Genomic DNA, 57,671 nt, shown 5'->3' on the forward strand with positions numbered 1-57,671 from the left:
GCCCTGGTACAGTGCATCGGCGGTGGTAATACCATGGTATTCAATCATGCCGCCCGGGAGCTTCTACGCGAAGCGGGCCCGTATATCGCCATTGTTTCCCATGACTGGTGGGCTTATCAACTGGTGTCCGGTGCCAAGGGCGGCGTGGTCTTTTACGATCCCCATGCCAAGACCCTCTATCGTCAGCACAAGAGCAATCTGGTGGGCAGTAATGCCAGTTGGTGGGCGCGTCTTTATCGACTGTGGATGGTGCTCCATGGGCGCTTTCATGAGTGGAGCAGGAAAAATATCCGAGCGCTGGAAGTGATGAGCCATCGCCTGGATAAGCAGAGTGTTGAAACCCTTTCAAACTTCAAAGCGGCTCGCGATCAGCCACTGTTCCCTCGGCTCGCCGGTATTCGCCGTTCCGGCGTCTATCGACAGACACTCGGCGGCAATCTGGGACTGCTGTTTGCTGCCTTGATCAGAAAAATCTGAACGTCTTTTGTGATTGGCGGTTTGTTTAGCCCGGCCTAGAGGCCGCTGTTTTCTGATGAACAGAAGGAGGGATCGAATGCATGAGCTCACGAGCGGGCAGAGGGATATGTCGCGGGGTGTGTGGCGTCACCGAGGTCTCGTGTTGATGTTGGCACGGCGTGACATTGTCGGGCGCTATCGCGGTTCATTTCTGGGCGTTTTATGGTCACTGGTTTATCCGCTGTTCATGTTGGGTATCTACTCCTTTGTCTTTGGCGGGATATTCAAATCTCGTTGGGGCGCCGGCAATAGTTCGCCGTTGGAGTTTTCCCTGATTCTTTTTGTCGGCATGATTGTCTTCAATCTGTTCTCTGAATGTATCAGTCGAGCGCCGGGCGTGGTGCTCGCTCATACCAACTATGTCAAGAAAATTGTCTTCCCACTTGAAGTGCTGCCGATTGTGCTGCTGGCGGGTGCGCTGTTTCAGTTTCTGGTCAATCTATGTGTCTGGCTGGTGTTCTATTCGCTGTTTTTCCAGAGTCCGCACCTGACCTCACTGTTGCTGCCCCTGGTGATACTGCCGTTGCTGTTGTTTACCCTTGGGGTGTCCTGGGTCCTGGCGTCATTGGGCACTTACCTTCGCGATATCGGCCACCTGGTCGGTGTATTGATCACCGCACTGCTGTTTCTGTCCCCGATCTTTTATCCGGTCACTGCGTTGCCCGAACGCTTCCAGCACCTCATGTATCTGAATCCATTGGCCCAGGTTATTGAAAATGCCCGGCAGGTGCTGATCTGGGACACGTTGCCCGACCCGGGGCCCTGGTGCTTGTCGTTGCTGGCCAGTGGCGTGCTCGCCTGGCTCGGGCTGACCTTTTTCCAACAAACCCGCAGGGGGTTTGCCGATGTCCTCTGATATTGCCATCTCCGCTGAGGGGCTCAGCAAGTGCTACCAGATCTACAACAAACCCAGTGATCGGCTGGTGCAAATGCTGTCGTTCGGGCGAAAGCGTTATTACCGAGAGTTCTGGGCACTGAAAGATGTCTCGTTCGAAATGAAAAAGGGCGAGGCCATCGGGGTGATTGGTCGCAACGGTTCCGGTAAATCAACGTTGTTGCAGCTGATTTGCGGAACCTTGACGCCGGCATCGGGCGCCATTCGGGTTCAGGGACGGGTGGCGGCATTGCTGGAGTTGGGGGCCGGTTTCAACCTCGAGTTCACCGGGCGCGAAAATGTCTATATGGCGGCTTCGCTGTATGGCTTGAGCATCGAAGACATCAATCTGCGATTTTCCGCGATAGCGGCCTTTGCGGATATCGGCGGATTTATGGAGCAGCCGGTCAAAACCTACTCCAGCGGTATGTACGTGCGTCTGGCGTTTGCGGTCATTGCCCATGTCGATGCCGATATCCTGGTGATAGACGAAGCCCTCTCGGTAGGCGATGCCTACTTCTCGCAAAAGTGCATGCGTTTTATCCGCAAGTTCAAGGAAGAGCATTCACTGATCTTTGTCAGTCACGACACGGCTTCGGTCATCAATCTTTGCGATCGGGTACTGTGGCTGGATCATGGGCAGCCCAGGGAAATGGGCGAGGCTCGCTGGGTCTGCGAGCGTTATCTGAATGACTTGTTTTCCTCTATCAGTCGCGATCAGTCGGGAGCGACGGGGCAGCAGGACGCGCAACTTGAAAGCGCCATGAAGCGACAGGGGCGTACGACCTTGGAGTGGCGCGATCAGCGCGCGGATTACATCAATTCGAGCAATCTCAGAAATGATATCGAGGTGTTCAGGTTCGATCCGCAAGCGCCCGATGCCTTTGGTGGTGAGGAGGCTCGAATCATCGCGGTGAGGTTGACCGACTCGTCCGGCGCGGGGCTGACCTGGATATTGGGCGGTGAGCGCGTCAGCCTCAAGATAGAGGCCCAGACCTTTGTGTTTCTGGACAGACCCATTATCGGTTTTTTTGTAAAGGACCGCCTGGGACAGACCCTGTTTGGTGACAACACCTATATCAGCCAACTGGGCAGCACCTGTTCCGCGCAGGCGGGGTCGATATTGACAGCGGAGTTCGAGTTTTTCATGCCCTGGCTGGCAAAAGGTGACTATGTGATTCAAGTCGCTATCGCCAATGGTGAACAGCATGATCACAAGCAATTGCATTGGTGTCATGAAGGTTTGCTGATCAGGTCGCACCACGATCCGGTATCGACCGGAATTATGGGTATCCCCTTCCTGAATATAAGCCTGAGTGTTGATCACCACTGAGTGTAAAGGAGGTTTATGCATCCTTCTGCAATGATGCACGGCAAGCATTTTATCGAGTCGCTCCAGTACCGGGATGGTCGGCAGGTCAAAGTCGTTGAAGTGGGCTCCCAGGACGTCAACGGATCACTCAGGGCTTTTATTCCTGACGGCTATCACTACATCGGGTGTGATTTTGTCGAGGGGCGCAATGTTGACCAGGTTCTGGAGGACCCTTATTGCCTGCCCTTCGAGGAGTGCTCTGTCGATGTGGTGATTGCCAGTTCCTGTTTCGAACATTCGGATATGTTCTGGTTGGTGTTCCTGGAGGTCCTGAGGATTCTGAAGGCGGACGGGCTGTTTTATTTGAATACCCCCAGCAATGGTTATATTCATCGTCACCCGGTAGACAGCTGGCGTTTTTATCCTGACTCAGGAAAGTCGTTGGTTCAATGGGGGCAGAGAAATGGCTACTCGCCGGTGCTGATCGAGTCATTTGTCGGCGCTCAGCTTGGTCCGCGTCCGGAAGAGCGTTGGAATGATTATGTGGGCGTATTTGGCAAAACCGGGGAAAGTATTTCCCGGGTCGCCTTCCACGTCTCGGACAAGGTCGGACGAGTCCGCTATTTGCAGCGATACGATCTTGGCGTTGAAACCGTCGAGCCCAGTGAGCCTGAGGATCTCATGAATATCCTCAAGCTTGATGAAGAAAATGCTGCGCTGAAGGAGCAAATGACAGGCCTTGAAGAGGTCAACGCCGAGCTGAAGTCGGGTATGACCAGGTTGGAAGAGGTGAATGCTGAGCTGAGGTCAGGCCTGACCAGGCTTGGGGAGGTCAACTCTGAACTGAAGTCCGGTGTGATCAGGCTCGAAGCTGAGCATGCCACGCTGACGAATCGAATCAGCGGTCTCGAACAGGCTGGAGATGTCCTGCGTGGCCGGGTTTCTGAGCTGATGTTGCAGAACCGGGCGTTGTTGACGTCCCATTCCTGGCAACTGACGGCGCCTCTACGATTTATCAAGCAGTTGCTGTCGGGACGTTCCGTAGCTGTCGGCTCGCCGTTACCGCGCAAATTGAAGTCCCTTGGCCGCGCTGTTTATCGTCGTGCGCCGGCATTTGTGCAGCCGTTATTGCGTCGGGTCGCGTTCAGGCTCTTTGGCCATCGGCTTTTACAGGGTGCGATAAATATTGCACCTGGCCATTTCGGGACGGCCAGGGAATCGATACGCAGCCTGGACTACCGGGAGTTGGCAGACAAGGGACGGGGCGCTGCAAACGTGAAGGTACAGAGTGTCGCGGTGGTCATTCATGTGTTTTACCCCGACGTCTTTGAAGAGATGGCGCATTACTTCCGGAATCTGGGACGCAACTGTGATTTCTATCTCACGGTAACGGATGAGGCGAGTCGTCTGGCGGTGATGCAGGTGCTGGACGGGCATGGCATCGTTCGTTATGAAGTGAAAGTGTGTCCGAACCGCGGACGGAATTTTGCGCCCTGGTTGGTGGCGTTCAGCACGCAGATACAGGCGCATGAATTGATGCTGCACCTGCACACTAAAAAATCGCTGCGCACAGGCGGCGATCAGAAAGCCTGGAGGACGTATCTGTTCGACTGTTTGCTGGGAAGCCCGGACATCGTCGACTTGATTCGAGGGGTCTATCGAGATCAACCGCAAGCCGGTGTCATTGCCCCTGAAACCTATGCGCAAGGTGCAAGTTACTGGTTTCATCACTGGTTATCCGTTGGGCATCTACTGCCGGATTTTTTCGCCAGGTTGAATATCACTCGCTACCCCAAGCGAGGTTTTATTGATTTTCCGGTAGGCGCGATGTTCTGGGCGCGCGTTGCCGCCTTGAAGCCTTTGTTCGATGTCGAATGGCGTTACGAAGACTTCGAGCCTGAGCCGGCCGGAGATGACGGTACGCTGCCCCATGTGATCGAACGTTCCATTGGCGTCATTGCCGAGGAGACAGGCTATGTCTATGGGGAAATCAATCCGCGAAGTGAACGCTTTCTTTGGGGGGGCGGCAGTAAGTTATTGAGTCATTACCTTGAAACGAGCAGGCACATCAAGGAGGCTGCCGGATTCCCGGTGGTGTCTTTTGATTTTTTCGATACCCTGTTCTCCAGGATTTCCGTATCGCCTGAAGATGTACAGCATTACATCGGTTTTGAGCTGGAACAGCGTCATTCTATGTCCTGCGCCGACGACTTCTATACCGTCCGAAAGTCAGCCGAGTCGCGAGCACGAGCGCTTGCGGAAAACGGTGAGGTCAAACTGTCTGATATTTATGGGTGTTTCTCTTTTTTCGGCTGGGAGGCTGATATCGCCCGGGCCGCGATGGCGATAGAGCTGGAAATCGAGCAACGCTGCTTGGTCCCGCGGCGTGCGGTTCTCGGTGTGCTCTGTGGGTTCAAACTTCAGGGCAAGCGGGTGATCGTGGTCAGCGACAGTTATTTCGAGCGCTCTTTCATCGTGGCGGTGCTGGAAAAGTTTGGGGTCATGGGGCAGGTCGACGAGATTTATGTTTCCAGCGAGTTAGGCCGGCGCAAGGATCGGGGCGATATATGGCCTTATCTGATCGCTCTCGAAGGGCCGTTGATCCGGCATATGGGCGATAACGAGCAGTCGGATATCCAGCAGGTGCTGCGTAATGGGCTCTCTGCGGTGGGCATCCTCAATCCTGCCGTCCTGGCGCTGGAGCGGGGATTGCAGTTGCCTGACGGATGGCGCGAAGGCGAGGGTGACTGGCGTGATGGGCTGGCACTGGGGCCAGCGGTTCAGGCTATTGCCAACAACCCTCTGTTGGACAAGGGCTTCAAACCCGTGGTGCTGGCCAACCTGGTCGATGTCGGGTATCTGGTCTATGGCCCACTGATCATGGCCTTTTTGAATTGGCTGGGTAAACAGCTGGTATCGGGGCATTACGAGCGCGTGTTGTTTTTGGCCAGGGACGGGTTCTACCTCAAGGAGATTTTTGACCAGCATTATGCCGACTTGTTCAGGGAAACGACCGAGTACTTCTTTTGCTCGCGGCAATCGTTGCTGGCGGTGTTGTGGGGGCAGGGGATCGAAGTTGAAGATTTATTCCGTGGCGGGCGGTTCAATGGCACGATGAGTGCTTTGTTGAAAGCCAGACTGGGTTTTGCCGCCGTGGGCGGTAATGAACTCGTTGTCCTGCCGGGGGATGAGGCCAAGGTCAAGCAATATGTACTTGATCACCGCGATGTCATCGCCGGTTATTGCATCGAGCAGTCAGCGGCCTTCAGCTCCTATATGGCGGCGCTCGACATCGATCCGGCGGCTCGTTGCGCATTGGTGGACCTGGGATATGCCGGCACCATCCAGCACCGGCTTCAGAAAATCCTCCAGCGTCCGTTGGACGGTTTTTACATGATCACCAATCCGGCAGCGCAGCAGGTGGAGGAGGCTGGGGGGCAAATCCAGGGCTTTTTCAACGATGCACTTCACCTGAAACGGAGCATGCAACCGGTTGAAGCCCACAGCCTGGCCCTGGAAGCGGTCTTTACCGCGCCCCATGGCCAGGTGGTCGGCTACACCCGCCCCCCGGCTGACGCGCCCCTCGCGTTGGCGGAGCGGATTGTTTTCTCAGGCAAGGACCAGCCTGCCCTCGACCTGGTTTGCACCGTGATAGAGGGCGTGAACCGCTATTTTTCCAGCTTGCTCGAGGCCTATGGCCCCTCGGTGCTGAAGGTGGAGTTTTCCCCGGTGACGGCCCAGTACCCCTTCGCGCTGATGATCGAAGGAGGCATCGTCCTGCCCGAGGCATTTGCGGGCCACTTCAAGGTCGAAGATGACTTCTGCGGTAACGGCGAATTGAACGTCTCGCAGTTCCTGGGGCTTCGCGTTTCATCTTTTTAAGCACACCTTCCGCACTTGTGCTACCAGCCAATGTCCGAATATGTCGCAGCGCCGCAAGCAGCGGCGTTCGCGCACTCGTTAAGCTGCGCAACGGAGCGTCGTCCACGAAAATACAGCCTGTGCACCCGGCCATTGCCATCGTGTGCGACTATCTTGAACGTGAATGTGACCCCTGGGTCGCGGCCAGCTTCATCAACCTGTCACTCTGTACTGCCCAGCTTTACCCTGCAGAGTGATGCAGGTCCCCTTTTCCGGGGAAGAAAACGCGACGCTTCTCTCTATATAACAAGCCCAAGCGGAGTACCACAGATGGCGTTCTTCACCGCAGCCAGCAAAGCCGACTTCCAGCACCAACTGCAGGCGGCACTGGCGCAGCACATCAACGAACAGGCACTGCCACAAGTGGCGCTGTTCGCTGAGCAGTTCTTCGGCATCATTTCCCTGGACGAGCTGACCCAGCGCCGGCTCTCCGATCTCGCCGGCTGCACCCTTTCGGCCTGGCGTCTGCTGGAGCGTTTCGACCACACCCAGGCACAGGTTCGCGCCTACAACCCGGATTACGAACGCCATGGCTGGCAGTCGACCCACACCGCCGTCGAGGTCCTGCACCCCGACCTGCCGTTCCTGGTCGACTCGGTCCGCACCGAACTGAACCGCCGCGGTTACAGCATCCACACCCTGCAAACCACCGTGCTGAGCGTGCGTCGCGGCAGCAAGGGCGAGTTGCTTGAAGTCCTGCCCAAGGGCACCCAGGGCGAGGGGATCGACAAAGAATCCCTGATGTACCTGGAAATCGATCGCTGCGCCAACGCCGCCGAGCTGAGCGTGCTGTCCAAGGAGCTGGAACAGGTCCTGACGGAAGTGCGTATCGCCGTCGCCGACTTCGAGCCGATGAAGACCAAGGTCCAGGAGCTGCTGGCCGGTATCGACGCCAGCCAGTTCGCCATCGACCCGGAAGAAAAAACCGAGATCAAGACCTTCCTGCAGTGGCTGGTGGACAACCACTTCACCTTCCTCGGCTACGAAGAGTTCGTGGTCCGTGACGAGCAGGACGGCGGTCATATCGAATATGACGCCCAGTCCTTCCTCGGTCTGACCAAATTGCTCCGCGCCGGCCTGACCCCCGACGACACCCGCATCGAAGACTACGCCGTCAACTACCTGCGCGAACCGACGCCGCTGTCGTTCGCCAAGGCCGCGCACCCGAGCCGTGTGCACCGCAACGCCTACCCGGACTATGTCTCGATCCGTGAGATCGACGCCGACGGCAAGGTCATCAAGGAATGCCGCTTCATGGGCCTCTACACCTCTTCGGTGTACGGCGAAAGCGTGCGGGTGATTCCTTACATCAGCCGCAAGGTCGCCGAAGTCGAGCGCCGTTCGGGCTTCCAGGCCAAGGCCCACCTGGGCAAGGAACTGGCCCAGGTCCTCGAAGTGCTGCCCCGCGACGATCTGTTCCAGACCCCGGTGGACGAGCTGTTCAACACCGTGATGTCGATCGTGCAGATCCAGGAACGCAACAAGATCCGCGTGTTCCTGCGCAAAGACCCGTACGGTCGTTTCTGCTACTGCCTGGCCTACGTGCCGCGTGACGTCTACTCCACCGAAGTGCGGCAGAAGATCCAGCAAGTGCTGATGGATCGCCTGAAAGCCACCGACTGCGAGTTCTGGACCTTCTTCTCCGAGTCCGTGCTGGCCCGTGTACAACTGATCCTGCGGGTCGATCCGAAGAACCGTCTCGATATCGACCCGCTGCAACTGGAAAACGAAGTGATCCAGGCCTGCCGCAGCTGGCAGGACGACTACAAGAGCCTGGTGGTCGAAGGTTTCGGCGAGGCCCAGGGCACCAATGTGCTGGCGGACTTCCCGAAAGGCTTCCCGGCCGGCTACCGCGAGCGCTTCGCCGCGCACTCGGCCGTGGTCGACATGCAGCACCTGCTGAGCCTGAGCGACAGCAATCCGCTGGTGATGAGCTTCTACCAGCCGCTGGGCCAGGTGTCCGGCCAGCGCGAGCTGCACTGCAAGCTGTATCACGCCGATACGCCGCTGGCCCTGTCCGATGTCCTGCCGATCCTGGAAAACCTCGGCCTGCGCGTGCTCGGTGAGTTCCCGTACCGCCTGCGTCACAACAACGGTCGCGAGTTCTGGATCCATGACTTCGCCTTCACCGCCGCCGAAGGCCTGGACCTGGATATCCAGCAGCTCAACGACACCCTGCAGGACGCCTTCGTCCACATCGTCCGTGGCGATGCCGAGAACGACGCGTTCAACCGCCTGGTGCTGACCGCCGGCCTGCCATGGCGCGACGTGGCGCTGCTGCGGGCCTATGCCCGTTACCTGAAGCAGATCCGCCTGGGCTTCGACCTGGGTTACATCGCCAGCACCCTGAACAACCACACCGACATCGCCCGCGAGTTGACCCGGTTGTTCAAGACCCGTTTCTACCTGGCCCGCAAGCTCAGCGTCGAAGACCTCGACGACAAGCAACTGCGCCTGGAACAAGCGATCCTGACCGCCCTGGACGACGTCCAGGTGCTGAACGAAGACCGCATCCTGCGTCGCTACCTTGACCTGATCAAGGCGACCCTGCGGACCAACTTCTACCAGACCGACGCCAACGGCCAGAACAAGTCGTACTTCAGCTTCAAGTTCAACCCGCACGCGATTCCCGAGTTGCCCAAGCCGGTACCGAAGTTCGAAATCTTCGTCTACTCGCCACGGGTCGAGGGTGTGCACCTGCGTTTCGGCAACGTCGCCCGCGGCGGCCTGCGCTGGTCGGACCGCGAAGAAGACTACCGCACCGAAGTCCTGGGCCTGGTAAAAGCCCAGCAAGTGAAGAACTCGGTGATCGTGCCGGTGGGTGCGAAGGGCGGCTTCCTGCCGCGTCGCCTGCCACTGGGCGGCGGTCGTGACGAGATCGCGGCCGAGGGCATCGCCTGCTACCGCATCTTCATCTCGGGCCTGTTGGACATCACCGACAACCTGAAGGACGGCGCCCTGGTGCCACCGGCCAACGTCGTGCGTCATGACGACGATGACCCCTACCTGGTGGTGGCGGCGGACAAAGGCACCGCGACCTTCTCCGACATCGCCAACGGCATTGCCATCGACTACGGCTTCTGGCTCGGCGACGCCTTCGCCTCCGGCGGCTCGGCCGGTTACGACCACAAGAAGATGGGCATCACCGCCAAGGGCGCGTGGGTCGGCGTACAGCGCCACTTCCGTGAGCGCGGCATCAATGTCCAGGAAGACAGCATCACCGTGGTGGGCGTCGGCGACATGGCCGGCGACGTGTTCGGCAACGGCCTGTTGATGTCCGACAAGCTCAAGTTGGTCGCGGCCTTCAACCACCTGCATATCTTCATCGACCCGAATCCGGAGCCGGCCAGCAGCTTCGCCGAGCGCCAGCGCCTGTTCGACCTGCCGCGTTCGGCCTGGTCGGACTACGACGCCAGCCTGATGTCCGAAGGCGGCGGGATCTTCTCGCGCAGCGCGAAGAGCATCGCGATTTCCCCGCAGATGAAAGAGCGCTTCGACATCCACGCCGACAAGCTGACCCCGACCGAACTGCTCAATGCCTTGCTCAAGGCGCCGGTGGACCTGTTGTGGAACGGCGGTATCGGCACCTACGTCAAGGCCAGCACCGAAAGCCACGCCGATGTCGGTGACAAGGCCAACGATGCACTGCGCGTGAACGGCAACGAACTGCGCTGCAAAGTCGTGGGTGAGGGCGGTAACCTCGGTATGACCCAGCTCGGTCGCGTCGAGTTCGGCCTCAATGGCGGCGGCTCCAACACCGACTTCATCGACAACGCCGGTGGCGTGGACTGCTCCGACCACGAAGTGAATATCAAGATCCTGCTCAACGAAGTCGTGCAGGCCGGCGATATGACCGAGAAGCAGCGTAACCAGCTGCTGGGCAGCATGACCGACGAAGTCGGCGGCCTGGTCCTGGGCAATAACTACAAGCAGACCCAGGCCCTGTCCCTGGCGGCCCGTCGCGCAGTCGAGCGGATCGCCGAGTACAAGCGCCTGATGAGCGATCTGGAAGCCCGTGGCAAGCTGGACCGTGCCATCGAGTTCCTGCCGTCGGAAGAGCAACTGGTCGAGCGCGTCGCGGCAGGCCAGGGCCTGACCCGTGCCGAGCTGTCGGTGCTGATCTCCTACAGCAAGATCGACCTCAAGGCGGCGTTGCTCGAGTCCAAGGTTCCGGACGACGAGTACCTGACCCGCGACATGGAAACCGCGTTCCCACCGATGCTGGTGAGCAAGTTCGCCGACGCCATGCGCCGTCACCGCCTCAAGCGCGAGATCGTCAGCACCCAGATCGCCAACGACCTGGTCAACCACATGGGCATCACCTTCGTGCAGCGCCTGAAGGAGTCCACCGGCATGAGCCCGGCGAACGTGGCCGGTGCTTATGTGATCGTGCGTGACATCTTCCACCTCCCGCACTGGTTCCGTCAGATCGAGGCCCTGGATTACAAGGTGTCGGCCGAGACCCAGCTGGAGCTGATGGATGAGCTGATGCGCCTGGGCCGTCGTGCCACGCGCTGGTTCCTGCGCAGCCGTCGCAACGAGCAGGATGCTGCCCGTGATGTCGCGCACTTCGGTCCGCACCTGGCGGCCCTGGGCCTGAAGCTCGATGAACTGTTGGAAGGCCCGACCCGGGAAGTCTGGCAGGCCCGTTACCAGGCTTATGTCCAGGCCGGTGTGCCGGAGTTGCTGGCACGCATGGTGGCCGGTACCACGCACCTGTACACCCTGTTGCCGATCATCGAGGCCGCCGACGTTTCCGGCCACGATGCCGCCGAAGTGGCCAAGGCCTACTTCGCGGTGGGCAGTGAGCTGGACCTGACCTGGTACTCCCAGCAGATCAGCGACCTGCGCGTGAGCAACAACTGGCAGGCCCAGGCCCGTGAAACCTTCCGCGACGATGTGGACTGGCAGCAACGTGCGATTACCATCTCGGTGCTGAAACTGGCCGACGCGCCGCAAGACATGGAAGCCCGCGTGGCCCTGTGGCTTGAGCGCAACGCGAGCATGGCCGAGCGCTGGCGTTCGATGCTGGTGGAAATCCGTGCCGCCAGCGGCACGGACTACGCCATGTACGCGGTGGCCAACCGTGAGCTGATGGACCTGGCGTTGAGCGGTCAACCGGTGCTTTGATAGCCTGAAGCAAGTGGTAACCAAAAGCCCCGGCTCGTGAGAGTCGGGGCTTTTTTTGTTAGAACGATATAAGAATGTTCTCAGTTTTATAAAGGGCTTTGTGATCAACCGAAAGCCGTTCACGGGTTGAGCTGTTGGAGGGCGTTAATATCTATGTCATGGGTGGGTAATGTAGATGGGACGGTAGAGGAAGTGATTGGTTATTTGAACTTTTTATCGTGCGGATGAAGATTAGTATAAAAAGATTGAAGTTATTTAAGGTTTTTGGAGATGGCTGTTTCCACGCTTGAAACATCGGATGTTGCAGTGGCTCTTGAGGGTGAGGAATATCATGCCCTGGTGAAAAGTCGACTGCCGGATTGGCTGAAGGCCGCACCCTTCGAAACCCGCAGTTCCTACGTGGGCAACATGCAGCGCAATCAGGCGAGCAAGGCCGACCTGAGCGCTTATCTGGAGGGCTTGCAGAGCCCGGAGGACTTTGCCGCACCGCTCTTGCAAGGTGCCCTGGACAAGGAGTTCGGCACCGGCCTGGATGTGTACGAGGACCAGCTCAGGCATGTTCATATACTGTCGGCACAAACCCCCTCCACATCTTATCAGCAACGACTGACGCAACAGACGTTGTTACAGGCGGCCTTGCAGAACTTCGAAGAAAGCGAAACGACTTACTTTGGCTTCGATCGAGGTTCGCAGATACTTCGCAAGGGGCAGGGTGTCTTGCTCAAGGCGTTTACGCCACGGGAGTTTGCGCGCTTATGCCGTGAGCTGGATCTGGGCGGGAAATATAAGGAACATATCGAGTCTTTTCTGTTGCGCAAGAGTGCTTCCGGGCAGCGCGATGATGAGTTTCGTCGATTGTTCGTGGCCCACGAGATCTCCGAATTGGCGCTCCAGGCCGATATTGCCGTGATGAAAGGGCATATCGACGACTCGGCCTACCGCATGCTCAAGCAGTGGGTGAGTGGGAACGCCAGCCCACTCTGGAGCCTGCATGCCGTGCAGTTTCATGAGATCAAGATGCTCGATGTGCGTATTCCCGAAAGCGGCTATCGAGGCGCCTTGCTCAAGGGTGTACTGCTGATCCGTTTCGACGTCTCGGCATCCCGCGAGTCTTGCCCTTGTGTGGTGTACCTGTCCGGTGATGCCGAGCAGGCGCTCAAACAGTATTCAAGCCTGGCGGCCTTTGAGGATGACCTCAGGCGCAGGTTGCGTGATCAGCGCTATCAGCAGGCATTTCGGCGCTATCTCCATTTGCGCACGCAACCGGTGTTTTTCACCGAGCTGAATGAACGCCTGAATCCCTTGAGTACCGAGACGCGCCGGCGTATGCCCGATGAACAGGCGCGCCTGCAACTGCAACTCGCCCGGGTAACCGGAGATCCCTTCTTCGAGTTCTATGTACAGCACACCGACAAGATGCTCGATGATGCCCGGATGCTGGCGGTGTCGACGGATGCGGAGGACAAGAAGAGCCGTAGCGCTCGCTGGCATGCCTTTCTGGATTGGGGCGTCAACCTGCTGTTTTTCGTGCCGGGCCTTGGCGAGGCGATGCTGGCGCTGGCCGGTGCCCAGATGCTGGTCCAGCTCTATGAGGGAGTCGAGGAGTGGGAACACGACGACAAGAAGCAGGCCGTGCTGGTGTTTCTCGGTGTGGTGCTGAACCTGGAGCTCGGCGCCTTCATGCAGGTCTTGGCGCGCGACGACGAGGCGGCGGCTTTTATTGACTCCCTCAAGCGGGTCAAGCTGCCGGATGGAGGAGAGCGGTTATGGAAAGCCGACCTGGCGCCCTATCGACATCAACCGGCCTTGCCCGAGGGGCTCAAGCCCGACGAGTCAGGGCTGCACGTGCGCAATGGCAATACCTTCCTTGATCTGGATGGCAGCTACTACAAGCTCAAGTCCAGCCGCGTCAGCCATGAGTTCCGCGCCGAGCATCCCACCCGGGCGACCTATTCGCCGCTGTTCAGCCATAACGGCTCAGGTGCCTGGACCCATGAGTTGGAGGAGCCGTTGCGCTGGGATGCATTCAAGCTGTTCAAACGCCTGGGGCCTGATCTGGCGGACTTTTCCCCGGAGCAGGCAACGCGAATCATGACCATCAGCGGCGTTGAGGCCGATCAGTTGCGTCCGGTCTACCTGGACCAGATAAGCCGGCCAGCGCTGCTGAGCGATACGGTGGAGCGCTTCAGGGTCGATGCCGATATCCAGCGGTTTATCGAGACCGGCACCACCAACGGCGGTGTTGTTGATTGGCGTATCCAGGAACAGTTGCTGGAGGCCTTGTGGCCGCCGACCAAGGTCTTGCGCTTCGTCAATGGCGAAGGGCGGGTGTTGAAGGAATACGGCCCGGTGGCTAACGCGGGGTTGCCGGTGGTGATCGTCAGCGAAGCCCAGATACGTGACGCCGAACTGCTGAACGTGGTGTTGCAGGGGCTTGATCATGACGACGTCAATCTATTGCTCGGGCGTCGGCCGGGTGAGGCGCGGTTGACCAGCACGGAACAACTGTCGGCGCTGAACCGGCGACTGGCCGTCGAGGCGCAGAACCAGCGCAGTGCGCTGTTCGAGGCCTATTACGAGTTTCGTACCCGTTCGCGAAATGCCTTTGTCGCCGTGTTCAAGCAAGATTTCCCCAGCTTGCCGACGGTGATTGCCGATGAGTTGGCCAGTGCGGCCAACAGCTATGAGGTCGCGTCGCTGGAGGCGGGGAGGGTGCCGCTGCGGTTGGCGGAGGAAAGTCGTTGGTATGCGCAACAGGTCCGTATCGCACGGGCCTATGAAGGGTTTTTCATCGAATCGTCGGTCAGTCTGGATGCTGATCGGTTGTTCCTGCACTCACTGGAAAACCTGCCGGGCTGGTCGAAAAAACTGCGCATCGAGCTGTATGAGCCTTCCGTACTGGCACCGGGCGGGCGCCGCCTGGTCGACAGCCTGGGGGCGACCTCATCCGAAGCACCGCTAGAGTTGCTGCGCAAGTCGGGGGGCTATGAGATCGAAGCGCAGGACTTGCCTGGCAACCTCCAGGTGACGCTATTGCAGGCTCTGCCGAATAACCAGCTCCGGGCACTTGGATTCTCGCGTACAACCCGCCCGGAGCTGTTCAAGCAGGCGGTGGTGAACCACCTGATGCTGTCCCGTCCGCGCATTCGCGCGTTGCTGAACATACAGGCGATCAAGCCCGGGTTCAGGTCGCCGATGCGTTTGAGTGATGGGCGATTCGGTTATACGCTGGGTGGGCAGCCGGGGGCGCAGGCGGTGTCGCCGAGTCATTTGTGGCTGCTGGTGGACAAGCTTTATCCCGGCAAGGATCTGGACACGGTTCGACAGTTCCTGTCGCTCGAAGGGCAGAATGACAAGGCGTTCCTGAAAGTCCTCAAGAAGCAGCAGGTCGAGTACCACAAGCTGAAACTGGCGCTCGAATACTGGCGCATCGACAGTGAGTATGAGCATGGCGGTAGCGGCACAGGCAGTTGGCTGGTCAGCCGGGCTTCCAAGTCACGGGTCGCGAGCCGGATAAAAAAGTGCTGGCGCCGGGAATCGCAGTTGCTGCTCGACGCCAGTGGCCAACCGTTGGGGTATGAGCTGGACCTGTCGAGTGAGCGCCTGCTGAAGTTGCCTGAACTGGAAGAAGGCAGCTTCGAGCATGTGGTCTCATTGAAGCTGACCCTGGTCGGACGTCGGGATCGGCGTGACTTCGATGCCTTTCTCAAGCGTTTTCCCAAGTTGCGTGAGTTGCAGATCACCGGGGGCAGGTTGACGCAGTTGCCTTCGAGCATGGGCGCGATGGGTGAGCTGCGCAGGTTGCAGCTCAACGACAACCGGATCGCCTGGACCTCGTTACTGGGGCAGCAATTGCGCAGTATGGCGCGCCTGAAGCGACTGAACCTGGATGGCAACCCCCTGGGGCTGTTCAATGCCAGGGGCATGCTCCAGCTGCAGGGGCTGCAGTTGCAGCGTACCGAATTGTCCGCCTGGCCGACCGGGGTACTGGAGCTGCTCGATCTGGCGGTGCTGGATTTGCAGGGCAACCAACTGACCTCCATCCCCTGGAGCTTTTTCAGCCTGAGCAGTCGCAGGATGCGAACGGTATTGCTCTACGGCAATCCGTTTGATAACACGACGCTCTATACGATTGCCCATTTCATGGATCGACCCTCGATACGTTTCGCCTTGCCGGGGGACACCGACATCCCGGAGCAGGGGGTGCCGAAGCTGACGCCTTTCGTGGAAAGCTGGCTGGACAGCAGTTATTCGATTGAGGAGCAGGAGCGCAAAAGGGCGTTGTGGGAACTGGTCGCCCAGGAGCCTGGAAGCGAAACCTTCCTGGAGTCCATCGCCGCACTGCGCGCCTCGGCGGACTATCGCGTCGAATACCGGGGCCAGTTGAGCCGACGTGTCTGGCGAATGATCGAGGCGGCGACTGCCAGCACCACCTTGCGTCAGATCCTGTTCGACTGGACGACCGACCTGGACACCTGTGCCGATGGCTTTACCGAGGTGTTCAGCCGGTTGGGCGGCGAGGTATTGCTCTACGAGGCGAATCAACTGGTGGGTGATGCCAGGGAAGCGGCGTACCTCGCGTTGGCCCGGGGACGCTCGCGGTTGGCGCGACTGAACGATATCTCCAAAGTCGAAACCTCCAGCCAGGAGATTGCCAGGGCCGCCCGCATCGACGACGCCAGGGCCCAGGCCATGGCCGCGGCGCGCGAGCGGCACCAGAGCGAGGCCGATATCGAGATGGCAGGGCGTGTGGCTGCCGAGGCTGCCGATGAACGCTGGCCCCATGTCGATGAGGTCGAGATCTACTTGGCCTACCGTGTCGATCTCGCGGTACGCCTGGCGCTCCCTTGGCAACCTTTGGCCATGCTGTATCGGGGTTCCAGCAATGTCACCCGGGATATGACCCGGGAAGCGGGTGATCGCATCCTGGCGGCCGAGAACATACCCGGCAAGCAGGTCGAGCTGCTGCTTGAGCAGCCGGTGTGGAAAGATTACCTGAAGACCCTGCCCGAGACGGAACGCCATGGGGTCGTTGCACAGGAGCAGTTGCAAACCCTGGAAGACCTGCGTGAGGCGCTGGAAGAGCTGGCACGCCAGCCACAAGCCTCGACGCGAGACATCACCCGTTGGACCGAGACGGTGCGGCAGGGGGCGAGTGCCTTGGGGATCGCCGAAGGGGACATTCCCATGGGCCGGGAAATGAGCGATACGGTGTATGAGCAGGCGCTCGAAAAGATCGATCGTGAGCGAAAGGCCGGAGAGGTGCGGATCACCCAGAGCGCGCTGGACCGTGCGCAGCAGGTGCCCGAGAGTTCAGACCTGTGAAGCCCGTCCCTTGAACACAGCCGCTGCTGCGTCGGAGGGGGACGGGCCGGTGCATGGCCCTGTTCAGATACCGATATTGCCCAGGGTTTGCACGATGTTGCGCAAGGTGCCGGCGATGGCGGGGTGTTTGATCTCGAAGCGCTCCACGGCGAGGTTGACGCCGTCCGCCAGGCTGGCGTCCTGGCTCAGGGTTTCCAGTTTGATTTGTGCTTCGATCTGCTGCATCAGCACGTGCAGGTGTTCACGCTCTTCCGGTGAGAGCGGTGGGTTCTGCTCCAGTTGCACGCGCAGGGTATTGAGTTGGTCTTGCAGTTCGCGGGCAGGCATTGTGGTACTTCCTCTTTGGATAATCTCTGGCACATAGACCGCCATGTGGCGATAAAGGTCTGTACCTGATGTCAGAGTAATCCACTCGCGCGCGGCCTGCATGACCTTGATCAAGATCGCCGCGTCAGGGTTTCTCGCCCTTGAGCCGGCGCAGGGCGATATCGTCCAGGCAGGTCGCCAGTTCCCCCAGGTGATCGATCACCGAGTGCACGCCCAGGCCGAACAGCTCGACGGTGGCCTTGCCGCGTTTGCGCTCCCGCTCCTTCTGCGGCAGTGCCTGCCACTCCACGGGCGACAGGCCGCACAAGGGCCCGCAGGAGGCCAGGCCGATAGTCCAGAGCCCGGCATTCAGGCCCGATTGCAGCAAGCGCGGCTCGCCGCTGACCAGCACGCAGCCGTCCAGTTGTGCCACGCCGAGGGCCATCAGCGCATGCCAGCAAGCGTTGGGCGCCGGCCATTGGGCGCAGTTGGGGGTAAGGGCGGGTTTGATCCAGCTCGGCAAGGTCGCGGCGAGGGGCTGGCTGAGGCTGTGGGGCAATTCATCCAGCCAGGCGCAGGGTACGCCGCGTTGTTGTAGGCCTTGCAAGATCTCCAAGGCACCCTGCGTCGCGTGGTTGTGCTCGCCCGGGTCCAGGTGAGGTCGGGCGCGAGCGCCGAAATCCACCAGGCAACCGCTCAGGCCAAAGAGCAGGGCGGTGGGCGCGGGCAGCGGTACGGCGGCGGGTAATGGCATGGCAACGTCCCTGAAATGACTTCGCAGGTTAAGACACTGCCATGACAGTAGGATGACGGCGGCCTGCCCCCGTCTCATCTGTAAATCTTTGCAGGACTTGTCTCGAGCAGACTGCCTAATCGAAGTTATCCGCTTTATACTGGCCGCTTTTCGAGGGTGCGGTTGCCCAGCCCCGTGTTATCCAAGGAGTTCTTTTTATGCGCTGGATCAATCGTCTAGCTCAACTGTCCCTGTGTGCCGGCGTTGCGCTGGTGCCATTTGCCGCACAGGCGGCAGACGAAGATCCATGGGAGAGCGTCAACCGCCCCATCTTCAAGTTCAACGATGTGCTCGACACCTACGCACTGAAACCTTTGGCCCAGGGCTACCAGGCGGTGACGCCGCAGTTCGTGGTCGACGGCATCCACAACATGTACCGCAACATCGGCGATGTGCAGAACCTGGCCAACGACGTGCTGCAGCTCAAGCCGCACGCGGCGGGCGTCGATACTTCGCGGATCTTCTTCAACACCATCTTCGGTGTCGCGGGTTTCTTCGATGTCGGCACCAAAATGGGGCTGCAGCGTAACGACGAAGATTTCGGCCAGACCCTGGGACACTGGGGCGTGGGCAGCGGTCCGTACGTGGTGATCCCGTTCTTCGGCCCGAGCACCCTGCGTGACGCGCCGTCCAAGTACGTCGACACCTACACCCAGCCCTGGCGCTACATGAACGACATTCCGGCGCGCAACATGGCGCTCGGCGCGGAAGTGATCGACACCCGCACCAGCCTGTTGTCCAGCGAGAAGCTGATCACCGGCGACAAGTACATCTTCATCCGCAACGCCTACCTGCAGAACCGCGAGTTCAAGGTCAAGGACGGCAAGGTTGTAGACGATTTCTAAGGGCTTGTCGGGTAAATGAAAAAGGCGACCTCACGAGGTCGCCTTTTTTGTGCCTGGCGGGCCTCAGTTCATCTTGAGGATATGCAACCCCAGCCGCTGGCCGCCGCCTTCGTCTTGGACCCAGACCACCTCCGTCTCGGCCTCCAGGCCCTTGAGCGCCGGATGGTCGGAATCAATACGCACCAGCAACGTGTCGCCGGCCTTGAAGGCCCGTGGCGCGGCGATCTGCATGCCGCTGCTCGACAGGTCCAGGCAGGTCGCGGAAATCTCCAGCCCGGCATGGATCAGCGTCACATCGGCGTCGACGCGCATACGGATGTAATCGCGCTTTTCACTATAGTCCTGATCGGTTCGGCTCATCACTTCTGTCCTTCGATTCCGTTGTGGTTTGCACTGTTCTTATAACTCCCGGTGATTTGAGGTGTAAAGACGTCAGGCGACCATCGGCATGAGCTTGAAACGCCCGGCGGATGGGAGTACCGTCTGCGCCTTAGAAGGGCACCTCTGATACCGATGCACCGGACGTGATCGTCCGACCCGATTCGGGACAGAGAGGCTAGAAAGCGAATCCAGTAGTACGAGTCGGGCACGTTGCCTTGCTGTCTACGCCAACCTAATTCTGGCGCCGTTTGCCCACATGCAAAAAACCAGTGCCACGCTGCTGATAATTGATGACGACGAAGTAGTGCGTGCAAGCCTTGCGGCCTACTTGGAAGACAGCGGATTCAGCGTCCTGCAGGCCGGCAATGGCTTGCAGGGTCTTGAGGTATTCGAGCAGTCCAAGCCTGATCTGGTGATCTGCGACCTGCGCATGCCCCAGATGGGCGGCCTCGAGCTGATTCGTCAGGTGACCGACCTGTCGCCGCAGACGCCGGTTATCGTGGTGTCCGGCGCGGGCGTCATGAACGACGCTGTCGAAGCGTTGCGCCTGGGTGCCGCGGACTACCTCATCAAGCCCCTTGAGGACCTTGCCGTCTTGGAGCACTCCGTGCGCCGGGCGCTGGATCGTGCGCGGCTGCTGCTGGAGAACCAGCGCTACCGCGAGAAGCTGGAAACCGCCAACCGCGAGCTCGAAGCCAGCCTGCACCTGCTCCAGGAAGACCAGAACGCCGGTCGCCAGGTGCAGATGAACATGCTGCCGACCAGCCCGTGGAGCATCGACGACTTCCAGTTCGCGCACCAGATCATTCCGTCGTTGTACCTGTCGGGCGATTTCGTCGACTACTTCCGCGTCGATGAGCGCCGCGTGGCGTTCTACCTGGCGGACGTGTCCGGCCATGGTGCATCGTCGGCGTTCGTCACCGTGCTGCTGAAATTCATGACCACGCGCCTGCTGTTCGAATCCAAGCGCAACGGCACCTTGCCGGAGTTCACCCCGTCGCAGGTGCTGGGCCATATCAACCGCGGCCTGATCAACTGCAAGCTGGGCAAGCACGTGACCATGGTCGGCGGCGTGATCGACGAAGAAACCGGATTGCTGACCTACAGCATTGGTGGGCATTTGCCGTTGCCGGTGCTCTACACCCCGGACAGCGTGCGTTACCTGGAAGGGCGTGGTTTGCCGGTGGGCTTGTTCAACGAGGCCACCTATGAAGATCACATCCTGGAACTGCCGCCGGCGTTCAGCTTGACGCTAATGTCTGATGGCATTCTGGACCTTTTGAAGCAAGATACACTCAAAGAGAAAGAGGCTGCTTTACCTGAACTGGTAAAAACAGCCGGGGGCAGCCTGGATGGCTTGCGCCAGGTCTTTGGATTGGCCACGCTAGGGGAGATGCCGGATGATATCGCCCTGTTAGTGTTGAGCAGGAACATTTGATGAGTACCGGTAGAATCCAGTTCGCCGAGCAGGATGGCACCTTCGTTCTGAAGTTTGTCGGTGAAGTTCGCCTGACCCTCTGTTCAGCGTTGGATGCAACAATTGAAAGGATCTTCACGGCGCTGAACTTTTCGGCGATCGTGATCGACCTGACGGAAACCCGCAGCATCGACAGCACCACGCTGGGTTTGCTGGCCAAACTGTCGATCTTGTCGCGGCAGAAGGTGGGCTTGTTGCCGACCGTGGTCACCACCCACGAAGACATCACCCGGTTGTTGCAGTCCATGGGCTTTGACCAGGTCTTCAACATCGTCAACCATCCGATCCCGTGCACGGATTGCCTGACCGACCTGCCGTCGCAGGACCAGTCGGAAGAGGTGGTGCGGGTCAAGGTGCTGGAAGCGCACAAGATCCTGATGGGCCTGAACGACTCGAACCGCGAAGCCTTTCACGACCTGGTGAATGCGCTGGAGCGTTCCTGACCGATTGACGCCGAGCGCGTACAAAAAAGGGCGACACCTTCCCAGGTGCCGCCCTTTTTGCGCTTCTCTCGAACCTGGAGCCGGCTTGAACCGGCGATAAACGACAATACGGTCCTACGCGGTCCCCTGTGGGAGCGGAGCTTGCCCGCGAAGAACGATAACGCGGTCCCTAGCCGATCGCGTTACCGCCCCGCCAACAACTCCCCAGCCTGATCCAGCAAAGCCAGCGGATCCTTGGCCTTGTGAATATCCACCGACAGCAACTGCCGAAACCGCCGCGCCCCTGGAAACCCGGTACCCAGCCCCAGCACATGCCGGGTGATATGGTGCATCGCACCGCCATCGGCAATATGCGCCGCCACATAAGGCCGCAACTGTGCCAACGCTTCCGCCCGTGAAATCACCGGCGCTGCACTGCCAAACAACTGCTGATCCACCTCAGCCAGCAGATACGGGTTGTGATACGCCTCGCGGCCCAGCATCACCCCATCAAACGTCTGCAAATGCTCGTGACACTGCTCCAGCGTCTTGATCCCGCCGTTAAGGATGATCTCCAGCCCCGGAAAGTCCCGCTTCAACTGAGCGGCCACGTCATACCGCAGCGGCGGAATATCCCGATTCTCCTTCGGCGACAGGCCTTCCAGAATCGCGATCCGCGCATGCACGGTGAAGCTGCGGCAACCGGCTTCCTGCACTTTACCCACGAAATCGCAGAGTTCGGCGTAGCTGTCACGACCGTTGATGCCAATACGGTGTTTCACCGTGACCGGAATCGACACGGTATCTCGCATGGCTTTCACGCAATCGGCCACCAGCTCCGGATGCCCCATCAGACAGGCACCAATCATATTGTTCTGCACCCGGTCGCTGGGGCAGCCGACGTTGAGGTTCACTTCGTCGTAACCGGCGTCCTGGGCCATACGGGCGCAGGCGGCGAGATCAGCCGGCACACTGCCGCCCAATTGCAGGGCCAGTGGGTGCTCGGCTTCGTTGTGACGCAGGAACCGTTCATGGTCGCCATGAAGGATGGCGCCCGTGGTGATCATTTCGGTGTAGAGCAGGGTGTGCTTGGAGAGCAGGCGTAGGAAGAATCTGCAATGTCTATCAGTCCAGTCCATCATGGGGGCAACGCTAAAGCGTCGAGATGGCTCGGGGCGGGAAGGTGTAGCGTCGTTCAAAGGCATGGAAGGTCTGTCGCTGTAGGCGCAGCCGGCGCGGATGGGGCAGGGCGCGGGCTTGAGTGGCGTGAGGCTGAATGGGGCGCAGTTTATCAGGAAATGGGGTTGATCGCCGGGGTGGACAGGGGCAGCAGGCGTTTGAAATGTTTCGCTTCAAATGCTGGCTTGAGCGCTTCGAGTGCTCCACTACCCTTATTGCTGCTGCCCATTCTCCCTTCTGCTGTATTGCGCGAAAGCACTCTCCTTGGATGCCGCGCTGGAAGCAGATGAAGAACGCGCCGCTTAGGCGGATAAACTCAGCTGCTCGCATCGCGACATTTGGCGCTATGATTGTGCCAAATGTCGTAGGGAGGTCACCGCCATGTCCGCAGCGAAGCCAGCTAACAAGCCAACCGTTAAATCCACAGGAAAAACAGAGAGGGTGCCCGGGACAGCGAGCGTCACCAGAAAACCTACTGAGGTGCTATTACATGGCCGCAAAGGTGATGAGCGCATGCTGATTATCCGGTACACGCAGGAAGGCTTTGACCTGAGTGACGTCAGGGACATGCTTTCAACATCCGCTTTGTACATGGAGCACGACCTGGTTCAGCGCATTACAGGGAAGTCTGTCAGGACCGTCCAGCGTTTGGCGAAAGAGACCAAGCCGGTACGCCTGAACCAGCAGCAAAGTACGGTTGCGTTTCAGTATGCCCAGACCTTGGAGCACGCCACCAACGTGTTTGGCAGCCAGCAGTTGGCTGAGGATTGGCTGAAGAAACCCTGCAAGTACCTGGACGGTAATGTCCCGCTGGAACTGATCGAGAACTCGCTTGGCTTCCAGATGGTGGAGGATTACCTGACCCGGATTGAACACGGGGTCTACCAATGAATCCATTGCCCTGGGACGGGCGGTGGCACGCTTGGCGTCTCGACCGCGAGATCTACAAGGACACGTGGGACAGTGGCATTGGTGCGCAACGATCCGGTGGCCGATGGAACCCACCTGGCCGCCGGGTGATTTACGCGTCGGCGGACCCGTCCACGGCTATTCTGGAAGTTGCGGCCCACCTGGGGTTTGATGCACTGGATAGGGTGCCCCATGTGCTGACGTGCTTTGAGGTGCTGGATTCGTCGCTTATCAAGGTTGTGCAGCCAGAAGATGTGCCGAACCCGAATTGGCTTGTCCCTTCGTTACCCTCGCCCAATCAGCGACAGTTTGCTGATGAGTTGTTGGCGCAGCATCCCTTCGTGCTGATCCCTTCGGCGGTGACTCGGCATTCCTGGAATTTGCTGGTGAGCTGCGATTTGGCGGCTGAGCAGTTCAGACTTGTGTCGCAGGAGCGGTTTGGGCTGGATACTCGGTTGCTTAAGTAAGCAGTGTTTGGCCAGGGGGTAAGGGGATTGACTTATTTGACTTTCTACGTATGGCATCTACCGTCTTGATGGCCAATGTTGGCAAGCTAAGGGACTACGGTAATGGCTAATGTATTTGTTGAACCACGACCAAAGGGGAAACCAGAAGGCACTGCAATTGCTGATTATGTACTTGAGCATGCAGGTGGTCTTAGAGTCACTGATACAGATTACAAGACCCAAAAGGACGCTATAGACGCAGCAAAAAAATTGGGTCACCAACCTTTGGTTGCACGAATCCGACATACTGATAAGGGTAAACCTGATCACTGGCGATCAGCCTAATCGGCAGACAAATGGACCGATTTATTTTCCAGTTTTCGCTGCAGGTGCTTGGTGGTTATCAGCGAGGGTTAAATAGATCCGTCCCGAATGGCACTTACTTAACATGTTTTGGGTGCCCGTATTTTCTGACGTCTGCCCTTGCTGCTCGACGTGGTTTGGTCAGTAGCGGGTAGGCCTGAGGTCTTCGTTTCACAGCCCGAGGTTCGATGCGTCCAGGACGATTTCCAACACGTCGTTGGGCAACCAGCATGAGCAAATTAGACATCTCATCCTCTCCGTCAGCACTGCCATATTGCCGTAGTGCCAGCCATAGCTGAAGGCTGTGCTTGAAACTCAGTTCACGAGGCAAACAGTCAGCTAACAGCGCTGATTGCGCCATGATCATCCGGATCAGATTGTGTGCCAGAAAATAGATCCATAGCTCCTTCACCGCCATGCCGGGCGTCTTGCAGCTTAACTGTCCAAGCCCGAGTGTTGCTTTGAGATTGCGTAAGTCCAACTCGACATGCCATCGCCCTTTGAACAACACCTTGAGGGCTGTTTTCGGTGTTCGCTTTGGGCAACATAGCGTTGTCACCAAGATCTTCCCGTCTACCTTCAACTCTCGAACCGTCAGGCGTTCCGGTGCCTGTTCGTAATATTCTTGTCCCATCCATGGCGGCCTTTGTTTTGGCTTTTTCAATTCGATCAAATGGTCCTCCGGACCGAGATCTTGGCCCAGACGAAAGTCCGTCTTGCGTCGCCGGGCGCCGTACTGTTCAAACACGCCATCCACTCCCTTGCGCTGCAATTCGCACAACAGAAAATAGGTGGCGTAGTAGGCATCACCCAGGAGAATATCGCCTCGGTTCAAGGTGTCGAGCATCGATCTGAGGAGTGTCTGCTCATCACCTCCCTTGCCTCGAAAACGTCCCAAAGACACATCCAGAACGGCCCCACTGGCGAGACAAACGATACCGACGACTCGGCAAATCGGAAAACCAAGACCCACTTTCTGGCCTCGGGATTGGGGATACGCACTCTGGTTGGCTGCAGTATCGGGCATGGTCACCGTTGTACCGTCCACCAAACGCACAGGCCGCCCCATCCAACGCCAAGACGCTGCTACCTGATCGCTGATTGCAGAACCGGTATGTCGAACTAACGTGGAAACCATCTCGACGGGTAAACGTTTCCTGGCTTTGCAGTAAGCCCCTGTACGCGTGCTGTTGGGTTTCAAGCCGCTGCACGCCCGCTTGATGGACAAGTCGTTGACGGCATTCTGGCAGGAACGGTCAGCGCTCATTGCTTGAGCCAGAAACATGGACAGTGTTTCAGTCGGTGGGAACAACCGTTCCCGATGCTCTGGCAATACCGATTCGACCCGCTGTAAGAGTTCTGGAGCTGTGAGCAGATTGAAAAAGGCATAGGCATCACAGCTCGTTGTGTGTCGGTGAATACGTTGTCGTTGCTGTCGGAGGATTTGACGTCTACGATTCATAGAGGGCTGCGTCCTTGGCTTGTCGGTGTGTGTTCGCAACTATCACCGTAGACCAAGACCAGCCCTTCTTCATTTTTCGCTTTCAGTTCAGGCGCTTAACCGCTAAAGAAGTGCCATTCAAATCCGTCCCCTTTTCCCGCTTTCAGGAATGCATCGAACCCACTGCGGGAGCTTGACTACATTCGGTATGGGTGAGAGTGGGCATCAACAGAAAAATCTGGGAATTTGGTTGTTGAAGCCCTATTAGGAAAGGACGTAATGCCGAATCTTTAAGGATGAGAGGCTTTCTGTTTAGACCATAGCGACATAACAGGAGACCAATGGCTTATGTTAATGCGAAACAAAACTTGATCCAGATATCACGTCGTTAAGTGCTTTTTGCAAATCCTGTAGGCGGTTGAGAGAACAGTATTTTGCTAACTTGAACATTAGGCTGTTGGTGCTAATGTTTCCGCTACCCTTCGACCGAAGGAAGTGATCCAGTAACGGAAGAAGAAAATCTTTTCCGGAAACACCATCGATAGGGTCAATTGCAATTGAATTGTTCTCTATGTCTTGCCGAATCCTACCCCATGCTTGACTTCCGATTTTTTCAATGCATTTAAGAGCAATCGCTTCATTGAGCTGTTCTATTTTAGTATCGTCAATGACAGGAGGCTGCTTTCTACCTTTTTGAGTGATAATAGATGCGAACCCATATGAGACGGTTTTGAGTTCTGAATGGGCAGAGCGAGCTGCTGCAAATGTTATAAATAATTGCTTTAGTTGTGTCAATGGGTTTAACATGGTATTCCATTCTTGTTCTGAAAGTGCATTTTCCCTAAGAATGGTGCCTGATGCGTCTAAAATAAGCTCTCTTGCGGCCTCTTTGCAGAATAAGTAATTTTCAATGCAATATGCTTTGTGCTGGAAGAGATTTGTTTTTCCTTTCTCACGACTTCCGAAGAATATGTCTAAATCTCCGTCAATCAGAAATAAGGCTGGTGTTTTATGCTTGTAATTTTCACAGTGGCGTAATACGTGCTCTCTTCCATGGAGTGGAATAATTTTTTTTATTTTTCTGTCGTTGGTTATCATACGATTAAGTAATTCAAAATAAAATGCTTCAGAATTACTGTCTTCGACATAAACTTCAATCGGTTGAAGTTTTCGATAGAAAAGACCAATGCTTTCAGATGCGGCTGGTGACCAAGAAGGTATTGGATCTAATGACATCTTAGATTCCCCCGTTAAGCGGGATATAATATTCGTTACGTCCGCCAATTATTGCGGGCGAGTGCGTGGCTAAGATGATTTGGAGGTCGGGTCCTGCGGCCTGTACCGCTTCTAGGAACATATCCTGCCAGGAAATATGGAGTGAAAGTTCAGGCTCGTCTACTATGAATACTCCACTTTGTGGAAGTAGATCATTTAAGGAAAGGTGAGCGAGCATGATAAGGATCTGTCTCTCTCCGGACGAAAGTATAGTTAGCGATCTTTCAATTTCTGATATGAAGATTCTAACCTCGCCTCTATTTGTCACCTTTATTTTTTTATCGGTTTGCTCTAAAAAGGTATTAACTAGCGTTTCAAATTTTACGAGTGGTCGGTAGATCTCTGTTTTGGCTTTCTCGTACTCATCGATTAGTTTTAGTAGTCGGTCTATGCGTGCCATTTGATGGCTATTTGCAAACCATTTCCCTAAGCTTTGAGAGTTCTCAAGTGTGACGGAAGTTGATCTTATAGGAGCAGGGATCGATGTTATGCCTTTCTTTTTTGCGGCGGCGCTAGACTTCGTTGTTTCTGGCCTAGGCTTGGCAAATTGTTCGAAAACATTTCTTGATAGTCCTATTAGATTATCAAAAAAATTATCGTACATTGATTCAAATTCTTCGGTTTTGAAGTCAAGGCTGATAAGTGTCGTTTTAATGGTTTTTTGCTTTGCTTTTAGTTCGAGAGGGGTCCTGCTGTTAGGGAGTGCCATGCTTGACATGTTTCGATCATAAACATGGAAAGAGTCTAAAATTATTTTGTCTCGTAGCTTTCTATCCTCCAATGTTTGCTTGTCTTTGAATTCTGCGCTCTTTTTGGAAATAAGCTCTAGCGCTTCTTTCATGCTCCCATCAGCATCAGTGCTACGAGTTTTTTCTTCGAATATGATGCTTAATGGAGAGGAATCGTAGGAGGTAACTTCTTTTATGAATCTCCGATCCAAACTAAGGAACATTGGTGATGGGAGACCGGATATAAATGAAAATATTTTAAATGCGCGGAATTTATTTGCACTCAAGCGATCTTTCGAATGACGGAACTCTTGGAGGCTAGCTGTTATCGGCTGCTCATGTGGTAATGCTGATGTGCTCAGTTGGAGAATGTCATTTCGTTGTGTTGCTGTAATGGAAAAGCTTATTGTATCACTGACGGTTAAGTATAGGGTGGCCTCTTCGAACTTTATCTTTGCAAGCTCTTCGATTGAAGGGGCCAGCATGGCAGAAATTAAGTTAAGTGCCGTTGTTTTTCCCGAGCCGTTTAAGCCTGCAATAAAGTTAACATCTTTATTGAATTCTATTTCGAAATTAATATATTCATGAACGTTTTTTGCTGTGAATTTTAATAATTTCACAGAACCTCCTTGGCAAGAAAAGATATTTAAAATCAATTTTTACAAGTCTTTCTGTGCGGCATAATGCCATTATTCAATTCGCGGTGCCTCCTCTTTTTCTAGGCACACAGCATGGATGCCCCTGGCTCTCTCCCGTACGTTGAGAAACGATTAGCTGTGAGCTTGCGGTGGTGAACGTCAAATTCCAGCCGATAGCCGCCTGTCAGAGAGCTAAGCACCGTCACTCTGCAGCTATGCTGGCAAACCGAATAAACGCTACGCCTCAAGGCCTGACAAATGTGCATGGCAGTCGAATCCATCAGTCTTTTTCCATAACAGAAAGGGTGATTTTGGTAAGCGGGGCCGGGAAATGGCCCTCGTTATCAGCTTGGGAATCTGATAACAGATGCAAAGATTCGACGAATGAGATTCTGTTCGTAAAAGAAATCGAAAGTCGCGCCACCGGTAATGAGACGCCCTAGGGAGGTGGTAGTGGTGGGTCAGGGTTTTACGACCAAAGTTGCGCCATAGAGGGCCATGCCGAAAGTGAACAGGTGTTCTTTTTCATCCCGCCGAGCCTCATGCAAGCACGTTAACACCGTTCGAACATCTTCTCTGGCTCGAACAGCAAAATCACTTGTCCTAACTAAGCGCTCCCAGTCGGTGAGTAAATCCTCACCGTACGCCTGATGATAGTTTTCAGTGGTGCGATTGAGTGGTTTTGACTGCAGCTCAGAGGTCCGGCCATGCGCCATCGTGTTCCGAAAGTTCAGAAGCCGCGCAATGGTTTGCAGTGGCCGCGCTCCTATACCTTCTGGAAATTGCACGTCCAACTCCTCTAGCAAGAGTTGCAGCTTTGCCCACGGTGGCAGGCGCTCTAGTTCTTCCCAACATTCGAAAGTAACAGCGCCAGCGTGGTTTAAGTACGCCTCGAAAGAGAAAGCAGTTAGCACTGTGCAAGACAGAAATTGCCACATTGCCCCTTCTGGATTGTTGAGGCCGACATCGAGAACGCACTCAGACGCATGCCATAGCTCGGCGTACGTATGAATCGTACGCTGCTTGGTGATAACAACGGTAGACGGTTTCGACATCACGAGGTCCCTGATGCTTGAGGTAAGTGGGGGCTTTAGAGCGGCCGGTTGAACGATGAGCAAGGCCCTTCAATAGCATAGGCACAGTGCTCACACAGCGCTGAGTATCACCCAGAAACGATGTGATGAGAGGGGGCTGTCGGCCTCGAAGCACTGATCTACTGCATGGCTTTGACTTTAGCTGGTGCGGAACTGGTACAGAAAAAATCGGATAGGGCTGAGATGCCTATTTGCAAAGGTGCTAGATCCTAGTCGATCCAATCCGTCATGGGGACAACGCTGAAGCGTCGAACTGGCTCGAAGCGGGAAGATGCATCATAGTTCAAAGGCATGGAAGGCCTGTTGTTGTGGGCGCAGCCGGCGCGGATGGGGCAGGGTACGGGCTCAATTTTTACTCAGCTTGCCAATACGTTTCGAAAAACATCAGGTCGAAGTGCCAAGATATGCAGCAATGATCTGGCAGTACCAGACGGAGAGCGTCGCCCTTGCTCTCACTCCTGAAGCTTTCGCACCGATACGCCCAGCAGTTCGGCAAATCTGGGCTGTGACAGCCCCGTCTTGCTACGTGCCTTGGCGGCCCTGGTCACTTCTATCTGATGCACGTCACCATGGCAGCCAGCCTTAACATCAATGATTGCGGCTAGCAGTTCTTCGCCTAGGTTGCGTTTGGCATCACGCGACAAGAGTTCTTTTTCAGCCAGGACCATGATTCATCTCCTTTGCGATTTTGCGCAGGATATGCTCTGGTATGTTCTCGGTAGCGCCTTTGCCGTAGATCATGGGGCCAAATCATGCTTTCTGAGTCCTGGCGTCTCAGAAAAATTCAGCTCATAGATCATCGAGGGAGACCTTTATGGTTGGGTCGTTTCCCAGCTCACGGCAGATAGTGCTCAACTCTATGTCTTCCGAGCGGTCCAGCATGGCTTCGTATTCTTTGGCTGTAACGCTGCAGAATGCCGGTTTGTTACGGTTGAGTATCACTACAGAAAAAACATCGCCAGCTGCCACGGCACCCATTAGATTTTTCTTCAACTCGGAAACTCTTGCCGTCACTTGCGACCACATCACACACGGGCCATGGAAATATTCCTTATAGGCACTTTAAAAGATGTTTAAAATAGTATTTCTCTCAGTAAAGAGTTTCCAGTGTGTGAGTGTTACTGAAGATTGCTATTTCGCTAATTCCGATTGTATCTCTACCCCTAGCGCCCTATAGTTGAAATTCGCGGCGAATTCCGCGAACGACCTTGGCCGGTCGGAATGGCAACAGCTCTTCGCAATCAACGGGAGCTTCACTCAATGGACTACACCCCTCTCGACTCATCCAAACCCACCGAACACACCATCCTCTTCATCGACAGACAAGCCCCACTGCATGATCTGCTGGCCTGTGCCGCCCAACGCATTACGTCTGCGCGGGATATGCTGGACAGCGTGTCGTGCATGAGCACCCATCACTCGGATGGCATCGATTTGATGCGCATTTCTGGCGTGGCCGCGCTGTTGCTACAAGATGGTTGTGATGTGCTGCGGGTCGTTGAGCAGCGCTTAATGGCCTGACCCTGTATCGGGTGGCGTGCCGCTCAACGAAATGATCAGGTGTTATCTGATGGCGATCGAGCAGGCACGCCCCCTTGGAAAATTGTCCTCTTTTCAGAGTTCCGGCTCATAGATCATCAAGGGAGATCTTTATGGTTGGCGCGTTCTCACGTTCATGGCAGATAGCGACCAGTTCCATGTCCTCCAAGAGCTCCATCATAGCCTCATACTCTGTATCGGGAACGCAGTAGAGTGCCGGCTCGTTGCGATTGATGGGGGCGCAGGGAAGTTGCCGTCAGCCGTCAGGGAGTCAATTGGATTTTTCTTCAGGTTGGAGATTATTGCGACCGTTTGTGACAGCAAAATATGAGTCACGAAAGAGCTCCTTGCGGATATTAACGGAGGATCGGCTACCATTCTTGGCAGCCTACGGGAGCTTAACTTTTCTAGTGTGTAGGATGTTTCTGGTGGTTGGCTAGGAACTGTCTCAAACAGCGGTGTCGCTCTTCTTTTGGTGTTTATCTGCCTTTATATCTAGCGCCGTTTTTCATACATCAAGGATGTGAAATATGGCGCACGGATTCATCAATGAAAAGACCACTCATTACCCCAGCCTAAAAAGCCAGCTGCTGATACAGCGCGGCTCACATGCACTCACCAAGTTCGACACGATCAATAGTCACCTGCGCCGCTCGATGGTGACCCCAGGGCAACTGGTGATCGTGCCCGACGACAGCACGGCCTCCTGCACCTTCGAAGAAGCCTGGTTGATGACCCGGGCCCGGGAAGTCGATCTGGCTCTGAGTCTCGACCCCAGGGCGGGTGTCGAGATCCTGAACAACTATGATTTGTTGCAAGGCTTGCTGGGCTATAGCTCGATTGGCATCGGCAGTTCCACTGCGGCCTGGGGGCGGCATTTGACCGGGGTGGAGGACACCTTGAAGGAAATCGAAAAGCTGCATCAGCGGCATCTGAAAGGCGGCGCTTCGGCCAGGGCCGAGTTCATCGCCAAGCGCCAGACACTGTTCCAGAAGCTGGACATGCAACTCCAGGGCGTCGGTCATTACGGCACCAGCCTGCGGCACAACAAGTCGATCAAGAAGATGCTCGGTATTTCCACCCGGAGTTACCTGCATCGCCAGGAAATCGACGGGTATGCACAACGGATCAACAAGATTGCCAGCACCTCCCGTTTCCTGAGCAAAGGTGGCTATGTGGGTATGGCGCTGGACGTGGGGGCGGCGGGGCTGGCGATTCAGGAGGCGTGTTCGACGGGGCGGGAGGAGCAGTGCAGGAAGGCGCGGTATGTGGAGGGCGGTAAGGCGTCGGGAGGAATTATGGGGTCTTATATCGGAGGAAAGCTTGGAGCCCACGCTGGTGGAGCTGTATGCGTCTTTGGACTTGGCATCGTTTCTGGAGGGTGGGGCGCTTTGACTTGCGGAATTATTGGCGGCGCTGCCGGTGGCTATGGCGGAGGGATCATCGGTGGAGGACTGGGAGAACGTTTCGGTGATTTGATTTATGAGGGGGGCGCTGATGACGATGCTGCATAACGCTGTTGCTGTTCTGTTCATGTTTTCGAGCTTCTTTAGCATCGGTTTGTTGGCCTACCTTGCCAAAACCAAGCTTGATATAGTCGAAGCATATTTTAAGGATAATGCGACGATGATCGGTCATCACCGGTGGTGGGGTGGTAACTCCTATGACAGTCGAGTCATGAGGGTGCTTTTTATTGGCTCATTTTTCATGTTTCCAAAGCTTTACATACGGCGAGGATTGCTCACCGAACAGGAGTTTGAATCTGTTCCAATAGCCCTGCAGAGATGGTTCAAACTCCCCCAGTACTTGGGGATACTATTTGTTTTGCTCTGCGTCTTTCATCTGGTGGTGCCCGTCACCGATGAATTGTGATACGGAAAAAGGGCGCCCATTCGCGTTCTTGTCGGCCAGGTAGATGCAAAACAAATTCCAGACTCCCGAGGGTGGAAGCAAGACCGGCCCCGATGCCTGAAACAAAGACATCGGGGCCATCCCCCTACGACTGTTGCTCGTTCCAGGCCGTGCCCTGCACCGGCTTGCCTTTGAAGGTACCGCTGGCCTTGGCCACGCCTTCATAGGTATCACTGGGCTTGGTGCCAGGAAGCGTGGGGAAGGGAAAGTCTTGCGCATCCACCAAACTGACGACATGGAGCACGGCATCGAACGATGGAATCTCGACCTTGAACTCCATGAAGAACACCACGCCGGTCGGGCCGGTCCAGGTTCTTCCGGTCGGCGTCATCGTGCAATCCGTCTGGAAGTAGGTGGTTCCATCGGGGAACTCGATCGTTGCCTTGCTCGGCACCGGGACATCGAGCTTTGGCGCAGGAGCACTCTTGCTGAATGTCGTGTAGTGCGAGATGTGCACTCCGTTGTCCAACTGCATGGCCTGCAGGAACCACATGACCGGGTGGGCAGCGTCTCCGAAATTGCCATACTCGTGGTCCATCCACGTAAGCCCCTTCACCGCAAACTCATCGTCGCCGACGGTCAGTGTCCCCTCCGTGTGTATCCGTGTCAGCGAGTAGTAGTAGTTGTTCTGCTTCAGGCCACCCGGTTTTTCCGGATAGTCCAGCACACCATGGCCCCATACAAACAGCGGGCGTCCTTCCTGTGACATCCTCAACGAAAACTTCACGACCGTCTTGGTGTCCGTGTCCACGATCACGGCTTCTACCTGCATGTTTTTTGTCGGATCAGCCTGCGGCGCTTTCATCGTCACATAGGACACACCGTCGAGGCCTGTCTGTTTCACCCACCAGTCCTTGCTCGGGTCGCTTTCCGCCCAATCCTTGATACCCGGAATCAAGGAGGTCAGTTGATAGTGCTTCTGGTTCTCTACATCCGTCAGCATCACCTGGAAGAAACCCAACGGATAGAACGCCGCCGTGTTGATCTCAAAGCCGAAGACACGCTCGCCTGCCTTGAGCGTGCCGGTATGCCACCACCATTCAGTCGGTGCGCCGACGTGCAGGTACTGGTCCTTGGGAAGGTGGAGGACCACTTCGGACGGGGGAATGGGAACAGGAACAGGAGGATGCGCAAGCTGCGATGACTTCATGATGTCGCCTCTCTCTATGGAAACCAGATGGTGGGTGTCGACCGCGCCTGTACCCGCGCACTGCTGTGCGCCTGTGCAGGAGAAAGAAATCTACTGTCAGCGAAGGCCGGGGCAACCCGGTTCGGCGGGGGAAGGGCTGTCAGGGCGCAGAAGAGGTGTCGCACACTCGAGGTGACACCTGGGCTGGTCATGTCTTCTTCCATGAAAGAGGAGCATCGTTATGGGCCGGCTATTGGGGCCGGGGTTTCAAACGTCCTGGCCGATAAGGCTAGCTGACAATTCTGAAGCTGCAATATCAATTTGACGTCATTGGTCATTCAGGACTGGACGTCGAAAGGGCGTTACCGGCGTGACCTCCGGAGACCGGGCTCAAGTTGTTGGTCGAAGACGGAAGCGGGAACCGGCTAATGGGTGACTCCTTTTAGACCGTGTTAGTTGGCTTGTAGGATATTTCTGGTTAATTAAAGCCCCATTGTGTTTTTTAAACTTCCTTTTTTCTTGTTGCCATCGTCTTCTGTATATGGGAGCAGTTTCAATAAGCACTCTCTTATGGGTTTGTATCCGATTGTAGCCGTTTCTGACACGTTTTTTCATGTTCCCTGGTGTCGATTTGTGCATACGGGAGCAACTTCCATAAGCTTCTCCTGAGCGACTGATCGGTCCTTTCGCCTGCTCGAAAAGTTTCATGTTCGAAAGCTTGAGGTGTTTCATAGCATCAGCGAATATCGCCGGTCTCAGCTATACCCCTATATAGAGTCCTCAGACTCAACAGCCAGGCACCCGGCCTGACACCGCATGCCGGAACTTGGCTTTCAATTCGCAGAAGAGGTTTCGCGTCTATGCAAGACAGCCATATCATCATCAGGCCGCTGTCGGAGATTGATGCGCAACCGTACAGGGAAATCCGCCTTCGCGCGATTGTCGATGCCCCCTCCACCATGTGGCCAACGGCCGAGGAAGAGCTGGCCTGGCCCGTGGCGCAAACCGAGGCCCTGCTTCATGCCACTGTGCATGAGATTGTGTTCGGGGCCTTTGCCGGAGAACACCTGATAGGGGTCACCAGCCTGCACCGTGAGCCTGTTCGACAGGCCGAGCACACTGGCTTTGTATGGGGCGTCTTTGTTGATTCGGCTTATCGTCGACAAGGCGTCGCGCGCAAACTCTTCGAAGCCGTCGTCGCGCAGGCCAGGGCGACTGGCGTCATTCAGCTCCATCTGTCCGTCAATACCGAGAACTTCGCCGCCAGCAACTTCTATCGCTCGCTTGGCTTCGAGTCCTTCGGCATCAAGCCCCGCGTGCTGTGGGTCGGCGGACGCTTTTATGATGAAGAGCAAATGGGGCTGCGCCTGGACGACTGACGCAGAGATGTACCCTGATGGCGGCCAAGTGTGCCGAGCAACGATCACGTTGTCGGCCCGGCGCCAGTCTAGGTTTTCTCGGGTAGCTCCGCTTCTTCCACCATCACGCAGTTGCGGCCGTTCTGCTTGGCCCGGTACAGCAGCTTGTCCGCCTTGTCGAATACCGCGGCGACGGATTCCTTCTCTGGTGTCCAGAGGGCAACGCCGAACGAAACCGTGATATGTCCGACGGTGTCGATGGCTTTGCTTTCGATCGAGACCCGAAGCCGTTCGGCCACTTCGGCCGCCGTCTTGAGCGAGCTGTCCGGGAGCAGCAGCACAAACTCTTCACCGCCCACCCGGCAGGGCAAGTCGTTCGCCCGTGAGTTCTGTTTCATCAGGTCGGCGACGATTCGAAGGGTTTCATCGCCCGCACCATGACCGAAGGTGTCGTTTACCCGCTTGAAGTGATCGATGTCCAGGGACACAACGGCAAATGAATGACCGGTTTCCTCCCAGAGCGTCAGCGCATCTTGCATGGCCCGGCGATTGGCCAGCCCGGTCAGCGCATCGCTCTGGGCCTGCCGGTTCAGCCGGCTGATCTTTTCCTGCAGCAGGCCGACGCTGAACAGCAGGGCCCGACGGATTTGCCAGGCTTCGTTGAAAAAGGCTGAAACCGCACTGATGCGCTTGTAGCTGTCAGGCGCATCCAGGCGTTTCGCATACCTGGCCAGCAGGGAAAGGGGGCTGGCTATCTTCGTCCCCGACCACCAGATGAGCACGAGGCCGAGCAGTCCCAGCGGGGCGATTCCCTTGCCGACCTTGATCATCAGGTGATTCAGCGTCGCCAGGGTATTGTTGAGCGGCTGCTGTGAAACGACGCCCCAGCCGCTGCTGGACACGGTTTCGAAGCCGGCAAGCATTTCGATGCCGTTGGCATCGTGGGACTGGAGGCTACCGTTCTTGTTTTGCAAGGCGGCATCCACGATGGGGTCATCTCCCACGATGGTGCCGATGTTGTCGGGTCGAGGGTGATAGAGCACGCGACGTGTTTTGTCGACCAGATAAACATAGGCTCCGTCATGGCGGACATGCTGATCGACCAGGGTGTGCAGGGCGTTTTCCTGGTCGAGCCGGACGGTGCCGCCGACGAGGCCCAGGTATTCTCCCCTGGCGCCGAATACGGGATAAGAGATGAAGATCACGAGATTGCCGGCGATCGACTTGAATGCGTTGCTGATCTTCGGCTCGCGGCTTTGCAGGGGCTCTGTGTTGCGCAGCGCCTGGCCATTGATGTTCAGACTCTCTGGTGCCGATGCCACGACCGTGCCGGAGGCGTTGGCCATCAGGATGGAGTTGAAACTGTTGTCCTGATTCAGCAATCGCAGGGCTTCGTCACCCAGGCGTCCCTGGTCGTTAAAACCCTTGCCGATAACACTGGCGCTGTATTTGAGCTTGTCGATGTCGGAGCTGAGGACTTGCTCGATACCCGCGGCGATTCTTGAGGCATAGTCCTTGTTGTTATCGAGTGCGTGGGTAATCAGTTCCTGTTTCTGAACCTTGTAGATAACCCAGAAACTGTTGGCCAGGGTGGTGACTGCGGAGAGTAGTGCAATCAGCAGGATGAGAGTGCGCAGGTTAAGCGTTGGCTTTGGCCGGGTGGGCATTTGATGAGATCCGGATAGACATGGGAATACCTGTAGCGTGGGTGAAGCACGGGGACGATGGGCGCGCGTGGCTTACGCGGCCCTATCGTTCCCGGGGTCTGCTATTGCTGGGGGGCCTTCAACCGCGGCGTGTCAGCCCCGTTAGTGTATCGGCAATTGTCTTGGTCCGCCGAGAGGTCCCTTCGGTCATCTGGCCGGAGTCTTCCAGGGCGTCGAGCAAGCTGCGCAGGGTACCCACGGCCGTGGACTGGTCTTCGATCTGCACCGCGACTTTCTGGATCTCGGACGACAGTCGATCGATATCCACGCCGATCTCCCCGGCATTCTTGCGGGTGATCTCCGCCAGTTTGCGCACTTCATCGGCCACCACGGCAAAGCCTCGGCCCATTTCGCCGGCCCGGGCCGCTTCGATGGCGGCGTTGAGGGCGAGCAGGTTGGTCTGGCCGGCGATCTGCTGGATCACCTGCACGATCGATTGGATACGCAGGCTCGATTGCGCCAGCTCACGGGCGCCGCCGACCACTTCGTCGGCCTGGGTGGACAGGCCGTCGAAGGTCGAGCGCGCTTCGGCGGCGACGTCGTGTTGCCGGTCGATGGTGGTGGCCAGGTCGTCCATCGACAGGTGCAGCTCCTGGGAATAGTGCTGCAACTGGCCCGCGATCTGTTCCTGATGGCGGTTGGCCTGGTCGAGCACGGTGCCCAGGTCGGTCAAGCCGTGGAACACCGGTTGCAGGTTTTCGTCGAGGCCGCTCACGTCGAGGGTGCTGACGAAGTTGTTGTTCTTGAAGGCTTCTATCTGCTTGACCAGCACATGGTTGAGGCCCACCAGTTTCTTGATCTGACGGCGCAGGAAGAAGGCCTTGAATTCGCCGTAGTGGATCGGGAAGCGGTCGACGTAGTCATCCTCGAAACTGGCCCCCTTGGCGACGCGGAAGAAAAAGATCGCGGTCAGGGTCTGGTTGAGGTTGAGCCCCAGGATTTCGCCGAAGGTGGAAAAGCCGATCAACGGCACGTCGCCGAACAGGCCGGTCATGGCGTCCAGTTCCGCGCCGTTGTTCAGCCGGCGCAGGATGCAGTCGTTGAGGATGCCGGCAATCGGCTGGCCGCCCTTGCCCTGCAGGAAGCGTTGGTAGTCGGTACGGGTGGCGTCGCGGATCGAGGTGCGTTTGACCATGAGCAGCTCTTCGCCCGGCGCCACGTCGCAGAACAGGTGCACCAGGCCTTGTGCCGGGTCGATGCGGGCGATGGAGCGGACGAACAGTTCCTGGCCCACGCGGATGGCGAAGGAGTAGTCGCCCAGGTGCTGCTCCAGTGTCTGCGGCGTGCATTTGAACGCATCAGCCAGGGCCTGGACCATGGTCTTGATATTGCCTTGGGCGTCGATGACCTGGTGAATGGTGCGATCTTCCAGGGACGCGGTCAGGACGCTGAAGGTCAGCGTCGAGGGTTGGAAGTTCTGGCTTTTGAATACGCCAAAACGGATACCGGGCGAGCACTTGAGAAAGACGATCTGGGCGTGGTTCTCGTAACTGCGGTTGCCGTCATGGATCAGGGTTTTCTTGAAATCGCCCTTGCCGCCCGCCGAGCCACCGACGAACAGGCAGGGGAAACGGCCGGATTCGTAAAGGGCTTCCATAAAGAAGGATTCGGACGCCGAGAGGCCATCGAAGAGGATGTAGGCCAGGGTGTCACGCTGGTCAATCTGGGTGCGGACTTGCGCCGCCTTGAGGTTGTGTACCAGGCGGGAGATGCGCTCGCGCATGCTGATGCGTTTGCTATCGCCGCGGATGTCGGCGCACTCCAGGGACACCATGGCGATTTCCGCGCTGGCGATCACGCTGCGATCGAACAACTGCAGCACGACCCGGTCCCAGCGTTCGCCGGTAGGGCAGTAGAGCTGGCTGGCCGTGCCGCAGAGTTCGCCGGAGGTGGTGCACAGGCTGATGATGCAGCTCGGGAAACGCTGGCGGACCGTGCGGGCGATCTGGTCAAGGTCCAGGTGCGGGGACACGAAGCCGGAGATGAATACCGGCTCCAGGCGAACTGCCTGCAGCTTGGCCTGTAGTTCACTGGCGGTACTGAGCACGCTGAGGGTGCCCGACGACGAGGAGTGGGTCCGGTTGAGCAAATGAGAGAGATTCATCAAGGACTACCTCAGGGTAAACCGCGGATTGTTATTGTGGATAACAGCGGTCCTTTGCCGTAGGGGCGCTTGCAGGGCTTGGCGATGCTGATTTGAGCGTTGTCCCGGCGCAACCCGTGCTGTTCAGCGTGATATCAATGTGATTTCGAGTTTTGATTTTGATCAATGAAACCGGTCAGGCTGACTTCGCCGACGGTTGTTGGTTGCACGACAATGCGCATCTGTCAGAGCAGAGAGGGGCAGGTCGCTTGCAACGAATCATGTAGTCTATGGGGCTGAACGCTCCCAACATGCGTAGGCTAAATCAAGAGTACCTGACCATGGTCCGAGATCTCCTGGTTCTGATCGAACTGGCTCCCGAAAGTCTTGTTCGCCTGGAAGCCGCCGGCTTCAAAACCCATGTGGCGTTGTCGGCTGAAGTGAAGGCCGGCACGCTCAAGGCGCTCGGCCCTCAGATTCAAGCCGTTCTGACAAACGGGTCTACGGGACTCTCGGCCGACGAAATGGCCTCCCTGCCTCAACTCAAGATCATCTGCGCCCAGGGCGCGGGCTACGAAAAGGTCGATCTGGTTGCGGCTCGTGCACGCGACATCGTCGTGACACACGGCCCCGGCACCAATGACGCCTCGGTCGCTGACCATGCGATCGCCTTGTTGATGGCCATTGTCAGAGGCATTCCGCAAGCCGACGCCGCCGTTCGTCACGGCCAATGGGCCCACTCCAGACAGCCACGTCCCATGCTCTCGAAAAAGAAACTGGGGATCCTGGGGTTGGGCAATATCGGGCAGCAGATTGCCCGGCGTGGCGTCGGCGGATTCGAGATGTCGGTGGGGTATCACAGCCGTCATCCACGACACGACTCGCCCTTCACCTATTTTGATACGCCGGTGGCCTTGGCAAGCTGGGCCGATTTCCTGATCGTGGCCACGCCCGGTGGTGCGGGGACATTTCATCTGGTCGACACCACGGTACTGAAAGCCCTTGGCCCCGACGGCTATCTGGTCAATATCGCCCGAGGCAGCGTGGTGGATACCGTTGCACTTATCTCGGCACTGACAAACAGGGAAATTGCCGGGGCGGCACTGGATGTCGTGGAAGGCGAGCCTGAGGTGCCGGCGGCATTTGCCAACCTGAATAACTTGATCCTGACGCCGCATATAGCGGGGCGCTCACCGGAAGCGGTCACCGCCACGCTGCATCTGGTCATTGAAAACCTGACGGCGTATTTCTCAGGAAGCCCCGTCCTGACACCGGTGCCCTGATACTAGCCGCTGTGCCAATGTTTGCGCTTCTTCCATTTTTTATTCGTAATTAATATTCAGGGCGCTGTACGCCACAATAGCTACATCCCCGGTGGTGTCAGCGGTTTGATTGTAATTCCCGGCTTTGAAATACAAATTTACGCCGTCCCATCCTGACTTCGGAAAGATGAACGTCTTGCTTGATGTCTGACCCGCCGCTGTCACCTTAACCTGCAAGGTCATTTCATTGTCAGAGCCTTTGGCTTCTATCGTGTAATCTATTTTGTCGTTAAGGCTGATGCCGGATAACAAGGTTGATCGGCTCTCGTTGTCGCCATAGTGCGTTTTTGTTCCCGCAATAATGGCGCCGTCCTTCCAGCGGAGCTTGAGCAGCTCCGATCCACCTGGTTTATCCCCATGAATCTGCGCGAAGATAATGGACTTGGTGTGTGGGTTCTGCACGATATAGGCTTCACCGGATTGGTTGGCATTCAGTGGGCCGCCGATGGTGAATTCTCTCTTGGCTCTCAGCTCAACGCGGGGGTAGTCGCTGTGGGCGGTGGCTTTGAGTCCTGAGGGTGTGCTGAAAATGATGGCGCCCTCAGGCACGCCTTTGTGACAATTGTTTGATGTGTAGCAGTTTGTGTAGAAATATGAATTCTGCAAGTTGTTGGTTATCGATATTTCTTCTGGCAGGTTGGCGTCATTGAAATCCTGGAGAAGGTACGAGCTGGTCAGCGTTGGAAAGTTATGGCCTGGTGCTTTGCTGGCATCGAGTGAAAAGGCGTAGGTGCAACTGAGTGTCATGGTGATAGCGGCTGTGAAGTTGATAATGGATTTGGTGCTGATCAGTTTGTATGGGCTCGCCATCATCTTCTGTTACTCCAAGTGCTGATTTGGATTGGATCACTTTAAAAGAGCAGGGCTTTAGAGCGCTACGATAGCGTGCCGGGTCCCGGCCACCCAATGAAATATGAGTCATCAGCGTTTCTGGTCCGCAGGCTATTCGTTTATGATCACGCTAACTTTTACGTTTTCCAGAGGATTGGCCATGGCGGAACTCTTGGCGGTGATCTCCATTACCCTGTTGGCTGTCATCAGCCCTGGCCCCGATTTCGCCATGGTGACGCGTAACAGCCTGATGTTGTCCCGTCGAGCGGGCGTGCTCACGGCCCTGGGCATCGGGCTGGGCGTGCTGGTCCACGTCAGCTATACGCTGATTGGTTTGGGGCTGCTGATCCAGCAGTCGCTGTGGTTGTTCAACACCATCAAGCTGGCAGGGGCTGCGTACCTGATCTGGCTGGGGGTGAAGATGTTGCGGACCCAGCCCAGCGGAACGCTGGCCGAGAGCGCTGTCGCACCACTGTCGGACTTTGCCGCGCTGCGCACGGGTTTCCTGACCAATGTCCTGAACCCGAAGACGACGATCTTTATCATCAGCCTGTTCATGCAAGTGGTACGTCCCGATACGCCGCTGGCCGTGCAGATCGGCTACGGGGCTTTTATCTCGGGTGCGCATATGGCCTGGTTCAGTGTGGTGGCCTTGTGCTTTTCGGCGAGCGCCGTGCGTGAACGGTTGATGGCGGTGCGTCACTGGATCGACCGCGCGTTCGGCGGGTTGCTGGTGGGTTTTGGTGTTTTGCTGGCTGTTGCCAGAGGGGTGCGCTGACGGTGCATGGGTTGCAAGATGCATTCAAGATCGTAAAGGAACTGTCTTGATTGCAATCAATGCTCAAAATGCGTTCGAATTTCGATGCGTGATCATTCTGGAGACCAATGTACTGTCCGAAATAATGCGACCTGATAAAGAACTCCAAATCCATGAGCACTCGTGGACTCCAGGCGTCATCTACCCGCCCCTAGGCACAAACCTTGGCAATCTGCTCACGCAGCCAGGTATTGGCACTGTTTTGCTCGGCTTTCCTGTCCCACAACATGTCGATGGTGAAATTGGGCAAACCCGCCGGCGGCTTGCAAAACGCGAACTTGGTTTCATCACAGATCCGCCTCTGGAGACGGCGAGGCAACATCAGAACGAGATCGGTTCCACTGAGCATTTCAAGTGCCGCCACATAACTGTTGGCGCGGGCGACTATCTGCCGGGTATAGCCCTGTTTGCCGAGCCAGCCATCCACCATGTTGGTGTCTGAGGTCCAGGGCGTCGGAAAGATATGCTGGCGCGCGACAAAGGTGTCCAGGTTGAACCTGTTCTCTGGCGGCGTGAAATGCTTGTCGACCACGCACACCAGGTCATCGTCCAGCAGGATCTTTGATTTGAAGGGCTTGGCGTCACGATGAAAGTTCGGACCGGCACAAATCACCAGGTCAATACGACCGTCGACCAATTGTTCGACCGGAACATCCTTGTGGAACTTGTGGGTGTTCACAATGATCGGCAGGTTGCTCTTGATAAAACTTTTCAGTAGGTCGGGGAGGATCAGGAGTTCGAAGTACTCCGGTGCGCAAATATTAAAAGTGATCTCTTTTTCGGTCGGGTCAAATACGTTGACTCCGGAATGACACAGGTTGATGTTTTTTATAATGTTGACCACATGGCTGTACATGCTGGTGGCCTTGCTGGTCGGCCACATGGCATTACGGGTGTGGATGAACAACTCGTCCTCGAAGCTGGTCCGCAGCTTTTTCAGGCAGTAGCTGACCGTGGACTGGCTGACGCAAAGGGTTTCGGAAACCTCGGTGACGCTGCTCTGCTCATAAACCGCGACGAATACCATCAGGTCCTGCATGTCCAGCTTTCTGAGCAAATTGCTATTGAGCATAAAATCCGTCTCGGTCAGGTTCCATAGGCGTTACTTTTGCTCATGTTTGTAGACAAGCAGCCGATTGAGATATTAGGGGATGGGATTTGTTTTTTAAATAGCCTGTGGGCGACCCCTTCACTATAAAGGCTTGGCCCTCGCGTTATCCTTGCCAAGAAGAAAATCGCCATGATTCATGATTGTATCTCCCTCTTTGTGGTCGTCAGCGACGCCTCGGTCCTTCAGGCCCACGCGGGATGAACATGAATATTGCCAACTGGCGGGACGCCGCCGGCCAGCATTGCCCGGGGCTACCGGCCTTGTTCGAAGGGCAACGGCAAGTCGCCAACTATGGTGCCTTTGCCGCCCTGGTCCGCTACCGCGCTGACGGCGCGCCCCTGTACCTGTCGGATCGGGTGGATCCGACAGCGCTGCGCCCGTGGTTGAAGGCAGGGGCAAATGACCCCTTTGTTCCCTGAAGAACGTTTCCACGTAACCCCATTTCCAATGGCAGGCTGATCAGCCAGGAAAGGACCGCGACGACTAGTGGATGTGCTGTGCGTAGTGCTTCGGATTGAAGCGCAGGACCATCACGATCATCACGGCCATCACCGCCGTCAGTGACCACCAGGCCCACTCGAAGCTGCCCAGCTGGTCACGAATCACCCCGGCAATCAGCGGCGAGAGCCCGGCGATCAGATAACCGATCCCTTGCACGAAGGCGGTCAGGCCGCCGGCACGACGCGGGTTGTCCAGGTGGTCGAGGGAAACGATCAGGCTCATCGGGAACAACCCGCCGATACCCAGGCCCAGCAGGCATGGCCAGAGCAGGGTGAAGCGTTGCGGGCTGAGGATCAGGCCGCAGAAACCGGCGATGATCAACGCCAGCAAGACCGCCAGCACCAGGCGTCGGTCCTGGCTGCGGTTGGCGATTACCGGGGTGACCAGGCCGGACACTACTTCCATGGCGGTCAGCAGGCCCAGCAGCAAGCCGGCGCTTTGTTCGCTCCAGCCTTTTTCCACGTAGTAGGGCGCCAGCCAGGCCAGCACGCAGGTGTAGGACGCCGTGCCCAGGCCGAAGAAGATCGCCAGCAGCCAGGCCCTCGAATTGCTGAAGAATGACTCCTGTTGGTGGCTCGTCGAGGCCTGCGGCAAGTGCGGAACCGCCGAGCGCTGGGCGAACCAGACCACCAGGCTGACCAGCGCCAGCAGCGCCCAGATGGCGAGGCTGATCCGCCAGCTTCCAGTCTGTGCCAGGACGAACGGCGAGAACGACGCCGCGAGCGCCGCGCCGCCCATGATCGAGGTCACGTAGATCCCCATGAACAGCGAGACGTTGTGGCTGAAGCGCGACTTGATCAGCGCCGGCATCACCGCTTGGATCAGGGCGATCCCGAGGCCCGCGAGTACCGCACTGAGGATCAGCTCGACGGTGCTGTCCAGGTAGAGTCGCGAAGCCGTCGCCAGGCCGATGACCAGCAAAGACAGGACGATGGTGCGGTGTTCGCCGAAGCGCTGGGCGATGCGCATGCCGAGGAACATGGCCAAACCCATCGCCATGACCGGCAGCATGGTCAGCAACGATGCGGCGCTGAAACTCAAGGGGATATCCCCGCGAATCGCCGACAGCAAGGGCCCGACCGCGGCCATCGACGGCCGCAGATTGAGGGCGACCAATACCACACTGACCATCAACCCTGCGGCGTGGGTGCTTGAAGCTCGTATATGTTCCATTCGGGAGCCTTGGTTAACAAAGCTCTAATTAGGCCGTCGCGGATGGGCAGGCGCAATTTGATAAGTAGGCCGGGATATCGAGAAATTAGGATTCAGCCACTTCCAGGACCGAAAGGTGCCCGAGTGCCGCCAGATGCAGTTGACGGTACGCCGCCACCAATTGATCGAGGCTGAACGCACGATTACGCCCACTGGGATTGGGCAGCACCCAGACCGCCGCATGGCCGAAGGTCTGTGGCTGAAGTCCCCAGGCGATGTCTCGTTGGCCGGACAAGCCGCAGTACGCCGCCTTGCCGAGAAAGGCCACGAAGCGCGGGGCGTAGCGGGCGATCTTGTGCTCAAAGTCCCTGGCGATGGCGGTGAATTCAGCGGGAGACAGCTGATCCGCGCGCGCCGTGGGCCGTTCAACCACGGCGGTCAATCCACACCCATGCTGCAGGATTGTCCGGTCGTTTTCCGGGCGGATTTCCTCAGGGGTAAAGCCGGCCAGATGCAGCGTGCGCCAGAAACGATTGCTTCTGCCGGCAAAGTGATGCCCCTGGGCGGCGGCCAGTAGTCCCGGATTGATACCGCAGAAAATCACCGCAAGGCCTTCATCAAGAATGTCTTCGAGTCTTTCAGCCACCCCACACCTCGCAAGCCCGGCGGGTGCCGAGCACCTCGTTCGAGCTCATCCGCAGATCACCTTGACCGCATTGCGTGCCAGCTCCGTCAATTCGGCGCGGGGTTTGCCCGCCCGAGCCCGTATCGAAAGGCTGTGCAGCAGGGAGGAGGCGAGTACGGCAAGGGCGGCCGGGTCGGCATCGCCTTTCAATTCGCCAGCGGCGACGGCCAGGCGCAGGCGCGCTTCGAGATCGGCGTCGAGCTGGCTCAGGCGATCCGCAAGCAGGTCACGTATTTCACGGTCTTCGGCAGCCTCGGTGGTGGCCGTGCCGATCACGAAGCAGCCCCGTGGCTGACCGTCACCCGAGAAATAGATCGACAACTGCCCCTCGTAGAAACCCAGCAACGCCTCGCGCAAGGTCAGCGTGCTGTCCGTCAGGGCCTCGTGCACGGCGGCGCAGGCCTGCGCCCAATACTGCTCGAACGCCTTGATATAGAGGGCATGCTTGTCGCCGAACGCCGCATAGAGACTGGGACGGTTCATGCCCGCCGCCGTGGCGATGCTGTCCAGTGACGCGCCGGCATACCCGGTGCTCCAGAAAACCCCAAGCGCCTGCTGCAGCGCGGTCTGCGGGTCATACGCACGAGGCCGGCCGCGGCCTTTGGCTTCGGTGACTTTATTTTGTGCCATGTTGTATAAAAATCCTTGAGTGAAGGCTTGCGTGGGGATATTCTTACACCATCGCACAAAATTAAGGAACCATAAGTTCCTGAATCTCGGATTTGTTGTGGCGGAGCTCGAACCGGGTGGTGCTGCGATGAAACAGGTGCCCTGGAGACACCCTCCAGGCCGCGCATGGACTGCTTTCTCACAGCGACCCCGATTTCCCGGTTAAAGGTGCATTCGATCATGACCCAACAGTTCGACATCCCCGCTTCGCAGACCTTTGAGCATCCAGGGCCGAACCCGGCTGGTACGCTTGTCCGCAAACCGTTCAAGGAGCGGTTGCGGCCATGGCTGATGGTGGGTGTTCCAGTGCTTTTCGCGGCCGTCGGGTATGCCCGCTATCTGGCCGGCGAACCCTATGTCTCGACCGATAATGCCTACGCCCGGGTGGCGAAGGCCTCGGTCAATGCCCGGGTTTCCGGGCAGGTGGTGGACATCGCCGTTGAGGACAATCAGCCGGTACGCAAGGGCCAGGTGCTGTTTCGGATCAATCCGGAGCCGTTCCAGATCGCGGTCAACCGCGCCGAAGCCCAACTGAACGTAGCGCGGCTGCGTATCCAGGGACTCAAGAGCAGCTACCGCCAGCAACAGGCCGAACTGCAATCGGCCAAGGAGTCGGCCGGCTTCGACCAAAAGGAGCTCACCCGCAAGCAGGCGCTGGTGGCGACCGAGTTTGTCTCGCGCTCTGTTTATGAGCGCGCGGACACCGACCTTAAAATGGCGCGGCAGCACGTGGCGTCTATCGAACAACAGATCGCCAGCACGGTGGTTGCGCTGAACGGCAATCCGGATATCGACGTCGACAGCCACCCGGCGATTCGTGAGGCCAAGGCGCAGCTGGATGAGGCGCAGCTCTATCTTTCCTACGCGACGGTGTATGCGCCGGACGATGGCATCGTCGCCAAGGTCGACGATTTGCAGGTGGGCAACTATGTCAGCAATGGGGCGCCAGCTTTTGCCCTGCTGTCTCGGCGGGTTTGGGTCGAGGCCAACTTCCGTGAAACGGAGGTGACCCATATGCATCCGGGCCAGGCCGCGATGATCCGTATTGACACCTATCCGGGGCACGCCTTCAAGGCCCACGTGATCAGCATGAGCCCGGGGGCCGGCGCGGACTTCGCCCTGTTGCCGCCGGAAAATGCCACCGGCAACTGGGTCAAGGTGGTCCAGCGGGTTCCGGTTCGACTTGAACTCGATCAAGCCGATCCGGATCTGCCGTTGTTCTCCGGCACCAGCGCCACGGTCCAGGTCGATACCGGCTATCGCTCGTCCTGGTGGAAGCCGATCGCGGCGCTGTTGAGCGCGGGGACTGACCAATGAACGCCAAGCCCGGAGAAGAGGGCGCGCTTACGCTCAGGTTTGCCGCGCTGTTCGTGACCTATATGCAGTCCGCCAGCCTGCCGCTGCCGAATGCGGTGCTCCGGTTTATCCAGGGGGCGATGTCGATGAGTGATGACCAGGCGGGTTGGGTCTTCACTTCGTATCTGGCGGCGAGCGCGATCACCCTGCCGCTGGCGCAGTGGCTTGCCGGGAGATTCGGTTTGAAGCGGGTGTATCAAGCCGCGATAGCCGGCTTTGTCCTGGGTTTGTTGCTCGCGACCCAGGCAACGACGCCGCTGGAGTTCGTCGGTGCACGGATTATCCAGGGCGCCGCGAGTGGCGTGCTGGCACCGCTGTCGATGGCGATTGCCATGGAGACTTTACCGCCCGCACGGCGCGGGACCTTTGGCCCGATATGGACGGCCATTGTGCTGCTGGGCATCGTCAGTGGCCCGAGTCTCGGTGGCTGGCTTGGCGAGCTTTACGGTTGGCGTTCGATCTTCTACATCAGCGTTCCGTTGTCGCTGTTCATCTTCCTCGTGGTGACATTTTTGTTGCCGGAGAAAAAGGCCGAGAAACGTCCGCCCTTTGACTTCTTCGGTTTCGGTAGCTTCACGCTCGGCATGATCGGCCTGCAAATGCTGCTCGACCGTGGGGAGCGCCTGGAGTGGTTCGACTCGCTGGAAATCTGGCTGGAAGCCCTGGCCTGTGCGCTGGGGCTCTACCTGTTCGTGGTGCATGTGCTGACCGCCAAGGTGCATTTCCTCAGCAAGGGCTTGTTCCGGGATCGCAACTTCGTGCTGTCGACCGTGATGTTTTTCGCCCTCGGTTTTGTGCTGCTGTCGACCATGGCGCTGACCTCGCCGATGCTGGATGAACTGCTCGGTTTTCCGCCTGACACCACGGGCTACCTGACGATACCGCGGGGTGTCGGGTTGGTCGGTGCGTTCCTGCTGATGGGCCGTGTTCCCGAACGTTTCGACCGCCGGCCCTTCGTGGCGGGGGGCATCGCCATGGTGATCTATGCCAACTGGCTGATGCTCGGTTATTCACCCTTGATGGACGGCTGGCCGGTGGCGGTTGCCGGTTCGCTCCAGGGCGCCGGTCTCGGGGTATTGATGCCGGCGCTGAGCAAGGTGGCGTTCAGCACCCTGGACCCGAAGCTGCGCCCGGAAGGGACGGGCTTTTTCAATCTGGCCCGTGTCTATGGCAGCACCCTGGGCGTGGCGGTGGTGCAGGCCTGTTTCTTCAACAACACGCAGGCGATGCATCAGGCGCTGGCCAGTCATCTGACCGCGTATCGCATGGCCGCCTCGACGTCCTTGCCGGCGCTGGGCGCGCTCAACGAAATGATCACCGGCCAGGCGGCCTTCATCGCCATCGTCGACCAATTCAAGATTTTGCTGTGGGTGATGCTGCTGGTGAGTCCGCTGGTGGTGTTGCTTCGCAAACCCGTTCCGACCAACTAGTTTTCGTGGAGTCTGGCAAATGAAACCCAATGCATTCGTCCTCAACAGACACCTCTTCCCGACGACGGTCGGTGCGGTGTCGGCGGCTTTTTTCCTGTCCGCCTGTACCGTCGGCCCTGACTACAAGGCACCCTCGGAAAGCGCGTCGCAGCACTATGACCAGCAGGCCGAGCAGGGCCTCGGTCAGAAGGGCCGGATTGACCTGGGCCAGAAGATCAACGGTGACTGGTGGTCGGCCTTTCAATCACCCAAGCTCGACCGGGTTGTCCGTCGGGCAATCGAGGGCAATCTTGAGCTGGTGGCGGTTGACGCGACGCTCCGGCAGGCGGCTTCGTCCGTGGTTGCGGCGCAAGGCGCGCTCTATCCGCGGGTCGATTTTGCCGCCCAGGCCGGTCGCCAGCGGGTCCATACCGCCGCCGACCCATCGGTGGCCAACTTCTACAGCATCGGGCCTCAAGTCAGCTTCGACCTGGATGCGTTCGGTGGTAACAAGCGGCGGGTCGAACAACAAGCGGCTTTGGTTGATCTTCAGACGCATCGCTACGAGGCGGCGTATCTGAGCCTGACCGGCAACGTCGCCAGCCAGGCGCTGCTGGTGGCCTCTGCCAACGCGCAAATGGCGGCGGTCGAGAAACTGCTGGCCGATGACACCCGGAATCTTGAGCTGGTGCGCATGGCCCACCTCAATGGCAGCACCACGCAGGTCGATGTTGCGCTGGCCGAGACACGCTTGGCGCAGGATCGCACGCTGTTGCCGTCCCTGGCCCAGCAGCGGGATGCGGCACGTCATGCGCTGTCGATTCTGACCGGGAAGGGGCCGGCCGACTGGATTGCGCCGGACTTCGACCTGGCCGAATTTGCCTTGCCCTCCGGTGTGCCGGTCAGCCTGCCCTCGGAAATGGCCCACGACCGGCCCGATGTCCGGCAAGCCGAGGCTGACTTGCAGATGGCCAGTGCCGCCGTGGGGATCGCGACCGCGAACCTGTATCCGCATGTCGAGCTTTCCGCATCGTTGGCGCAGGGCGCTTCCGGCAATGGCGGCGCGGCGCTCTGGGGCTTTGCGGCGGGACTGGCGGGGCCGATCTTCGATGGCGGAACGCTCAAGGCTGAACGCCAGGCAGCCGTCGACGGCTACAAGGCGTCTCTCGCCGGCTACCAGCAGACGGTCATCCAATCCTTCGGCCAGGTCGCTGACACGTTGCAGGCCATCAACCATGACGAGCAGGAAAACCTCGCCCAAGGGGACGCGCTGCGCGCCGCCGAAACCAGTTTGCGCTTGAACCAACAGGCCTATGCGCAAGGCGAGAACAGTGTTCTTCAAGTGCTGGAGGCCGAGCGTGCGTATCAACAGGCGCTGCTGGGACAGATCCGCGTGAAGACCGCGCGGTATCTCGACACGGTGCGCTTGTTCGTGGCGCTGGGCGGTAACTCCGTCGGTGTGCTTGAGCAAAAAGTGGCGGGTCGCTGACAGCGGCAAGGCCGAATCCATAGCCGAGCCATGTCTTGGCGGACCGTTTCCGCGAACTGGCCGGCCTCTCGAGATTTTATGAATGGTCACTGCCGCGGTTGCGGTGGTGGCCCCAGGCAATGGAGTAAAGGCATGACTTATCACGATGCGCTTCGCGACACCAAATTCCCTATTGCCCACGGAACTGGCGAGATGCCGGCCGTTGGTTTTGGCACGCTGTTTCGAGACCTCTCGGTGACCACGCAAGCGGTCAAGGCCGCGTTGGAAACGGGCTTTCGTCATTTCGATTGTGCGGAGCGCTATCGCAACGAAGAAGGTGTCGGTGTTGCTCTGCAGGAGGTTTTACAGGCCGGCAAGGTTCGGCGAGAAGAGCTGTTCATTACCACCAAGCTGTGGAATACCAACCATCGTCCCGAGCGCGTCGAGCCGGCATTTGCCGCCAGCTGCCGCCGACTTCAGGTGGATTACATCGATTGCTACCTGATCCATACGCCGTTTGCCTTTCAGCCCGGCGATGATCAGGACCCGAGGGATTTTCAGGGGCATGTCATCTACGATTCGGGTGTCACCTTGATCGAGACCTGGAGGGCCCTTGAGCACCTGGTGGATGAAGGCCGGTGCAGGTCCATCGGTTTGTCTGATATCACCCTGGACGCGTTGAAAGCGCTGGTGGCCGTGGCGCGGATAAAACCTGCCGTCGTGCAGGTTGAATCCCACCCTTATCTGCCTGAATGGGAACTGCTCGAGTTCTGCCAGGAGCACGGGATTATCCTCCTGGCATTTGCGCCACTGGGGCATGGCATGGAACCCAATGTGCTGGAAGAACCGGTAATGACCGCAATCGCCCAGCGCTTGCAGAAAACCCCGGCGCAAGTCGCATTGGCCTGGGCGGTACAGCGGGGAACGGCTTTTCTGACCACCAGCGCAACACCGAGCCATATCCAGGAAAACTTCGATATTGCCACCTTGCCGCATCGGGCCATGGCTGAAATCCGGGACGATATCACCACCCGGATACGCTTCAACTCGGTAGTGGAAACCGGCGTGCCCGGGTTTATTCCGCGCAAGAAATAACGCGTAAGCAGGGGGCGGCTTTTGCAGGGTCGCCCCTTTTTTACGAGCCATTCTCCAGACCGGGCTATGGTATTTTTGCTGATTTCCCGAGGTGGAAACGATGGACGTCTTCCAGACCATGCGTTTTTTCACGGTGGTCGCTCAAAGCGGCAGCTTTACCGGGGCCGCCGAGATCCTGAACAGCACCACCGCCAACGTCTCCAAAGCCGTCTCCAGCCTTGAGGCCAGGCTGCAAACCCGCTTGATCAACCGGACGACCCGGCGCCTGGCACTCACCGAAGCCGGTGTGCGTTATTTGCAGCGCTGCGAGAAAATCCTCGATGAGGTGCGTGAAGCGGAAGAGGAAGCCGGTACCGCTCAAGTCATGCCGGCCGGCAGGCTGAAGATTCACGCCATGTCGGCCATCGGCAATCACTATGTGATCCAGGCCATTGCCAGGTATCGAGAGACCCATCCCTCGGTGATGTTTGATCTGGTCCTGACCAATCGGCTGCCTGACTTGCTGGAGGAGGGCTATGACATGTCGATTGTGCTGGCGCGGGATTTGCCCGATTCAGGCTTTGTCGCCCAGCGGCTCGGTAGCACCTACAGCATTCTGTGTGCGTCGCCCGCCTACCTGGAAAAACGCGGGCATCCCGAGTCTCCGGGGGATCTTTGTTCACACGACTGCCTGAGAATCGTGAACACGGTGATGCCGGCTGAAAACTGGATATTCGAAGGGCCCGAAGGCCTGGAGAGCGTCACGACACCCCTGTCTCCCTTGCACATCAATACCGCCGACGGCATGACCGTTGCGATAAAAAGCGGAATGGGGATCGGGATACAGCCTATTGCTTCGGCTGTCGAGGGACTGAGGAACGGAACATTGGTGCGGGTACTGCCCAACCATCATCTTGAAGAGTTGAATCTGTTTGCAATCTATCCTTCGCGAAAGTTCGTCGATGCCAAGATAAAAACCTGGGTCGAGTTTCTCAAAGGCGCGATTCCGGAGTTGTTGGCATCCAATAAGGAAGTTGTCGGTTCACAATCACGATAATGGCTTTTTCATCTGGCCGTGCGGGGAAGGAGTGTCGACCCTCCATCGTCCACAAAGGTACTCAGCCGTTTGAACAACCGCTGCCCATCACTTGATATTGCAGGATGTGGCGTTGGCCGTGGGAGTCGTCATAGGTCATCTGCACGGGCACCGGCGCGCATTGGTCGGCGGCCTCGGTGATGGCAATGACTTTCTCGATATCGGGTTTTGCTGCAGCGGTGTAAGTTTCAACCGGGAGCTGGCTGGTGGCGGCTGTTGAATAGCCGTCGTCGGCAAATGCCTGCGCCGCTGCACTGCCAAGAATAAGAACCAATGCCATTTTTGCGAAGTTCATGATGTTCACCGTATCGTCTGGAGTTTCGAGTGTTTACCTCGTGAGGGGTTAATGCTTATTGCATTGGCTCACTGGGTAGAGACGATATTAGGTGTTTGTTATTCCCCCATATAGCGGCTCACTGGACAAACACTGTTGCCAGATTCCACATCAATGACCGACTGGAAAAGACAACGGCCCCAAATCAGGGGCCGTTGTCGTTCCGCGAGGTAGTGGCGCCGAGCGGCTTTATTCGGTGGTGCGCTCATGATGGCTGGAGACGAATTGCTTGAAGCGTTCGGTAGGCAAGCCTTCGAACAGTTCCGTCGGCGTGCCCTGGACGTCGATCAAGCCGCCGTGCATGAATACCACCCGGTTTGACACGTGGCGGGCAAAGCCCATTTCGTGAGTGACCACCAGCATGGTGCGACCTTCTTCGGCCAGGGAGCGCATCACCCGCAACACTTCGCCCACCAGTTCAGGGTCAAGGGCCGAGGTCGGCTCGTCGAACAGCATCACCTGCGGGTTCATCGCCAGTGCGCGGGCAATCGCCACGCGCTGTTGCTGACCACCGGACAGGTGCGCCGGGTAATAGTCGCGGCGATCGTACAGGCCGACCTTGTGCAGCAGGGCCTCGGCTTCCTCGACGCACTCGGCACGGGAGCGCTTGAGCACCCGCATCGGGCCTTCAATGACGTTTTGCAGCACGGTCATGTGCGACCACAGGTTGAAGCTCTGGAACACCATGCCCAGGCAGCTGCGCATGCGCTCGACCTGGCGGGCGTTGCTCGGGGTCTGGCGGCCGTCGGCGTGCTGCTTCATTTCGATCATTTCACCGTTGACGGTGATGATGCCCTGATCGGGGGTCTCCAGCAGGTTGATGCAGCGCAGGAAGGTACTTTTCCCGGACCCACTGGCACCGAGGATCGAGATCACGTCGCCCTTGTGGGCTTCAAGGGAAATGCCCTTGAGGACATGGGCGCTGCCGAAGGACTTCTGAATATTAGTCACCGACAGGGCAGAGGCGGACTGAGTGCTCATGGCAGGCTCCGTATCAAATCAGGAATGGGTAGGCAGCGAAGGGCTGGCTTTTTTGATGGTGTCGACTGGTCGCTCACGCAAGTGCGGCGAGAGGCGATACTCAAGCCAGGCGACTGCACGGACGACCAGGAAATTCAGCACCAGGTAGATCATGGCCGCGCAAATGAACACTTCCATCGTGCGATAGGTGCGCTGGATGATCTGTTGCGCAACGCCCGTCACGTCCCACACCGTCACCAGGCTGGCCAGCGCCGTGGACTTGACCAGCAGAATGGCTTCGGTGGAGTAGGCCGGCAGGGCCTGGCGCAAGGTGACCGGCGCAATGATCCGGCGCAGCAATTCCCACGGCGACATGCCCACGGCCTTGCCGGCTTCGATCTGCCCCTGGGGTACGCTGAGCAGCCCGCCACGAATGATCTCGGCGGTATAACCGGCGGTACACAGGGCCAGTGAAACCACCGCGCAGCCATAGGGCGACTTGAGCAGGACCCAGGCGAAGCTGTCGCGGATGGCCGGGAACTGGCCCAGCCCGTAGTAGATCAGGAACATCTGGATCAGCAGCGGCGTGCCGCGAAACAGCATGATGTAGAAACGCGCCGGGTAGCTGAAGAACCACCAGCGGCTGACCCGCAGGCTGACAATGCCGACGGAGAGGGTCAGGCCGATCACCAATGAGCAGAAAAACAGCGTCAGCGTGGTGGGCAACGCGGCCAACAGCTTGAGCATGGTGTCAGCGAGGAACGGAAAATCGATCATAAGTAGTCCTTCCGACTCTGACTAGACTAGACTGGGCTGCGCTGCTGCGTGCGACGCACGCGAGCCTCGGCCATGTTGAAAAGCCGACCGGAGAGGCCAGTGAGAACCAGGTACACGATGCCCCCGATGATGTAGAACGTGAAATATTGCCGGGTCGATCCGGCCGCGACCTGACTGGCCCGCATCAACTCCACCAGGCCGATCACGGAAATCAGCGCGGAGTCTTTCAGGCTCATTTGCCAGACATTGCCCAGCCCGGGCAGCGCGAAGCGCAGTACCTGGGGGATCAAGATCCGTTTGAAACGCATGGCCCGGCTCATGCCGATGGCCAGTCCGGCTTCCAGCTCGCCCTTGGAGACGGCGAGAAAAGCGCCACGGTAGACCTCGGCCTGATAGGAGCCGGAAATCAGCCCGACCGCCAGCGCGCCCACCAGAAAAGGCGGCACGTCGATATAGCCTTCGCCGCCGAACCAGTGGCCAACCGCCGTGACCACACTGGCACCGCCAAAGTAGAACAGGTAGATCACCAGCAGCTCAGGGATGCCCCTGAACAGAATCGAATACAGGTCCCCGAGCCAGCGCAGGGTGCGCCGCCGGGATAGCTTGGCCGCAGCGACCAGGCTGCCAAATACCGCACCCACCAGCAGCGCCGCCAGGGTCAATACCACGGTCATGCCTGCTGCCTTGAGCAGCGCCATTCCCCAGCCTGAGTCACCAAAACTGAGTAGCTGCAAGAGGTTCATAGAAGGTCCCACTTATGATGAAGGTTCAAGCAACCCGGCAACTGTTACGTTGCCGGGCCATTCAGAATCACTGCTTAGGGGTAAGGTCTGCCTTGAACCACTTCTCGCTCAGTTTCTTGATGGTGCCGTCAGCCATGGCTTCCTTGAGGGCGGCGTCGAACTTGGCTTTGAGCTCCGGGTCTTTCTGACGGAAGCCCAGTGCTTCGCCTTCACCCCAGATCGGGCCTTTGATGACCGGGCCGGTAAAGACCAGCGGTTTGTTCTCTGGCTTGTCCATGACCGAGTTGAAGAAGGTCACGTCATCGAAAGCGACGTCGATACGACCGGCCAGCAGGTCGAGGATGGCTTCGGCCGAGCTGCCGTACTCGCGAATGGTCGCGACATCCTTGAAGTTCTCATCAATGAACGATGTGTAGATGGTGCCGGAGGCGATACCGATGGTCTTGCCTTTGAGGGCCTTGCGCAGCTCTTCAACGCCGGCGCGGACTTGCTTGGCATCGGTGCCCAGGGTGATGGCGGCGGCGTCACCGGTCTTGCCCGGCAGCAGATCGGCTTTCAGCGAGACGAAGCTGGCCGGGGTCTGGGCGTAAGGCGTCGAGAAGGCCATGACCTTCTGGCGTTCCTCGTTGATGACGATGGCGTCCATCAGCACGTCGAATTTGCCGGCATTGAGGCTGGCGATCATCCCGTCCCAGTTCTGTACCACGACGTTGCACTTGAGCTTCATGCGCGGGCAGATGATATCCATCAACTCCGGTTCGAAGCCGCCGATCTTTCCACCTGGGAGCGTCAGGTTCCAGGGCTCATAGGCGCCCTCGGTGGCGATATTCACCGAGGTCCACTCTTTGGCCTGCAGTGCCGGGGCACAGGCCAGAACCATTGCACTGAGCGCTACAGAACCCAACCAGCTTGATTTCTTCGACATCTTGATAATTTCCTGCCTAATCAATGGAGTGTTGCGAACTGATCCGGCTCAGGCCGAATCTCCAATGCTTGCCTGCGCAACGGTTCTTGTGCAGACAAGACAAAACCATAAACAGCCAACCCGCCAGTCAAGCCGGTTAATTCGCACCCCTGATGGTTTCAGCCTGGCTGGCCGTCCCCTCTCCATGTGCCCCTGATCGATCGATCAAGCCGTGATCATCGGCAGGTTTGTGGCCTTGCTCTTGAGCGTAAACCGGTGCTGTGCACAGATCGTGCTGGCAACTTATACGCACACACATTTACTTGTACATACAAGCATATGCAATCAAGCGGCCAACTTGCCGGGTCGCCATGCAATAAAACCTGGGATTTTGCTGCAGCGCTTGTAGGACAAGGCTTTGCTGGGCGGCGTTTTTTTTCTGGAGGCTTTGCCGAGGAGGTAACGGTTGTTACCTGAGCTGGGAATTGCGCCACGTTGGGGCGCTCGGTGACAGTTTGAGAGATGTTAGTGCGCGATGGGGAACGTTTTGGGGAGGGCTTGTATAGCGAAAAAGGCCGTCCTTCAGCCGTCGAGAGGTAGCCAAAACACCTACCTTGACGGCCAAAGGACGGCCCCGGGGTCAACCTGTTTACTTGAGGTTTTTCTGCACCGTGGCCAGCACCTCACCACTGCGTACCTGCTCGGTAACACTCACCATGTCCAGATAGAAGGCACGATCATGGTCGGCGACCGGTACGCGACTGCGCACCAGGTCGTAAACCGCCTTGGTCACGCTGGAAGCTTTGTGCACGTCATGGAAGTCCAACGCCTGGCAACCCACCAGCAGTTCAATCGCCAGCACCGACTCGAGCTTTTCGGAAACCTTGTAGGCCTTGATCGCGGCGTTGTAAGCCAGGCTGACCAGATCCTCCTGGTTGGCGCAGGTCGAGAAACTGTCGACCGTGGAGGGGAATGACAGCGCCTTCATTTCCGCATACAGGCCCGCCGCGGTGTATTGCAGGATCATATAGCCGCTGTTGAGTCCCGGGTTGCGCACCAGGAAGGCCGGCATTTCGCTGAAGTGCGAGTTGACCATGCGGTCGATGCGGCGTTCGGAAATCTTCGCCAGGCTGGCCAGCGCCACGCACAGCGAATCCGCCGACATGCCGATATAGCTGCCGTCGAAGTTGGCGCCGGAAATGGCAATGCCGTCACCGTCCTCCAGCGGGTAGATGATCGGGTTGTCGCCCGAGGAGTGGATTTCGTTCTCGATATTTTCCCGGGCGTGCTCGATAAAGCGTTTCGACGCACCATGCACCTGGGGAATGGCCCGCAGGCTGTAGGCGTCCTGCAACCGGTAG

The 57,671-nt window shown here is 57.7% G+C and carries 47 protein-coding genes and 2 pseudogenes (2 of these 49 only partly in view); 24 read left to right on the forward strand and 25 right to left on the reverse strand.

The window, feature by feature from the left end; translation table 11 throughout:
• From M5C01_RS04515 to M5C01_RS04540, 6 genes are all read left to right on the forward strand, one after another.
• A protein-coding gene (locus tag M5C01_RS04515) for a glycosyltransferase family 2 protein (protein ID WP_283094104.1) crosses the window boundary here: on the forward strand, positions 1 to 477 show its 3' portion. It extends 444 nt beyond the left edge of the window; 477 of the gene's 921 nt are visible here — the last part of the coding sequence; the start codon falls outside the window, past its left edge; its stop codon occupies positions 475 to 477.
• Between the two features lie 76 nt (positions 478 to 553).
• Complete coding sequence (locus M5C01_RS04520) at positions 554 to 1,372, forward strand: ABC transporter permease (protein ID WP_178129756.1); 819 nt, start codon at positions 554 to 556, stop codon at positions 1,370 to 1,372.
• Positions 1,362 to 2,723, forward strand: a complete 1,362-nt coding sequence (locus M5C01_RS04525) for an ABC transporter ATP-binding protein (RefSeq protein WP_152737583.1) — start codon at positions 1,362 to 1,364, stop codon at positions 2,721 to 2,723. Before M5C01_RS04520 ends, M5C01_RS04525 begins: the two co-directional genes overlap by 11 nt.
• Positions 2,724 to 2,738: 15 nt before the next feature.
• Positions 2,739 to 6,584, forward strand: a complete 3,846-nt coding sequence (locus M5C01_RS04530; protein ID WP_152737429.1) for a rhamnan synthesis F family protein — start codon at positions 2,739 to 2,741, stop codon at positions 6,582 to 6,584.
• 309 nt (positions 6,585 to 6,893) lie between these two features.
• On the forward strand, positions 6,894 to 11,753 hold the full coding sequence (locus tag M5C01_RS04535; protein WP_103495773.1) for an NAD-glutamate dehydrogenase: 4,860 nt from the start codon (positions 6,894 to 6,896) through the stop codon (positions 11,751 to 11,753).
• Between the two features lie 270 nt (positions 11,754 to 12,023).
• A complete protein-coding gene (locus M5C01_RS04540) occupies positions 12,024 to 17,078 on the forward strand; it encodes a DUF6543 domain-containing protein (protein ID WP_152737430.1) in 5,055 nt (1,684 codons plus the stop codon).
• Positions 17,079 to 17,141: 63 nt separating this feature from the next.
• Here M5C01_RS04540 and M5C01_RS04545 read toward each other — a convergent pair whose 3' ends face one another.
• Both M5C01_RS04545 and M5C01_RS04550 read right to left on the reverse strand, forming a co-directional pair.
• On the reverse strand, positions 17,142 to 17,405 hold the full coding sequence (locus tag M5C01_RS04545) for a DUF4404 family protein (protein ID WP_152737431.1): 264 nt from the start codon (positions 17,403 to 17,405) through the stop codon (positions 17,142 to 17,144).
• A 124-nt stretch (positions 17,406 to 17,529) separates the two neighbouring features.
• Positions 17,530 to 18,138 carry an HAD family phosphatase gene (locus M5C01_RS04550; protein WP_152737432.1) on the reverse strand — a complete coding sequence of 203 codons (609 nt, stop codon included), beginning with the start codon at positions 18,136 to 18,138 and terminating at the stop codon, positions 17,530 to 17,532.
• Positions 18,139 to 18,335: 197 nt separating this feature from the next.
• On the opposite strand from M5C01_RS04550, the gene M5C01_RS04555 reads away from it, so the two are divergent.
• Entirely contained in the window at positions 18,336 to 19,022 is a 687-nt protein-coding gene (locus tag M5C01_RS04555; RefSeq protein WP_152737433.1) for a VacJ family lipoprotein, read from the forward strand.
• A 63-nt stretch (positions 19,023 to 19,085) separates the two neighbouring features.
• On the opposite strand, the gene M5C01_RS04560 is transcribed toward M5C01_RS04555, so the two are convergent.
• On the reverse strand, positions 19,086 to 19,382 hold the full coding sequence (locus M5C01_RS04560) for a PilZ domain-containing protein (RefSeq protein ID WP_103495768.1): 297 nt from the start codon (positions 19,380 to 19,382) through the stop codon (positions 19,086 to 19,088).
• Positions 19,383 to 19,659: 277 nt separating this feature from the next.
• On the opposite strand from M5C01_RS04560, the gene rssB reads away from it, so the two are divergent.
• Together rssB and rssC are read left to right on the forward strand one after the other, a co-directional pair.
• Entirely contained in the window at positions 19,660 to 20,841 is a 1,182-nt protein-coding gene (gene rssB, locus M5C01_RS04565) for a two-component system response regulator RssB (protein WP_100942916.1), read from the forward strand.
• Positions 20,841 to 21,323: an anti-sigma factor antagonist RssC gene (rssC, locus tag M5C01_RS04570; protein WP_103495766.1), complete on the forward strand. Its 483-nt coding sequence runs from the start codon at positions 20,841 to 20,843 to the stop codon at positions 21,321 to 21,323. The genes rssB and rssC overlap by 1 nt, the downstream gene beginning before the upstream one ends.
• 182 nt (positions 21,324 to 21,505) lie before the next feature.
• On the opposite strand, the gene dusA is transcribed toward rssC, so the two are convergent.
• Positions 21,506 to 22,507 (reverse strand): tRNA dihydrouridine(20/20a) synthase DusA, encoded by a 1,002-nt coding sequence (gene dusA, locus M5C01_RS04575; RefSeq protein ID WP_152737434.1) that lies wholly within the window; start codon positions 22,505 to 22,507, stop codon positions 21,506 to 21,508.
• 355 nt (positions 22,508 to 22,862) lie between these two features.
• Between dusA and M5C01_RS04580 the strand changes: the two genes are divergently transcribed.
• The 3 genes from M5C01_RS04580 to M5C01_RS04590 all read left to right on the forward strand — a co-directional run bounded on the left by M5C01_RS04580 (position 22,863) and on the right by M5C01_RS04590 (position 24,181).
• Positions 22,863 to 23,372 carry an antitoxin Xre/MbcA/ParS toxin-binding domain-containing protein gene (locus tag M5C01_RS04580; RefSeq protein ID WP_152737435.1) on the forward strand — a complete coding sequence of 170 codons (510 nt, stop codon included), beginning with the start codon at positions 22,863 to 22,865 and terminating at the stop codon, positions 23,370 to 23,372.
• Entirely contained in the window at positions 23,369 to 23,857 is a 489-nt protein-coding gene (locus M5C01_RS04585) for an RES domain-containing protein (RefSeq protein ID WP_152737436.1), read from the forward strand. Before M5C01_RS04580 ends, M5C01_RS04585 begins: the two co-directional genes overlap by 4 nt.
• Positions 23,858 to 23,959: 102 nt before the next feature.
• Positions 23,960 to 24,181, forward strand: a complete 222-nt coding sequence (locus M5C01_RS04590; protein ID WP_152737437.1) for a hypothetical protein — start codon at positions 23,960 to 23,962, stop codon at positions 24,179 to 24,181.
• Positions 24,182 to 24,275: 94 nt separating this feature from the next.
• Here the strand turns inward: M5C01_RS04590 and M5C01_RS04595 are convergent, their stop codons facing one another.
• From M5C01_RS04595 to M5C01_RS04620, 7 genes and pseudogenes are all read right to left on the reverse strand, one after another.
• A complete protein-coding gene (locus M5C01_RS04595; protein ID WP_152737438.1) occupies positions 24,276 to 25,661 on the reverse strand; it encodes an IS4 family transposase in 1,386 nt (461 codons plus the stop codon).
• Between the two features lie 330 nt (positions 25,662 to 25,991).
• Positions 25,992 to 26,876 (reverse strand): DUF4435 domain-containing protein, encoded by an 885-nt coding sequence (locus tag M5C01_RS04600; RefSeq protein ID WP_152737439.1) that lies wholly within the window; start codon positions 26,874 to 26,876, stop codon positions 25,992 to 25,994.
• Position 26,877: 1 nt separating this feature from the next.
• Entirely contained in the window at positions 26,878 to 28,263 is a 1,386-nt protein-coding gene (locus M5C01_RS04605) for an AAA family ATPase (RefSeq protein WP_178129757.1), read from the reverse strand.
• 479 nt (positions 28,264 to 28,742) lie between these two features.
• Complete coding sequence (locus M5C01_RS04610) at positions 28,743 to 29,336, reverse strand: hypothetical protein (protein WP_152737441.1); 594 nt, start codon at positions 29,334 to 29,336, stop codon at positions 28,743 to 28,745.
• A 395-nt stretch (positions 29,337 to 29,731) separates the two neighbouring features.
• Positions 29,732 to 30,043 (reverse strand): annotated as a pseudogene (locus M5C01_RS04615) (helix-turn-helix domain-containing protein).
• Positions 30,030 to 30,116, reverse strand: a pseudogene (locus M5C01_RS32945) (transcriptional regulator); the annotation flags it as partial. The pseudogenes M5C01_RS04615 and M5C01_RS32945, both read right to left, overlap by 14 nt.
• A gap of 48 nt (positions 30,117 to 30,164) precedes the next feature.
• Positions 30,165 to 30,401, reverse strand: coding sequence for a plasmid stabilization protein (locus M5C01_RS04620; RefSeq protein WP_152737442.1), 237 nt, complete (start codon positions 30,399 to 30,401; stop codon positions 30,165 to 30,167).
• Positions 30,402 to 30,635: 234 nt separating this feature from the next.
• Between M5C01_RS04620 and M5C01_RS04625 the strand changes: the two genes are divergently transcribed.
• The 3 genes from M5C01_RS04625 (at position 30,636) to M5C01_RS04635 (ending at position 32,786) form a co-directional block, all read left to right on the forward strand.
• Positions 30,636 to 30,896: a hypothetical protein gene (locus M5C01_RS04625; RefSeq protein WP_100942911.1), complete on the forward strand. Its 261-nt coding sequence runs from the start codon at positions 30,636 to 30,638 to the stop codon at positions 30,894 to 30,896.
• Positions 30,897 to 31,444: 548 nt separating this feature from the next.
• Positions 31,445 to 32,428, forward strand: a complete 984-nt coding sequence (locus M5C01_RS04630) for a hypothetical protein (RefSeq protein ID WP_152737443.1) — start codon at positions 31,445 to 31,447, stop codon at positions 32,426 to 32,428.
• Positions 32,412 to 32,786 carry a hypothetical protein gene (locus tag M5C01_RS04635; RefSeq protein WP_152737444.1) on the forward strand — a complete coding sequence of 125 codons (375 nt, stop codon included), beginning with the start codon at positions 32,412 to 32,414 and terminating at the stop codon, positions 32,784 to 32,786. The genes M5C01_RS04630 and M5C01_RS04635 overlap by 17 nt, the downstream gene beginning before the upstream one ends.
• A gap of 124 nt (positions 32,787 to 32,910) precedes the next feature.
• Here the strand turns inward: M5C01_RS04635 and M5C01_RS04640 are convergent, their stop codons facing one another.
• A complete protein-coding gene (locus M5C01_RS04640; RefSeq protein ID WP_103495756.1) occupies positions 32,911 to 33,975 on the reverse strand; it encodes a lipocalin-like domain-containing protein in 1,065 nt (354 codons plus the stop codon).
• Positions 33,976 to 34,814: 839 nt separating this feature from the next.
• Between M5C01_RS04640 and M5C01_RS04645 the strand changes: the two genes are divergently transcribed.
• Entirely contained in the window at positions 34,815 to 35,333 is a 519-nt protein-coding gene (locus M5C01_RS04645) for a GNAT family N-acetyltransferase (protein ID WP_103495754.1), read from the forward strand.
• A gap of 68 nt (positions 35,334 to 35,401) precedes the next feature.
• Here M5C01_RS04645 and M5C01_RS04650 read toward each other — a convergent pair whose 3' ends face one another.
• Entirely contained in the window at positions 35,402 to 36,979 is a 1,578-nt protein-coding gene (locus M5C01_RS04650; RefSeq protein ID WP_152737445.1) for a sensor domain-containing diguanylate cyclase, read from the reverse strand.
• A 118-nt stretch (positions 36,980 to 37,097) separates the two neighbouring features.
• Positions 37,098 to 39,122 carry a methyl-accepting chemotaxis protein gene (locus M5C01_RS04655; protein WP_152737446.1) on the reverse strand — a complete coding sequence of 675 codons (2,025 nt, stop codon included), beginning with the start codon at positions 39,120 to 39,122 and terminating at the stop codon, positions 37,098 to 37,100.
• 320 nt (positions 39,123 to 39,442) lie between these two features.
• Here M5C01_RS04655 and M5C01_RS04660 point away from each other — a divergent pair, with 320 nt between their 5' ends.
• Entirely contained in the window at positions 39,443 to 40,384 is a 942-nt protein-coding gene (locus tag M5C01_RS04660) for a 2-hydroxyacid dehydrogenase (RefSeq protein ID WP_152737447.1), read from the forward strand.
• Between the two features lie 39 nt (positions 40,385 to 40,423).
• On the opposite strand, the gene M5C01_RS04665 is transcribed toward M5C01_RS04660, so the two are convergent.
• Complete coding sequence (locus M5C01_RS04665; RefSeq protein ID WP_248764282.1) at positions 40,424 to 41,236, reverse strand: polysaccharide lyase family 7 protein; 813 nt, start codon at positions 41,234 to 41,236, stop codon at positions 40,424 to 40,426.
• A 178-nt stretch (positions 41,237 to 41,414) separates the two neighbouring features.
• On the opposite strand from M5C01_RS04665, the gene M5C01_RS04670 reads away from it, so the two are divergent.
• Positions 41,415 to 42,032 (forward strand): LysE family transporter, encoded by a 618-nt coding sequence (locus tag M5C01_RS04670; protein WP_152737448.1) that lies wholly within the window; start codon positions 41,415 to 41,417, stop codon positions 42,030 to 42,032.
• Positions 42,033 to 42,222: 190 nt separating this feature from the next.
• Here the strand turns inward: M5C01_RS04670 and M5C01_RS04675 are convergent, their stop codons facing one another.
• Positions 42,223 to 43,143 (reverse strand): LysR family transcriptional regulator, encoded by a 921-nt coding sequence (locus tag M5C01_RS04675; protein ID WP_152737449.1) that lies wholly within the window; start codon positions 43,141 to 43,143, stop codon positions 42,223 to 42,225.
• Positions 43,144 to 43,385: 242 nt separating this feature from the next.
• Between M5C01_RS04675 and M5C01_RS04680 the strand changes: the two genes are divergently transcribed.
• Positions 43,386 to 43,601 carry a hypothetical protein gene (locus M5C01_RS04680; protein ID WP_152737450.1) on the forward strand — a complete coding sequence of 72 codons (216 nt, stop codon included), beginning with the start codon at positions 43,386 to 43,388 and terminating at the stop codon, positions 43,599 to 43,601.
• 64 nt (positions 43,602 to 43,665) lie between these two features.
• Here the strand turns inward: M5C01_RS04680 and M5C01_RS04685 are convergent, their stop codons facing one another.
• From M5C01_RS04685 to M5C01_RS04695, 3 genes are all read right to left on the reverse strand, one after another.
• Positions 43,666 to 44,856, reverse strand: a complete 1,191-nt coding sequence (locus M5C01_RS04685) for a cyanate transporter (protein WP_152737451.1) — start codon at positions 44,854 to 44,856, stop codon at positions 43,666 to 43,668.
• Between the two features lie 85 nt (positions 44,857 to 44,941).
• Positions 44,942 to 45,481: a G/U mismatch-specific DNA glycosylase gene (gene mug, locus M5C01_RS04690; protein WP_178129758.1), complete on the reverse strand. Its 540-nt coding sequence runs from the start codon at positions 45,479 to 45,481 to the stop codon at positions 44,942 to 44,944.
• Positions 45,482 to 45,526: 45 nt separating this feature from the next.
• On the reverse strand, positions 45,527 to 46,150 hold the full coding sequence (locus M5C01_RS04695; RefSeq protein ID WP_152737452.1) for a TetR/AcrR family transcriptional regulator: 624 nt from the start codon (positions 46,148 to 46,150) through the stop codon (positions 45,527 to 45,529).
• A gap of 219 nt (positions 46,151 to 46,369) precedes the next feature.
• Here M5C01_RS04695 and M5C01_RS04700 point away from each other — a divergent pair, with 219 nt between their 5' ends.
• From M5C01_RS04700 to M5C01_RS04720, 5 genes are all read left to right on the forward strand, one after another.
• Positions 46,370 to 47,506 (forward strand): HlyD family secretion protein, encoded by a 1,137-nt coding sequence (locus tag M5C01_RS04700; RefSeq protein WP_152737453.1) that lies wholly within the window; start codon positions 46,370 to 46,372, stop codon positions 47,504 to 47,506.
• On the forward strand, positions 47,503 to 48,975 hold the full coding sequence (locus M5C01_RS04705; protein ID WP_152737454.1) for a DHA2 family efflux MFS transporter permease subunit: 1,473 nt from the start codon (positions 47,503 to 47,505) through the stop codon (positions 48,973 to 48,975). The genes M5C01_RS04700 and M5C01_RS04705 overlap by 4 nt, the downstream gene beginning before the upstream one ends.
• A gap of 19 nt (positions 48,976 to 48,994) precedes the next feature.
• Positions 48,995 to 50,443: an efflux transporter outer membrane subunit gene (locus M5C01_RS04710; protein WP_152737455.1), complete on the forward strand. Its 1,449-nt coding sequence runs from the start codon at positions 48,995 to 48,997 to the stop codon at positions 50,441 to 50,443.
• Between the two features lie 132 nt (positions 50,444 to 50,575).
• Positions 50,576 to 51,517 carry an aldo/keto reductase gene (locus M5C01_RS04715; RefSeq protein ID WP_152737456.1) on the forward strand — a complete coding sequence of 314 codons (942 nt, stop codon included), beginning with the start codon at positions 50,576 to 50,578 and terminating at the stop codon, positions 51,515 to 51,517.
• A 100-nt stretch (positions 51,518 to 51,617) separates the two neighbouring features.
• Positions 51,618 to 52,553, forward strand: coding sequence for a LysR family transcriptional regulator (locus M5C01_RS04720; RefSeq protein ID WP_152737457.1), 936 nt, complete (start codon positions 51,618 to 51,620; stop codon positions 52,551 to 52,553).
• Between the two features lie 61 nt (positions 52,554 to 52,614).
• Here the strand turns inward: M5C01_RS04720 and M5C01_RS04725 are convergent, their stop codons facing one another.
• The 6 genes from M5C01_RS04725 to M5C01_RS04750 all read right to left on the reverse strand — a co-directional run.
• Positions 52,615 to 52,887 carry a DUF2790 domain-containing protein gene (locus M5C01_RS04725; protein WP_152737458.1) on the reverse strand — a complete coding sequence of 91 codons (273 nt, stop codon included), beginning with the start codon at positions 52,885 to 52,887 and terminating at the stop codon, positions 52,615 to 52,617.
• A 228-nt stretch (positions 52,888 to 53,115) separates the two neighbouring features.
• Positions 53,116 to 53,907, reverse strand: a complete 792-nt coding sequence (locus tag M5C01_RS04730; protein WP_152737459.1) for an ATP-binding cassette domain-containing protein — start codon at positions 53,905 to 53,907, stop codon at positions 53,116 to 53,118.
• Between the two features lie 18 nt (positions 53,908 to 53,925).
• Complete coding sequence (locus tag M5C01_RS04735) at positions 53,926 to 54,663, reverse strand: ABC transporter permease (RefSeq protein WP_152737460.1); 738 nt, start codon at positions 54,661 to 54,663, stop codon at positions 53,926 to 53,928.
• A 26-nt stretch (positions 54,664 to 54,689) separates the two neighbouring features.
• Complete coding sequence (locus M5C01_RS04740; RefSeq protein WP_152737461.1) at positions 54,690 to 55,406, reverse strand: ABC transporter permease; 717 nt, start codon at positions 55,404 to 55,406, stop codon at positions 54,690 to 54,692.
• Positions 55,407 to 55,473: 67 nt separating this feature from the next.
• Positions 55,474 to 56,331, reverse strand: coding sequence for a transporter substrate-binding domain-containing protein (locus M5C01_RS04745; RefSeq protein WP_178129759.1), 858 nt, complete (start codon positions 56,329 to 56,331; stop codon positions 55,474 to 55,476).
• A 628-nt stretch (positions 56,332 to 56,959) separates the two neighbouring features.
• Positions 56,960 to 57,671, reverse strand: partial view of a histidine ammonia-lyase gene (locus M5C01_RS04750; protein ID WP_152737462.1) — the end only. Its footprint extends 830 nt past the window's final position; 712 of the gene's 1,542 nt are visible here — the last part of the coding sequence; its start codon lies beyond the right edge, outside the window — the gene reads right to left on this strand; it ends in the stop codon at positions 56,960 to 56,962.

The sequence above is a fragment of the Pseudomonas sp. MWU12-2319 genome (genome assembly GCF_023242525.1).
In the GTDB taxonomy this organism is placed as follows: Bacteria; Pseudomonadota; Gammaproteobacteria; order Pseudomonadales; family Pseudomonadaceae; genus Aquipseudomonas; species Aquipseudomonas gingeri_D.

What these genes read in the sequence shown, in the direction of transcription:
- M5C01_RS04730 (WP_152737459.1), bottom strand. Translation starts at nt 53,907, where the DNA reads ATGAGCACTCAGTCCGCCTCTGCCCTGTCGGTGACTAATATTCAGAAG.
- M5C01_RS04725 (WP_152737458.1), bottom strand. Translation starts at nt 52,887, where the DNA reads ATGAACTTCGCAAAAATGGCATTGGTTCTTATTCTTGGCAGTGCAGCG.
- dusA (WP_152737434.1), bottom strand. Translation starts at nt 22,507, where the DNA reads ATGCCTTTGAACGACGCTACACCTTCCCGCCCCGAGCCATCTCGACGC.
- M5C01_RS04590 (WP_152737437.1), top strand. Translation starts at nt 23,960, where the DNA reads ATGGCTAATGTATTTGTTGAACCACGACCAAAGGGGAAACCAGAAGGC.
- M5C01_RS04610 (WP_152737441.1), bottom strand. Translation starts at nt 29,336, where the DNA reads ATGTCGAAACCGTCTACCGTTGTTATCACCAAGCAGCGTACGATTCAT.
- M5C01_RS04735 (WP_152737460.1), bottom strand. Translation starts at nt 54,663, where the DNA reads ATGATCGATTTTCCGTTCCTCGCTGACACCATGCTCAAGCTGTTGGCC.
- M5C01_RS04585 (WP_152737436.1), top strand. Translation starts at nt 23,369, where the DNA reads ATGAATCCATTGCCCTGGGACGGGCGGTGGCACGCTTGGCGTCTCGAC.
- M5C01_RS04655 (WP_152737446.1), bottom strand. Translation starts at nt 39,122, where the DNA reads ATGAATCTCTCTCATTTGCTCAACCGGACCCACTCCTCGTCGTCGGGC.
- M5C01_RS04600 (WP_152737439.1), bottom strand. Translation starts at nt 26,876, where the DNA reads ATGTCATTAGATCCAATACCTTCTTGGTCACCAGCCGCATCTGAAAGC.
- M5C01_RS04555 (WP_152737433.1), top strand. Translation starts at nt 18,336, where the DNA reads ATGCGCTGGATCAATCGTCTAGCTCAACTGTCCCTGTGTGCCGGCGTT.
- M5C01_RS04745 (WP_178129759.1), bottom strand. Translation starts at nt 56,331, where the DNA reads ATGTCGAAGAAATCAAGCTGGTTGGGTTCTGTAGCGCTCAGTGCAATG.
- M5C01_RS04545 (WP_152737431.1), bottom strand. Translation starts at nt 17,405, where the DNA reads ATGCCTGCCCGCGAACTGCAAGACCAACTCAATACCCTGCGCGTGCAA.
- M5C01_RS04625 (WP_100942911.1), top strand. Translation starts at nt 30,636, where the DNA reads ATGGACTACACCCCTCTCGACTCATCCAAACCCACCGAACACACCATC.
- M5C01_RS04645 (WP_103495754.1), top strand. Translation starts at nt 34,815, where the DNA reads ATGCAAGACAGCCATATCATCATCAGGCCGCTGTCGGAGATTGATGCG.
- M5C01_RS04660 (WP_152737447.1), top strand. Translation starts at nt 39,443, where the DNA reads ATGGTCCGAGATCTCCTGGTTCTGATCGAACTGGCTCCCGAAAGTCTT.
- M5C01_RS04650 (WP_152737445.1), bottom strand. Translation starts at nt 36,979, where the DNA reads ATGCCCACCCGGCCAAAGCCAACGCTTAACCTGCGCACTCTCATCCTG.
- M5C01_RS04635 (WP_152737444.1), top strand. Translation starts at nt 32,412, where the DNA reads ATGACGATGCTGCATAACGCTGTTGCTGTTCTGTTCATGTTTTCGAGC.
- M5C01_RS04630 (WP_152737443.1), top strand. Translation starts at nt 31,445, where the DNA reads ATGGCGCACGGATTCATCAATGAAAAGACCACTCATTACCCCAGCCTA.
- M5C01_RS04720 (WP_152737457.1), top strand. Translation starts at nt 51,618, where the DNA reads ATGGACGTCTTCCAGACCATGCGTTTTTTCACGGTGGTCGCTCAAAGC.
- M5C01_RS04700 (WP_152737453.1), top strand. Translation starts at nt 46,370, where the DNA reads ATGACCCAACAGTTCGACATCCCCGCTTCGCAGACCTTTGAGCATCCA.
- M5C01_RS04550 (WP_152737432.1), bottom strand. Translation starts at nt 18,138, where the DNA reads ATGCCATTACCCGCCGCCGTACCGCTGCCCGCGCCCACCGCCCTGCTC.
- M5C01_RS04595 (WP_152737438.1), bottom strand. Translation starts at nt 25,661, where the DNA reads ATGAATCGTAGACGTCAAATCCTCCGACAGCAACGACAACGTATTCAC.
- M5C01_RS04695 (WP_152737452.1), bottom strand. Translation starts at nt 46,150, where the DNA reads ATGGCACAAAATAAAGTCACCGAAGCCAAAGGCCGCGGCCGGCCTCGT.
- M5C01_RS04535 (WP_103495773.1), top strand. Translation starts at nt 6,894, where the DNA reads ATGGCGTTCTTCACCGCAGCCAGCAAAGCCGACTTCCAGCACCAACTG.
- M5C01_RS04710 (WP_152737455.1), top strand. Translation starts at nt 48,995, where the DNA reads ATGAAACCCAATGCATTCGTCCTCAACAGACACCTCTTCCCGACGACG.
- M5C01_RS04715 (WP_152737456.1), top strand. Translation starts at nt 50,576, where the DNA reads ATGACTTATCACGATGCGCTTCGCGACACCAAATTCCCTATTGCCCAC.
- M5C01_RS04670 (WP_152737448.1), top strand. Translation starts at nt 41,415, where the DNA reads ATGGCGGAACTCTTGGCGGTGATCTCCATTACCCTGTTGGCTGTCATC.
- M5C01_RS04740 (WP_152737461.1), bottom strand. Translation starts at nt 55,406, where the DNA reads ATGAACCTCTTGCAGCTACTCAGTTTTGGTGACTCAGGCTGGGGAATG.
- M5C01_RS04520 (WP_178129756.1), top strand. Translation starts at nt 554, where the DNA reads ATGCATGAGCTCACGAGCGGGCAGAGGGATATGTCGCGGGGTGTGTGG.
- M5C01_RS04540 (WP_152737430.1), top strand. Translation starts at nt 12,024, where the DNA reads ATGGCTGTTTCCACGCTTGAAACATCGGATGTTGCAGTGGCTCTTGAG.
- M5C01_RS04705 (WP_152737454.1), top strand. Translation starts at nt 47,503, where the DNA reads ATGAACGCCAAGCCCGGAGAAGAGGGCGCGCTTACGCTCAGGTTTGCC.
- rssB (WP_100942916.1), top strand. Translation starts at nt 19,660, where the DNA reads ATGCAAAAAACCAGTGCCACGCTGCTGATAATTGATGACGACGAAGTA.
- M5C01_RS04530 (WP_152737429.1), top strand. Translation starts at nt 2,739, where the DNA reads ATGCATCCTTCTGCAATGATGCACGGCAAGCATTTTATCGAGTCGCTC.
- M5C01_RS04680 (WP_152737450.1), top strand. Translation starts at nt 43,386, where the DNA reads ATGAATATTGCCAACTGGCGGGACGCCGCCGGCCAGCATTGCCCGGGG.
- M5C01_RS04620 (WP_152737442.1), bottom strand. Translation starts at nt 30,401, where the DNA reads ATGTGGTCGCAAGTGACGGCAAGAGTTTCCGAGTTGAAGAAAAATCTA.
- M5C01_RS04640 (WP_103495756.1), bottom strand. Translation starts at nt 33,975, where the DNA reads ATGAAGTCATCGCAGCTTGCGCATCCTCCTGTTCCTGTTCCCATTCCC.
- M5C01_RS04675 (WP_152737449.1), bottom strand. Translation starts at nt 43,143, where the DNA reads ATGCTCAATAGCAATTTGCTCAGAAAGCTGGACATGCAGGACCTGATG.
- M5C01_RS04560 (WP_103495768.1), bottom strand. Translation starts at nt 19,382, where the DNA reads ATGAGCCGAACCGATCAGGACTATAGTGAAAAGCGCGATTACATCCGT.
- M5C01_RS04685 (WP_152737451.1), bottom strand. Translation starts at nt 44,856, where the DNA reads ATGGAACATATACGAGCTTCAAGCACCCACGCCGCAGGGTTGATGGTC.
- M5C01_RS04525 (WP_152737583.1), top strand. Translation starts at nt 1,362, where the DNA reads ATGTCCTCTGATATTGCCATCTCCGCTGAGGGGCTCAGCAAGTGCTAC.
- rssC (WP_103495766.1), top strand. Translation starts at nt 20,841, where the DNA reads ATGAGTACCGGTAGAATCCAGTTCGCCGAGCAGGATGGCACCTTCGTT.
- M5C01_RS04665 (WP_248764282.1), bottom strand. Translation starts at nt 41,236, where the DNA reads ATGATGGCGAGCCCATACAAACTGATCAGCACCAAATCCATTATCAAC.
- M5C01_RS04580 (WP_152737435.1), top strand. Translation starts at nt 22,863, where the DNA reads ATGTCCGCAGCGAAGCCAGCTAACAAGCCAACCGTTAAATCCACAGGA.